General features: G+C 39.0%; 55 protein-coding genes and 1 riboswitch (2 of these 56 only partly in view). Of the genes, 28 read left to right on the forward strand and 27 right to left on the reverse strand.

The window, feature by feature from the left end:
• From ABD769_RS15470 to ABD769_RS15480, 3 genes are all read left to right on the forward strand, one after another.
• Window positions 1-1,539: the 3' portion of an Rne/Rng family ribonuclease gene (locus tag ABD769_RS15470; RefSeq protein WP_113949101.1), read on the forward strand. It extends 12 nt beyond the left edge of the window; only the last 1,539 of its 1,551 coding nucleotides appear in the window; its start codon lies beyond the left edge, outside the window; its stop codon occupies window positions 1,537-1,539.
• 634 nt (window positions 1,540-2,173) lie between these two features.
• Window positions 2,174-3,550, forward strand: coding sequence for a DNA repair protein RadA (gene radA / locus ABD769_RS15475; RefSeq protein ID WP_344852301.1), 1,377 nt, complete (start codon window positions 2,174-2,176; stop codon window positions 3,548-3,550).
• A 331-nt stretch (window positions 3,551-3,881) separates the two neighbouring features.
• A complete protein-coding gene (locus ABD769_RS15480; RefSeq protein ID WP_344852302.1) occupies window positions 3,882-4,346 on the forward strand; it encodes a DUF4920 domain-containing protein in 465 nt (154 codons plus the stop codon).
• Between the two features lie 209 nt (window positions 4,347-4,555).
• Here the strand turns inward: ABD769_RS15480 and ABD769_RS15485 are convergent, their stop codons facing one another.
• Window positions 4,556-5,620: a branched-chain amino acid aminotransferase gene (locus ABD769_RS15485; protein WP_344852303.1), complete on the reverse strand. Its 1,065-nt coding sequence runs from the start codon at window positions 5,618-5,620 to the stop codon at window positions 4,556-4,558.
• Window positions 5,621-5,759: 139 nt separating this feature from the next.
• A complete protein-coding gene (locus ABD769_RS15490; protein WP_344852304.1) occupies window positions 5,760-6,725 on the reverse strand; it encodes a tryptophan 2,3-dioxygenase family protein in 966 nt (321 codons plus the stop codon).
• 64 nt (window positions 6,726-6,789) lie between these two features.
• Window positions 6,790-6,851, forward strand: a riboswitch (Fluoride riboswitch).
• Between the two features lie 18 nt (window positions 6,852-6,869).
• On the opposite strand from ABD769_RS15490, the gene ABD769_RS15495 reads away from it, so the two are divergent.
• Window positions 6,870-8,147 (forward strand): voltage-gated chloride channel family protein, encoded by a 1,278-nt coding sequence (locus ABD769_RS15495; protein ID WP_344852305.1) that lies wholly within the window; start codon window positions 6,870-6,872, stop codon window positions 8,145-8,147.
• Between the two features lie 270 nt (window positions 8,148-8,417).
• Here the strand turns inward: ABD769_RS15495 and ABD769_RS15500 are convergent, their stop codons facing one another.
• A complete protein-coding gene (locus tag ABD769_RS15500) occupies window positions 8,418-9,719 on the reverse strand; it encodes an HAD-IB family phosphatase (protein WP_344852306.1) in 1,302 nt (433 codons plus the stop codon).
• Window positions 9,719-10,681, reverse strand: coding sequence for an NAD-dependent epimerase/dehydratase family protein (locus tag ABD769_RS15505; protein WP_344852307.1), 963 nt, complete (start codon window positions 10,679-10,681; stop codon window positions 9,719-9,721). Before ABD769_RS15505 ends, ABD769_RS15500 begins: the two co-directional genes overlap by 1 nt.
• Window positions 10,682-10,752: 71 nt before the next feature.
• Here ABD769_RS15505 and ABD769_RS15510 point away from each other — a divergent pair, with 71 nt between their 5' ends.
• From ABD769_RS15510 to ABD769_RS15520, 3 genes are all read left to right on the forward strand, one after another.
• Window positions 10,753-11,934 carry a formimidoylglutamase gene (locus ABD769_RS15510; protein WP_344852308.1) on the forward strand — a complete coding sequence of 394 codons (1,182 nt, stop codon included), beginning with the start codon at window positions 10,753-10,755 and terminating at the stop codon, window positions 11,932-11,934.
• 137 nt (window positions 11,935-12,071) lie between these two features.
• Entirely contained in the window at window positions 12,072-13,232 is a 1,161-nt protein-coding gene (locus tag ABD769_RS15515; protein WP_344852309.1) for an ATP-binding protein, read from the forward strand.
• A gap of 98 nt (window positions 13,233-13,330) precedes the next feature.
• Window positions 13,331-14,476 (forward strand): redoxin domain-containing protein, encoded by a 1,146-nt coding sequence (locus ABD769_RS15520; protein ID WP_344852310.1) that lies wholly within the window; start codon window positions 13,331-13,333, stop codon window positions 14,474-14,476.
• 87 nt (window positions 14,477-14,563) lie between these two features.
• On the opposite strand, the gene purD is transcribed toward ABD769_RS15520, so the two are convergent.
• The 5 genes from purD to dcd form a co-directional block, all read right to left on the reverse strand.
• Window positions 14,564-15,835, reverse strand: coding sequence for a phosphoribosylamine--glycine ligase (purD, locus tag ABD769_RS15525; RefSeq protein ID WP_344852311.1), 1,272 nt, complete (start codon window positions 15,833-15,835; stop codon window positions 14,564-14,566).
• Between the two features lie 122 nt (window positions 15,836-15,957).
• Window positions 15,958-16,833: an SDR family oxidoreductase gene (locus tag ABD769_RS15530; RefSeq protein WP_344852312.1), complete on the reverse strand. Its 876-nt coding sequence runs from the start codon at window positions 16,831-16,833 to the stop codon at window positions 15,958-15,960.
• 128 nt (window positions 16,834-16,961) lie between these two features.
• Complete coding sequence (locus ABD769_RS15535) at window positions 16,962-17,723, reverse strand: enoyl-CoA hydratase/isomerase family protein (protein ID WP_344852313.1); 762 nt, start codon at window positions 17,721-17,723, stop codon at window positions 16,962-16,964.
• Window positions 17,724-17,897: 174 nt separating this feature from the next.
• The gene (locus ABD769_RS15540; protein WP_344852314.1) at window positions 17,898-20,588 is read right to left on the reverse strand and encodes a carboxypeptidase-like regulatory domain-containing protein; all 2,691 of its coding nucleotides are present in this window, start codon (window positions 20,586-20,588) and stop codon (window positions 17,898-17,900) included.
• A 782-nt stretch (window positions 20,589-21,370) separates the two neighbouring features.
• Window positions 21,371-21,907 carry a dCTP deaminase gene (gene dcd, locus ABD769_RS15545; protein WP_025143422.1) on the reverse strand — a complete coding sequence of 179 codons (537 nt, stop codon included), beginning with the start codon at window positions 21,905-21,907 and terminating at the stop codon, window positions 21,371-21,373.
• Between the two features lie 71 nt (window positions 21,908-21,978).
• On the opposite strand from dcd, the gene ABD769_RS15550 reads away from it, so the two are divergent.
• From ABD769_RS15550 to ABD769_RS15570, 5 genes are all read left to right on the forward strand, one after another.
• The gene (locus tag ABD769_RS15550; RefSeq protein WP_344852315.1) at window positions 21,979-22,626 is read left to right on the forward strand and encodes a 4'-phosphopantetheinyl transferase family protein; all 648 of its coding nucleotides are present in this window, start codon (window positions 21,979-21,981) and stop codon (window positions 22,624-22,626) included.
• Between the two features lie 12 nt (window positions 22,627-22,638).
• A complete protein-coding gene (gene lipB, locus ABD769_RS15555; RefSeq protein WP_344852316.1) occupies window positions 22,639-23,367 on the forward strand; it encodes a lipoyl(octanoyl) transferase LipB in 729 nt (242 codons plus the stop codon).
• A gap of 43 nt (window positions 23,368-23,410) precedes the next feature.
• On the forward strand, window positions 23,411-24,136 hold the full coding sequence (locus tag ABD769_RS15560) for an SGNH/GDSL hydrolase family protein (protein WP_344852317.1): 726 nt from the start codon (window positions 23,411-23,413) through the stop codon (window positions 24,134-24,136).
• An 84-nt stretch (window positions 24,137-24,220) separates the two neighbouring features.
• Window positions 24,221-24,571, forward strand: coding sequence for a CD225/dispanin family protein (locus ABD769_RS15565; protein ID WP_344852318.1), 351 nt, complete (start codon window positions 24,221-24,223; stop codon window positions 24,569-24,571).
• A complete protein-coding gene (locus ABD769_RS15570; protein WP_344852319.1) occupies window positions 24,571-24,966 on the forward strand; it encodes a DUF2752 domain-containing protein in 396 nt (131 codons plus the stop codon). Before ABD769_RS15565 ends, ABD769_RS15570 begins: the two co-directional genes overlap by 1 nt.
• Here ABD769_RS15570 and ABD769_RS15575 read toward each other — a convergent pair.
• The gene (locus ABD769_RS15575) at window positions 24,963-25,706 is read right to left on the reverse strand and encodes an RDD family protein (RefSeq protein ID WP_344852320.1); all 744 of its coding nucleotides are present in this window, start codon (window positions 25,704-25,706) and stop codon (window positions 24,963-24,965) included. The genes ABD769_RS15570 and ABD769_RS15575 overlap by 4 nt on opposite strands.
• Window positions 25,707-25,894: 188 nt before the next feature.
• Between ABD769_RS15575 and ABD769_RS15580 the strand changes: the two genes are divergently transcribed.
• The 6 genes from ABD769_RS15580 to ABD769_RS15605 all read left to right on the forward strand — a co-directional run bounded on the left by ABD769_RS15580 (window position 25,895) and on the right by ABD769_RS15605 (window position 32,049).
• On the forward strand, window positions 25,895-26,848 hold the full coding sequence (locus ABD769_RS15580) for a stage II sporulation protein M (RefSeq protein ID WP_344852321.1): 954 nt from the start codon (window positions 25,895-25,897) through the stop codon (window positions 26,846-26,848).
• 1 nt (window position 26,849) lies between these two features.
• Window positions 26,850-27,734, forward strand: coding sequence for a hypothetical protein (locus ABD769_RS15585; protein WP_344852322.1), 885 nt, complete (start codon window positions 26,850-26,852; stop codon window positions 27,732-27,734).
• Window position 27,735: 1 nt separating this feature from the next.
• Window positions 27,736-28,464 carry a DUF4129 domain-containing protein gene (locus ABD769_RS15590; protein ID WP_344852323.1) on the forward strand — a complete coding sequence of 243 codons (729 nt, stop codon included), beginning with the start codon at window positions 27,736-27,738 and terminating at the stop codon, window positions 28,462-28,464.
• Complete coding sequence (locus tag ABD769_RS15595) at window positions 28,461-29,651, forward strand: DUF4350 domain-containing protein (RefSeq protein WP_344852324.1); 1,191 nt, start codon at window positions 28,461-28,463, stop codon at window positions 29,649-29,651. Before ABD769_RS15590 ends, ABD769_RS15595 begins: the two co-directional genes overlap by 4 nt.
• Window positions 29,632-30,609, forward strand: a complete 978-nt coding sequence (locus ABD769_RS15600) for an AAA family ATPase (protein ID WP_344852325.1) — start codon at window positions 29,632-29,634, stop codon at window positions 30,607-30,609. The genes ABD769_RS15595 and ABD769_RS15600 overlap by 20 nt, the downstream gene beginning before the upstream one ends.
• Window positions 30,610-30,702: 93 nt before the next feature.
• On the forward strand, window positions 30,703-32,049 hold the full coding sequence (locus ABD769_RS15605) for a DUF58 domain-containing protein (RefSeq protein WP_344852326.1): 1,347 nt from the start codon (window positions 30,703-30,705) through the stop codon (window positions 32,047-32,049).
• A gap of 82 nt (window positions 32,050-32,131) precedes the next feature.
• Here ABD769_RS15605 and ABD769_RS15610 read toward each other — a convergent pair whose 3' ends face one another.
• The 4 genes from ABD769_RS15610 to ABD769_RS15625 all read right to left on the reverse strand — a co-directional run bounded on the left by ABD769_RS15610 (window position 32,132) and on the right by ABD769_RS15625 (window position 34,935).
• Entirely contained in the window at window positions 32,132-33,190 is a 1,059-nt protein-coding gene (locus ABD769_RS15610; RefSeq protein WP_344852327.1) for a nucleoid-associated protein, read from the reverse strand.
• 79 nt (window positions 33,191-33,269) lie between these two features.
• On the reverse strand, window positions 33,270-33,752 hold the full coding sequence (locus ABD769_RS15615) for a MarR family transcriptional regulator (protein ID WP_344852328.1): 483 nt from the start codon (window positions 33,750-33,752) through the stop codon (window positions 33,270-33,272).
• A complete protein-coding gene (locus ABD769_RS15620) occupies window positions 33,752-34,255 on the reverse strand; it encodes a GNAT family N-acetyltransferase (RefSeq protein WP_344852329.1) in 504 nt (167 codons plus the stop codon). The genes ABD769_RS15615 and ABD769_RS15620 overlap by 1 nt, the downstream gene beginning before the upstream one ends.
• Window positions 34,256-34,362: 107 nt before the next feature.
• On the reverse strand, window positions 34,363-34,935 hold the full coding sequence (locus tag ABD769_RS15625; RefSeq protein WP_344852330.1) for a TlpA family protein disulfide reductase: 573 nt from the start codon (window positions 34,933-34,935) through the stop codon (window positions 34,363-34,365).
• A gap of 115 nt (window positions 34,936-35,050) precedes the next feature.
• Between ABD769_RS15625 and ABD769_RS15630 the strand changes: the two genes are divergently transcribed.
• Both ABD769_RS15630 and ABD769_RS15635 read left to right on the forward strand, forming a co-directional pair.
• Entirely contained in the window at window positions 35,051-35,383 is a 333-nt protein-coding gene (locus tag ABD769_RS15630; protein WP_344852331.1) for a hypothetical protein, read from the forward strand.
• Between the two features lie 112 nt (window positions 35,384-35,495).
• Window positions 35,496-37,808, forward strand: coding sequence for a TonB-dependent receptor (locus tag ABD769_RS15635; protein ID WP_344852332.1), 2,313 nt, complete (start codon window positions 35,496-35,498; stop codon window positions 37,806-37,808).
• 205 nt (window positions 37,809-38,013) lie between these two features.
• On the opposite strand, the gene ABD769_RS15640 is transcribed toward ABD769_RS15635, so the two are convergent.
• The 3 genes from ABD769_RS15640 to ABD769_RS15650 form a co-directional block, all read right to left on the reverse strand.
• A complete protein-coding gene (locus tag ABD769_RS15640) occupies window positions 38,014-39,093 on the reverse strand; it encodes an NADH:flavin oxidoreductase/NADH oxidase (protein ID WP_344852333.1) in 1,080 nt (359 codons plus the stop codon).
• 96 nt (window positions 39,094-39,189) lie between these two features.
• Entirely contained in the window at window positions 39,190-40,179 is a 990-nt protein-coding gene (locus ABD769_RS15645; protein ID WP_344852334.1) for an aldo/keto reductase, read from the reverse strand.
• Window positions 40,180-40,181: 2 nt separating this feature from the next.
• Window positions 40,182-40,577, reverse strand: coding sequence for a DoxX family protein (locus ABD769_RS15650; RefSeq protein ID WP_344852335.1), 396 nt, complete (start codon window positions 40,575-40,577; stop codon window positions 40,182-40,184).
• Between the two features lie 203 nt (window positions 40,578-40,780).
• Between ABD769_RS15650 and ABD769_RS15655 the strand changes: the two genes are divergently transcribed.
• The 5 genes from ABD769_RS15655 (at window position 40,781) to ABD769_RS15675 (ending at window position 44,818) form a co-directional block, all read left to right on the forward strand.
• Window positions 40,781-41,656, forward strand: a complete 876-nt coding sequence (locus ABD769_RS15655) for an ABC transporter ATP-binding protein (protein ID WP_344852336.1) — start codon at window positions 40,781-40,783, stop codon at window positions 41,654-41,656.
• 3 nt (window positions 41,657-41,659) lie between these two features.
• A complete protein-coding gene (locus ABD769_RS15660) occupies window positions 41,660-42,457 on the forward strand; it encodes a hypothetical protein (protein WP_344852337.1) in 798 nt (265 codons plus the stop codon).
• A gap of 1 nt (window position 42,458) precedes the next feature.
• Complete coding sequence (locus ABD769_RS15665) at window positions 42,459-42,833, forward strand: GntR family transcriptional regulator (protein WP_344852338.1); 375 nt, start codon at window positions 42,459-42,461, stop codon at window positions 42,831-42,833.
• A gap of 3 nt (window positions 42,834-42,836) precedes the next feature.
• Window positions 42,837-43,694 carry a hypothetical protein gene (locus tag ABD769_RS15670; RefSeq protein WP_344852339.1) on the forward strand — a complete coding sequence of 286 codons (858 nt, stop codon included), beginning with the start codon at window positions 42,837-42,839 and terminating at the stop codon, window positions 43,692-43,694.
• Window positions 43,695-43,831: 137 nt separating this feature from the next.
• Entirely contained in the window at window positions 43,832-44,818 is a 987-nt protein-coding gene (locus tag ABD769_RS15675; protein ID WP_344852340.1) for an alpha/beta fold hydrolase, read from the forward strand.
• Window positions 44,819-44,880: 62 nt separating this feature from the next.
• On the opposite strand, the gene ABD769_RS15680 is transcribed toward ABD769_RS15675, so the two are convergent.
• From ABD769_RS15680 to ABD769_RS15690, 3 genes are read right to left on the reverse strand one after another with little or no spacing between them, the layout of a single operon-like run.
• A complete protein-coding gene (locus tag ABD769_RS15680) occupies window positions 44,881-45,771 on the reverse strand; it encodes a DUF6263 family protein (RefSeq protein WP_344852341.1) in 891 nt (296 codons plus the stop codon).
• A 16-nt stretch (window positions 45,772-45,787) separates the two neighbouring features.
• Window positions 45,788-46,561 (reverse strand): M90 family metallopeptidase, encoded by a 774-nt coding sequence (locus ABD769_RS15685; RefSeq protein WP_344852342.1) that lies wholly within the window; start codon window positions 46,559-46,561, stop codon window positions 45,788-45,790.
• 59 nt (window positions 46,562-46,620) lie between these two features.
• Window positions 46,621-47,646: a Gfo/Idh/MocA family oxidoreductase gene (locus ABD769_RS15690; RefSeq protein WP_344852343.1), complete on the reverse strand. Its 1,026-nt coding sequence runs from the start codon at window positions 47,644-47,646 to the stop codon at window positions 46,621-46,623.
• Between the two features lie 106 nt (window positions 47,647-47,752).
• Between ABD769_RS15690 and ABD769_RS15695 the strand changes: the two genes are divergently transcribed.
• On the forward strand, window positions 47,753-48,097 hold the full coding sequence (locus ABD769_RS15695; RefSeq protein WP_090504033.1) for a hypothetical protein: 345 nt from the start codon (window positions 47,753-47,755) through the stop codon (window positions 48,095-48,097).
• 384 nt (window positions 48,098-48,481) lie between these two features.
• On the opposite strand, the gene ABD769_RS15700 is transcribed toward ABD769_RS15695, so the two are convergent.
• The 4 genes from ABD769_RS15700 to ABD769_RS15715 all read right to left on the reverse strand — a co-directional run bounded on the left by ABD769_RS15700 (window position 48,482) and on the right by ABD769_RS15715 (window position 52,850).
• Complete coding sequence (locus ABD769_RS15700) at window positions 48,482-49,159, reverse strand: YiaD family glycine zipper/OmpA-like lipoprotein (RefSeq protein WP_344852344.1); 678 nt, start codon at window positions 49,157-49,159, stop codon at window positions 48,482-48,484.
• Between the two features lie 175 nt (window positions 49,160-49,334).
• Window positions 49,335-50,027, reverse strand: a complete 693-nt coding sequence (locus tag ABD769_RS15705; protein WP_344852345.1) for an ABC transporter ATP-binding protein — start codon at window positions 50,025-50,027, stop codon at window positions 49,335-49,337.
• Window positions 50,028-50,029: 2 nt separating this feature from the next.
• Window positions 50,030-51,502, reverse strand: a complete 1,473-nt coding sequence (locus ABD769_RS15710; protein WP_344852346.1) for a DUF5687 family protein — start codon at window positions 51,500-51,502, stop codon at window positions 50,030-50,032.
• 67 nt (window positions 51,503-51,569) lie between these two features.
• Window positions 51,570-52,850: a replication-associated recombination protein A gene (locus ABD769_RS15715; protein WP_344852347.1), complete on the reverse strand. Its 1,281-nt coding sequence runs from the start codon at window positions 52,848-52,850 to the stop codon at window positions 51,570-51,572.
• A gap of 118 nt (window positions 52,851-52,968) precedes the next feature.
• On the opposite strand from ABD769_RS15715, the gene ABD769_RS15720 reads away from it, so the two are divergent.
• Window positions 52,969-53,349: a VOC family protein gene (locus ABD769_RS15720; RefSeq protein ID WP_344852348.1), complete on the forward strand. Its 381-nt coding sequence runs from the start codon at window positions 52,969-52,971 to the stop codon at window positions 53,347-53,349.
• A gap of 213 nt (window positions 53,350-53,562) precedes the next feature.
• Here ABD769_RS15720 and ABD769_RS15725 read toward each other — a convergent pair whose 3' ends face one another.
• Window positions 53,563-54,861: an MFS transporter gene (locus ABD769_RS15725; RefSeq protein WP_344852349.1), complete on the reverse strand. Its 1,299-nt coding sequence runs from the start codon at window positions 54,859-54,861 to the stop codon at window positions 53,563-53,565.
• 231 nt (window positions 54,862-55,092) lie between these two features.
• On the opposite strand from ABD769_RS15725, the gene ABD769_RS15730 reads away from it, so the two are divergent.
• Window positions 55,093-55,824 carry a class I SAM-dependent methyltransferase gene (locus tag ABD769_RS15730; RefSeq protein WP_344852350.1) on the forward strand — a complete coding sequence of 244 codons (732 nt, stop codon included), beginning with the start codon at window positions 55,093-55,095 and terminating at the stop codon, window positions 55,822-55,824.
• Window positions 55,825-55,927: 103 nt separating this feature from the next.
• Here ABD769_RS15730 and hisS read toward each other — a convergent pair whose 3' ends face one another.
• The gene (gene hisS / locus ABD769_RS15735; RefSeq protein ID WP_344852351.1) at window positions 55,928-57,319 is read right to left on the reverse strand and encodes a histidine--tRNA ligase; all 1,392 of its coding nucleotides are present in this window, start codon (window positions 57,317-57,319) and stop codon (window positions 55,928-55,930) included.
• A 145-nt stretch (window positions 57,320-57,464) separates the two neighbouring features.
• Window positions 57,465-57,671, reverse strand: partial view of a LytR/AlgR family response regulator transcription factor gene (locus ABD769_RS15740; protein WP_344852352.1) — the 3' end only. The gene runs 537 nt beyond the window's last position; only the last 207 of its 744 coding nucleotides appear in the window; its start codon lies off the right edge, out of view — the gene reads right to left on this strand; it ends in the stop codon at window positions 57,465-57,467.

The following is a 57,671-nucleotide window of genomic DNA, read 5'->3' on the forward strand; positions in this document are numbered from 1 at the left end:
TTAATTATCAATTCGACTCCTGCCGGAGTTACCATAGCGTTGATTGAAGACAAACAACTTGTTGAGCTTCACAAAGAACAAATCAATAATAACTACGCCGTAGGCGATATTTATTTGGGCCGCATTAAAAAAATTATGCCGGGCCTGAATGCTGCTTTCGTGGATGTTGGTTATGAAAAAGATGCCTTTTTGCATTATTTTGATTTGGGCCCTCAGGTGCAATCTTTAATTAAGCTAACTAAGATCAAGCGTAATGGCTCGGTTACAGGCACATTATTAGATAATTTAAAGCTCGAAGCCGATATTAATAAGGCAGGCAAAATTTCTGATGTGCTCAGCAAAAACATGCTCCTACCCGTACAAATTGCCAAAGAGCCAATTTCTACTAAAGGACCACGTTTAAGTTCCGACATTTCGATTGCCGGCAGGTATGTGGTACTGGTGCCATTCTCCAATACCATATCTGTATCAAAAAAAATAAAAAGTAATACCGAACGTAATCGTTTAAAAAAGATTATCGAGAGTATTAAACCCCAAAATTTTGGGGTAATTATCAGAACCGTTTCTGAAGGCAGAGGAGTTGCCGAAATGCAGAAAGATCTTTTGGATCTGATTGCTAAATGGGAAAACTTCATTAAAAAAATACCTTCTACCGAACCTTCAAAAAGAGTTTGGGGAGAAATGGACAGATCATCAACGTTAATACGTGATATTCTGAACCCTGATTTTACAAACGTTTACGTAAGTACACCAGAGTTGTACGATGATATCCGTTCTTATGTACACGATATTTCTCCTGAAATGGAAAAAATCGTAAAACTGTACAAGCAGAAAGAACCCATCTTCGATCACTTCGGGATAGAAAAGCAGATTAAAAATGCTTTCGGAAAAACAGTAAACTTACCCGGTGGCGCCTACCTTGTTGTAGAGCATACCGAAGCACTGCACGTAATAGATGTGAACAGTGGAAACCGTACTGCCAGTAAAGAAAATCAGGAAGAGAATGCTTTACAGGTAAACAAAGAGGCGGCTAAAGAAATTGCCCGTCAACTGCGCTTGCGCGATATGGGCGGTATTGTGGTAATCGATTTTATCGATATGCACAAACCAACAAACCGTAAAATGCTATTCGATTATTTGCGTGAGCTGATGTTATTGGATAGGGCCAAACACACCATTCTGCCTCCGAGCAAATTTGGTTTGGTACAGATTACCCGGCAGCGTGTTCGTCCGGAGATGAATATTGTTACGGTAGAAAAATGTCCGGCCTGCGATGGGACCGGAGAAATTAAAGCGAGTATCGTTTTAATGGATGATATTGAGAACAACCTTAATTATATTTTAAGAGAGCAGAATGAAAAAGGCGTAACCCTTTGCGTACACCCTTACATTGAAGCTTATATTACAAAAGGCATTTTCAACCTTCAGCGCCGCTGGTTCTTTAAATATGGCCAGTGGATTAAAGTGAAGGCACAATCATCGTACTATTTAAATGAGTTTCACTTTATCTCTGCTAAAGACGAAGAGATTAAATTATAACTTAAAAACATTAACCAAAAGCCCGGATCCAAAAATCCGGGCTTTTTTGCTTTAGGTTAATCGGGATTTGCAATCCCGGCTTCCGAACTAAGGAATTTAATCCTTGGTGAATTTACAAATCCCGACCAACGGAGTTCACTATTTTTACGGGAAAAGCAGGGTTCAGCACATTTCGGGCATAGCAGTCCTGCTATCCCTCCAAGTCCTCCTCCATGTCAATTCAGTGCCGGTTTATTGGTAAAGAACCGGAGTGCGGGCTTTCCGTTCTATCAGGTTTATTTTAAAGGAGGACAAAGGCTGTAAATTTTTTTAAACTACAAACTCACATGATAAACCCGATAGAAGTGGAAATACTTTTTAATTGCAGCCACTTAAACCTTTTCAGCTTCAGGCTATAAAACAGATGCTTTGTGCCTCAGCACAACAGCATGTTGTTTAAAAAGATTGGAACAAATAGCGGGGCTGCAGTTACCGACCGGCTCACCCCCTTAAATTTTCCAATAATTCTGACATCCCATATATAAAAACCGCAGAACATAATTTTATCCTCATTAAAAATAACATTAACCCTGATTTAAACCTGTGGGGTTTATCAACAAGAAAGGTTAAATTCGTAATCTAAAATTTTAATCAATTGGCAAAATCAAAAACCGCATATTTCTGTCAGAGCTGTGGCTACGAATCGGCAAAATGGCTGGGCAAATGCCCGTCATGCAATCAATGGAATACTTTTGTTGAAGAAATTGTAGAAAAAAGCCCGGCATCAGTACCTACCTGGAAAAGTGATACCACAAGTCGAAAATTAAGCAAGCCCAGCAAGGTTGATGAAATCCAATCGTCAACTGAGCGAAGAATATTAACGGGCGATAAAGAGCTGGACCGTGTTTTGGGTGGCGGTTTGGTAGAAGGATCTTTAGTATTAATTGGCGGAGAACCGGGTATTGGTAAATCGACCTTAATGCTGCAACTGGCCTTAAATATAAAAGGGAAAAAGTTGCTGTATATTTCGGGAGAAGAAAGCGAACAGCAAATTAAAATGCGGGCCGAAAGGATTCAGGAAAACCCATCGTCTAACTGTTATATTTTAACAGAAACTTCTACACAGAATATTTTTAAACAGATCGAAATTTTGGAGCCTGAGATTTTGGTGGTCGATTCTATCCAGACTTTGCATTCTGCCCATATCGATTCTACACCAGGAAGTGTATCGCAGGTAAGAGAATGTACAGCAGAATTGCTTCGTTTTGCCAAAGAAACCGGAGTGCCTGTATTTTTGATTGGCCATATTACCAAAGACGGAGCCATTGCCGGCCCGAAAATACTCGAACACATGGTAGACACCGTTTTGCAGTTTGAAGGCGACAGACATCATGTTTACCGCATTTTGAGGTCAATTAAAAACCGTTTTGGAGCTGCAGCAGAACTTGGCATCTACGAGATGCAGGGTAGCGGTTTAAGAGAGGTTTCCAATCCGTCAGAAATTTTACTCTCACAACGTGATGAAGAATTAAGCGGCATTGCCATTGCTGCAACTTTAGAAGGCGCCAGACCAATGCTGATCGAAACCCAGGCCTTAGTGAGCCCTGCCGCTTACGGAACGCCCCAACGCTCTGCTACAGGCTTTGATACCAAGAGAATGAACATGCTTTTAGCTGTGTTAGAAAAACGCTGTGGCTTTAGATTAAGCACGCAAGACGTTTTTTTAAATATTGCCGGAGGAATCAGGGTTGAAGATCCTGCCATCGATCTGGCGGTTTTAATTGCCATTATTTCATCGCAACAGGACATTGCAGTTTCCTCAAAGAATTGTTTTGCGGCTGAAGTTGGTCTGTCAGGTGAAATAAGGGCAGTAAACCGCATTGAACAACGAATTGCTGAAGCAGATAAATTAGGTTTCGAAACGATTTATATATCCAAATACAATTTAAAAGGAATCGCAAAAGAAAAATATAATCTTGAGATTAAAGCGGTAAGTAAGATAGAAGAGGTATTTAGTCTTGTTTTCGGCTAAGCCAGATTGGGGAAAAATTTCAACATATTTTTTAGCATTGGTGATAAAGTTCCCCATTTCCACAGTCTTAATATCATACAGCCAAATCAACAAAAACATACAAACAACTGATTTCCATTGCATTACAATATAATGCAACAAGAATGATACTTTTGGATTCAGGTTTGCCTATAATATCGTGTTGTACATCATAGGATGTGATATACACGAAAATAGGGATGATTTTCCTCGTTAACGGATGTTAACGGGGATTTTTTTTGGAACACTATTTAGAAAAATTTTAAATAACTTTGAAAAAGATAACATCGGAATAATCATAAATCACTAAAAGATGAAAAAAATCATTTTAAGCCTGAGCTTTTGCCTGTTTACAGCATTTGCATTTGCACAGGCTGCTTACACCGGTCAAAAATTTGGAGAAGAAGTAAAACCTGGTGATGTAAAACCTGCCGCCAAAATGGAAGCTGCCATGGGTGATAAGAAAACTGTGGATATGAAAATTGAAGGCAAGGTAGTAGATGTGTGCAAGAAAAAAGGTTGCTGGATGACTTTGGAAATGCCAAACGGCGATCCGATGCGGGTAACTTTTAAAGATTATGCTTTCTTTATGCCAATGGATATCGTTGGAAAAAAAGTAGTTTTAGATGGCCTGGCTAAAAAACAAACCATTTCTGTTGAAACTTTACGTCATTATGCAGAAGATGCTAAAAAATCTCCTGAAGAAGTAGCAAAAATTACAGATCCTAAAAAGGAACTGGCTTTTGAAGCTAAAGGTGTGGTGATTTTGGATAAATAAAGCAGTCAGAAAGCCGAAATCTGAGGTCAGAAGCAACTATGGTTCATTCAAAAAGCGCCGTCATCTCGACCGAAACGCAGTGGAGCGGAGAGATCTATTTTGAGATAGATTTCTCGACTGCGTTGCACTCCGCTCGAAATGACGATAATAAAAAACAAAACCCCGATGCATATTCTGTATCGGGGTTCTATCTTTAATAAGGTTTCGGATTACAAAACCCAGTTCCAGCCAAATTCATCAGGCGCCAAACCGTAACGGATATCGTTTAGTTTTTTAGCAATACCATTAGAAATGTGTCTTGTTGATGGATCAGTTAATTTATAAACCTGACCATTGTAGCCCATTTCGCCAACATGTGTTACTGTAGCAGCAGTTCCCGCAGCAAAAGCTTCGGTTAAGCTACCGTTTTCAATGCCTTCAATTACCTCTTTTACAGAAACCCTACGCTCTTCAACTTCCACTCCAGCATCTTTTGCCAGTTTAATGATGGTATCGCGTGTAACGCCATCTAAAACGGTGCTGCGTACAGATGGGGTAACCAGTTTACCGTTAATTACAAAAAGCAGGTTAGCAGTTCCCGCCTCTTCAATAAACTCATGGGTTACAGAATCTGTCCAGATTAATTGATCGTAACCTTCTTTTTTAGCCTGCTCAAACGGATATAATGAACGCGCATAGTTTCCGGCAGTTTTGGCAAAACCTACACCACCTTCATCAGCACGTGTAAATTCAGTTTCAATCTTAACTTTTAATGCGCTGCTGTAATATGGACCAGTTGGGGTAGTTAATAAAGCAAATTTATAAGTATCAGATGCTTTAACTCCTAAATACGGATCCATGGCGAACATTACCGGACGGATATACAATGCATAATCTTCCTGGTTAGGTACCCATTGCTCATCAACATTGATTAAGGCAGCCAAACCCTGCATAAAAATTTCTTCGGGAATGGTTGGCATCGACATTCTTGCTGCCGATTTATTAAAACGTTCAAAGTTTTTATCGGCACGGAACACGCTGATTCTTCCATCAGGCTGGCGATAAGCTTTTAATCCTTCGAAAATTGCCTGGCCATAATGAAGTGCAGAAATTGCAGGGCTCATCGGAATCGGGCCATATGGAAGAATCTGTAAATTTTTCCATTCGCCATCTTCGTAATCGGCAGTAAACATGTGATCGGTAAAAACCTTACCGAACGGTAATTGCGAAAAATCAGTAACAGTTAAACGTGTTTCGTCTGCTTTAGTGATTTTTATATCTAATGTCTCGGTCATACTAGTTTAATTTTGAATAACTGATTTTTGAATGAGGGAATGGATTTGCATCACGCAATTCAATCATTCTCTGATTCAATCCTTAATTATTTCGCGCAAATTAGTAAAAAACAGCTTTTTTTAATAGCTTTTTATAATATTAATCTTTGTTTTTGAGTGTTTTAAGTACACTAAGCACCCAGCCCTTACCCCATTCTTCCATCTGTTCATCAGTCCATAAGAAGGGATAAAAAATTCTTTTTTGAAAACGCGGAGGCAAATATTTCTGCCAGTTGGTTCCACCGGTTGCTGCAACATCAACAGGATCTTTTTCCAAATAGCGCACGGCTGATTTATAATGCGACAATGGCCATTCTACATTTACATACAGATCCAGCTTGCGTAATTCTTCAGCAAGAGCCGTAACATCTGCTCCATTGGCTTGCAACTGTTGGTATAGTGACGAAAAATTAGTTAAAGAACGATCTTTCGCCAGCTGTAAAAATTGAGCAGCATATTTTTTAATAAACTGTTTTAAAGTTAAAGTCTGCTTGCCCGAGGCCAGTTCTGTTGCGCCGAATTTCCAGTAAATATTTTCAAATTGTTCTTCTATGGTTGCTGTGCTTAATTCTTTGCGTTTCGATTTATCTACCAAACGAATAAAATCAGTTGCACAGATTTCGATCATTCTATACTGACCGGACTGGAAACCGCTGGCAGGTAACAGCGACATACGAAACTTTAAAAACTGTTCTTTTTCCATCCCATCAACCATCACCTCAAAAGAAGTGGTTAAGGCATTAAAATAAGCATTGATCCGTTTTACGCGTGCGGTAAAAAATTCGACAGTTAAATTTTCATGTTCAGCAATCTGCGTACATTCATGCAGTGCAAGCTTAAAATAAAGCTCGGTGATCTGGTGGTACATGATGAAAATTTCTTCATCAGGAAATGGTGTTTTCGGGCTTTGGAGGCTTAATAAAGTATCTAAGTGGATATAATCCCAGTAGGTTAGGAAATCGGCATACAACAATCCGTCGAGGTAAGAAGCCATATCCTGTCCCATTGCCGTGTACTTTTCTTGTAGTTGGTTTAGTTTGTCTTTTATTTCTGGTGTGAAATCCATGGTTTGAAGTTAGCTGCACAAAGGTGATAAAGATTTTGTAACAAATGACTAAATTTTATACATTTGAAACGATGGCGATGGGGTGCCGCCAAAACCGCCAGACAGGCTGATGACTCCTACGATTTTATTTAAAATTGATTTAAAATGCCTGTTAAAAAATTAACAGAAGGATTTCTTCTGTCTGCTAAAAATTTCTTCCGCTTCGATTTTGGATTACTTTTATTAAGCACCTTAAAGTGGTTACTGATTTCTGCCCTATTGGGAGTTATTATCGGCTCTGCCTCTGCCTTGTTTCTAAGCACTTTAACCTGGGCAACCAATTACCGCGAGCAACACCTTTGGATAATTGCCTTTTTGCCCCTTGCAGGCTTAATGATTGGCCTGACCTATCATTATTGGGGAGCATCGGTGGTTAAAGGGAACAACCTTTTAATTGAAGAACTCCAATCGCCTAAAAAAGTAATCCCGATTATTATGGCACCGCTCATTTTTGCGGGCACTATTATTACCCATTTATTCGGCGGCTCGGCGGGTAGAGAAGGTACAGCAGTACAAATTGGCGGAGCATTTGCCGATCAGTTTACAAAATTATTAAAACTGAAAGCAAGGGACAGAAAAATAATCCTTATTTGTGGGATCAGTGCAGGTTTTGCCTCTGTTTTCGGCACACCATTGGCCGGAGCGGTATTTGGCCTGGAGGTTTTTATTGTCGGGAGTTTAACTTATAACGCTATCCTACCCTCTTTTATTACGGCTGTTATAGCCGATTATGCCTGTAAAGCCTGGGGTGTTGGCCATACGCATTATGCTATAGCCGCTGTACCTGAAATGGACTCGGTCAATCTATTGCTATCGTTAGGTGCCGGAATATTGTTCGGACTTACTGCAAGAAGTTTTTCTACATTAAACCATGGCTTATCAAACCTTTTTGCAAAGATTAAATATCCTCCTTTGAGACCATTTATTGGCGGTATTATTTTAATTGCAATTATTTACCTGATCGGCAATACGCGTTACATTGGCTTGGGCATTCCGGTTATTTCGGAAGCTTTTACACAACAGGAAGCTTATTATACTTTTGCCATAAAATTATTTTTAACAGCACTTACGCTAAGCGCAGGTTTTAAAGGTGGCGAAGTAACCCCGCTATTTTTTATCGGCGCCACATTGGGTAGTTTTTTAAGTTTCTTTATTCCCCTGCCTTTTGGCTTATTGGCAGGAATGGGCTTTGTTGCCGTATTTGCAGGAGCCGCGAACACGCCGTTGGCCTGTATTTTTATAGGCGTAGAACTATTTGGTACAGCATCGGGTGTCTATATTGCACTGGCTTGCGTTACCGCATATCTATTTTCGGGCCATACCGGGATTTACAGATCGCAAACCATTGGTGCGCCGAAACATTTATTATTGAGGAGGAGGTAGCGGATGGCGATTAGCGTAAAGCGTTTGCGGGGTGTCTCTGCGGTATTATAAATCAGTGGGAAACCAAGATTTAAAAGTCTCCCGCAGATTTTGCTGATCGACGCAGCGTTAATTCCGTCATCTCGACTGAAGCGCAGCGAAATGGAGAGATCTATCTTGCATAAAGACCCTTAAACAAGTTCAGGGTGACGATTTGCTGGAGAGATCTATCTCAAGACAGATCTCTCGACTACGTTGCCACTCCGCTCGAGATGACGTTAACTACGGGAACTAATACAGCACCCTAAACTTTATCGTTTGTTCGATCTTTTTAAGCGATTTAAACAGCTGTTTATCATAATGTGCATTAATATCGGTAATGGCGTAGCCTATTTCAGGGTTAGTCATTAAAAACTGGCTCACAATATTGATATCGTGTTTAGCAAAAACTGTATTGATTTTCGCCATGATACCCGGAACGTTTTTATGGATATGGATCAGGCGGTGCGATTTCTCAATTTTTGGCAGTTGTAAGTTTGGGAAATTGCTGCTCAAATATGTTGCGCCGGTATTCATAAAATCAGCAACCCTTTTAGGGATAAAATCGATATTTCGCGGATTATTTTTCGGATCATCAAAAACCACAATACCCTGTTTGGTACAAAGGTTCAGGTCTATTTTATTTTTAGCATAGCCTAAATAACCGATGGTTTTCAACTTGGCAGCATTTTTTAACTGCTCTTTATCTATTTTCTCGCCATCGGCCAAAAGGATAATGCCAACATCTTTTACATATTTCTCTTCGAACGAGGTTTTATGACGGATAGATAAACCATCGTTTTTAAGAATAGAAATGGTTAAAGGGTCAACCTCACCAATTACCAGACAGAGAATCCTGTTTTTGGGATAAGAAATTGCACGGGGCAGATCGTTCACATATAAAAACTCATCGAAACTTGGCGTAACATGATCTGCTTTCGAAACAATGCTTTCGCGGGCAATATTTTCTGTAAAAGCAAAAAATTTATTAATGATACCACTTTCACGCAGCTGGAAATCAGAATAGCCATCACCAATCCCGAATAATTCGCCTTCCAGTTTTAAATGCTGGAGTAATTTTACTTTTCCGCCTTCTTCACTCAGGGGGTTGGCATGGTCGTAATCGATAATTTTACCATCGCCCGTGGTTACAAAGGTATTGGCGTAAATATTCTCCTTCTTAATATGGTACTGGCTTACTACAGGCGTAATAAACTCTTTAAATCCGCCCGAAACGATCAAAACTTCATCTGCGTGTTTTTTAAAAAACTCGGCATTACGCGAAAAAGAAGTAGATACTTTCTTTTTTAAATGCTTGATAAGTTGTTTCAAATGATCTTCGTTTGCTTCGAGCAGTTTAACGCGTTGTGCTAAACTTTCGGAGAAGGAAAGTTTCCCTTCCATGGCAAAATTGGTATAATCTTCAATTTTTTGGAAAATCGCTTCTTTATCTGGGTGGTTCCTGAGCGAAATCCTTGCAAGTTCATCGAGTGCTTCTACCTGGGTAAAGGTACTATCAAAATCGATGATGTAATAGGCTTTTTGTTTGGGCATTATCTTAAATGTTGGGTAATTTCTCTTATACTTTCGGCAACAGGTTTAAAAACTATACCGGTTTCCGATTTTACTTTATCATTGTTATAATAACTTAAGGTTACGCTACTTTTTGCGGCATCTTTGGTGATGGAAGGCTCTTTTCCGGTAAATATAGATGCAAATTTTAAGGCTCGCCAGGCGATACCAAGCATCCATGGCTTCGCTTCTTTGGTGGGGGCCTTAACTCCAAAACCTTGTGCAATTTCGCCGAATAAATCTTTATAATGATAATCGTCAGCTGAAATAATATAACGTTCTCCCGAAACTTCAGCATCCATTAATATAATCATTGCCTTGGCTACATCTTCTACATCAACAAAACCCGATGCGCCGTCAGTATAAAACGGGAAACCGCCTTTTACCAATTTAAAAATCGCTCCGCTTCCTTCAAAACCTGCATTTTTTCCGATTATTACCGATGGATTAACGATAATAGCATCTAATCCTTCCGTTATGCCCCGCCAAACCTCCATTTCGCCCTCATATTTGGATAATCCGTAGGCATGCGCTTTTGAATCATACTCCCAAAAGTCTTTTTCATTAATTTTCTGACCTTTTTTAGCATTGCCAAGCGCAGCAACCGAACTTACATGCAACAACCGGCAGTTATTTTCAGCACAAAGGTTTACAATGTTCGAAGTTCCCTCAATGTTTACATGAAAAAGCTGTTTTTTATCTTTAGCGCTTAATGATACAAATGCGGCGCAATGGTACACTTTGGTAATCCCCTCAAATGCATCTTCTAAAGCTGATGGCTCATTAATATCAGCCACAAACCATTCGATTAGGGAGACATTTTGAATGAGGGCAGGAATTTTGGATTTCTCCCGCCTTAGCGCCCGTACCGCTAAACCTTTATCAGTTAACTGTTTAATTAATTCAGATCCTAAAAATCCAGTTCCTCCGGTTACCAGTATCATTTTATTTTTTTCGGGCTATATGTGGAAATACGCATTCAAAAATAGATATTTGAGCCGAGAGTTTTAAATATATGTCATTAACGGATTTCTTTTCCCCCATTAACCCCGATAGTTTTACGCCTAAGCAAGGATTTTTTACAAGTCAGCTGGGTTTAAAAGCACATATCTACACAGAATCGTTTCCTGATTTTGAGGAAAATACTTATGATCTAGCCATTTTTGGGGTGCTTGACGGAAGAGGTGCGGTTAATAATGAAGGTACTGCCCTGGCTCCGGATTATTTCAGGGAGAAATTTTACAAACTCAACGAAGGCGCTTTTAACAGCAGGATTGTAGATTTAGGGAATATCAAACACGGCGCAACCATTGCTGATACGTATATCGCCATTAAAATGGTGGTTTCTGAACTGATTAAAAAAGACATTATTCCTATTATTATTGGCGGCGGACAGGATTTAACCTACGGCCAGTACCTCGGTTATGAAGATTTAGAGCAGAAAGTAGACCTGGTTGTTATTGATAACCAGTTTGATATCGGCGACGATGACCATGAAGGTATTGCTACCCGATCGGATTGTTACCTGAACAAGATTTTTCTGCACCAGCCCAATTACCTCTTCAACTTTAGCAATGTAGGTTACCAGACTTATTTTGTAAACCAGGAAAGTTTGAGCGTAATGGATAAGTTATATTTCGATGTGCACCGTTTGGGCGAGTTTGCACAGGATATTACGTTAACAGAACCCATTATCCGAAATGCAAATATGATCAGTTTTGATATGGGTGCCATCCGCTCTGCTGATGCTGCTGCAAATGCCAATACTACGCCAAACGGTTTTGATGGTGAAGAAGCCTGCCGCATTGTGCGTTATGCAGGCATGAACGATAAACTAACCTCAATTGGGTTTTACGAATTTAATCCGGCTTATGACAACAACGGACAAACCGCTTTCTTACTGGCACAAATGGTATGGTATTTTGTAGAAGGTTTTTATGCCCGTAAAAAAGATTTTCCGTTAACACCGAAATCGCAGTTTATGATTTACCGCACGAGCTTAAAGGATGGTTCGGGAGAAATGATGTTTGTAAAAAGTAAAAAATCAGACCGTTGGTGGATGCAGGTTCCTTATCCCTCAGGACAAACCAAAAATGAACGTTATCACCTTGTGCCCTGCAGGTATGATGATTACCAAACCGCGGTTAATGGCGAAATGCCCGATTTGTGGTGGCGGACTTATCAGAAACTGAATTAAGTTTGTGTAATTTCAAAGTAGAAACTGTGTAATTTCAAATTGTAGGTTGTGTAATTTCAAAATGAAAGCTGTGTAATTTCAAAGTGAGAGTTGTATATCAGTTGCTTTTTTTGTAATATTGTATAAAATAACTAGCTATGCAACAATTAGTTAAAAGACATATAAGCAAACATATTGAACAGCAAAAAAGCAAATTCCCTATTATTGCTGTTACTGGTCCCCGGCAATCAGGAAAAACTACATTGTTAAAGAATATATTTAGTGATTACAGATACATTTCGCTAGAAAACCCGGATGTTAGGGCTTTTGCAACCGAAGACCCTAATGGTTTTTTAAGTGAATATAATAATAAGGTGATCTTTGACGAGGTGCAAAGGGTTCCGATACTCTTTTCCTATTTGCAGGGCATAGTTGATGAATCTAAAATAATGGGACAATTTATTTTATCGGGTTCACAAAATTTTCATTTAATGCATGGCATCACACAAAGTCTTGCAGGAAGGGTAGCATTATTTGAACTTTTACCTTTCGATTTATCTGAACTCAAGGCCAGCAATTTAGTTGAGGATTCATATGCTGAGGCCTGCATTAAAGGTTTTTACCCTGCTATATACGATCGTAATATAGAACCTAATGTGTATTTTTCCAATTATATACAAACCTATGTAGAAAAAGATGTTACTGAGCTTTTAAATATCAAAGATTTAAGAACATTCAGAACATTTATCGGGTTATGTGCTAACCAGGCTGGTCAATTAATTAACCTAAGCGCACTGGCTAATGCCTCTAATATATCACAGCCAACGGCAAAAAACTGGCTTTCTCTTTTGGAAAGCACTTATATTGTGTACCTACTGCAGCCATATCATGAAAATTTTAATAAACGTTTAATAAAAACACCTAAACTTTATTTTTACGATTCAGGATTATTATGCCATTTACTAAAAATCAAAACCAGCGAAGCCCTATCAAGAAACAGGCTAAAAGGAAACATCTTTGAGAATATGGTAATCGCAGAATTCCAAAAACAAAATTATCACAACTACTTAAATAATGAATATTACTTTTGGCAAGATAGCCATGCCAACGAAGTAGATCTGCTTCAACCAACAGATGAGGGGTTCAATGTATTTGAAATAAAGGCTACACAAACAATTACTTCCGACTTATTTAAAAACATGAATAAGTTTGAAATGATTACAAGTCCAAAAAAGGCAGAAAAAACACTTATTTATGGCGGATTAGAGAACCAAAAGCGTAGTCAGTATAAAATATTAAGTTGGAAATCAGCAAAATAAAGGCTACGCTATAATAAAAGAATATATCATAATTTTACACAGCAATTTACGTTAAAGCGGTACAGATTCCTATATTTGAAAAACGATAACTAACCCCCATGAAAAAAATATTATTATCTGCAATGGCCTTATTGCCGCTTGCAGCACTTGCCCAAAAGCCATTTACAGTTAATGGCAATATAAAAGGATTAAAAACCGGAGATAAGGTTTATTTGATTTATCAAGGCGATGGCAAAAATGTTACCGATTCTACAACAGTGGCAAATGGTGTTTTTGCATTTAAAGGTACGGTAACCGACCCGACACAGGGCGGCCTGTATTTAAACAAAAACCCTTTTGTGAAGCGCCCGGCACAAGGTGAAATATTAGATGCCCTATCACTTTATTTGGAACCGGGAGCCATTAAAATAACCGCTAACGATTCTTTAAAAAACGCAACCATTACAGGTTCTGTGGTAAACGATGATTCTAAAAAATTAAAAACCTTAACCAAACCTGTTGCCGATAAGCTTGCAGCAATTAATGCAGAATATGCAGCTTACACCCCGGAGCAGAAAAAAGATAAAGCGCTTATGGGAGCTTTGGGAGAACGTTACGAAAAAGAAGCTGCAGGAATGACTCCTTTATTGCTTCAATATGCAAACAGCAACCCAAAATCTTACATCAGTTTAAGTGCAATCGGCCAGTTGGCTTCTGATCCTGATCAGGCAGTGGCAGCAGAAAAAGCTTTTGTTTCATTATCACCCGAACTAAAAGCAACAGCAACAGGTAAACGAATTGCCAATATATTCGACGCGGGAAGAAAAACAGCAGTTGGTGCAATGGCAATGGATTTTACCCAAACTGATACCGCCGGAAAAGCAGTAAAATTATCAGATTTTAAAGGTAAATATGTTCTGGTTGATTTCTGGGCATCATGGTGTGGTCCATGCCGTCAGGAAAACCCAAATGTAGTAGTTGCTTATAATAAATTTAAAGATAAAGGCTTTACCGTATTAGGTGTTTCATTAGACCGTCCTGGTAAAAAAGACGCCTGGTTAAAGGCAATAGCTGACGATAAATTAACCTGGACGCATGTTTCTGATCTAAAATTTTGGGACAATGAGGTTGCCAGGATGTACGGTATCCAATCAATTCCTGCTAATTTCTTAATTGATCCAACAGGTAAAATTATTGCCAAGGGATTAAGAGAACAAGCTTTACAGGATAAACTTCAGGAATTATTGGGAAGTAAATCGAAATAAGAATTAGCTGTTAAGCAATAGAACAGAAAATAAGAAACCCGCTGATTATTAAAATCAGCGGGTTTCTTTTTATGTATGCTTTTTGACTTAAATTAAATCAAAGCCTATATCTTCCCTGAAATATTTACCGTCGAAATAAATTCTTCCGGCATCGGCAGTTGCCGATTGTAGGGCCGTAAATAAATCTTTCTGCAAACTGGTGATGGCGATTACTCTGCCACCGTTGGTTTTTACCACATCGTTTTCTAAAAGTGTTCCGGCGTGGAAAGCATTAGAGTGGCGCAGGTTTTCAATTCCACTTATGGTTTTACCTTTAAGGTAGTCGCCAGGATAACCACCTGCAACAATCATAACCGTAGCAGCAGTCTGGTCAGAAATGACCAGATTCACTTCGTTCAATTTTTTATTTGCGGTTGCTAAAAACAGTTCTACCAGATCGTTTTCTATCCTTGGAATTACACTTTCTGTTTCAGGATCGCCCATACGTGCGTTGTATTCTATCACAAATGGCTCTTCGCCAACTTTAATCAACCCGAAAAAGATAAATCCGGTATAATCGATATTATCTTTCTTTAAACCTTCTACCGTTGGCTTAATAATGCGTTCTTCTACTTTAGCCAAAAACTCAGGCGTAGCAAAGGGAACCGGAGAAACCGAGCCCATACCACCTGTATTTAAGCCCGTATCGCCCTGGCCAATACGTTTATAATCTTTAGCCGAAGGTAAAGTGATATAATTTTCGCCATCGGTTAAAATAAACACCGAAAGTTCAATTCCACTTAAAAACTCTTCGATAACCACGGTTGCACCAGCTGCACCAAATTTACCGCCAAGCATCAGTTTTAATTCTTCCTGTGCTTCAATAGTTTCGGTGCAGATCAATACACCTTTACCAGCCGCTAAACCATCAGCTTTTAAAACAACCGGTAATGCATGGTTTTGAAGGTAAGCCAAACCATCTTCCAAAGTTTCGGGGGTAAAAGATTTTGAAGCCGCGGTTGGAATACCATGACGCTCCATAAATTGCTTAGAAAAATCTTTACTTCCTTCTAAAATAGCACCTTCTTTTTTAGGTCCGATAACGGGAATGTGTGCAATTGCTTTATCAGCAAGGAAAAAATCATGAATACCATTTACCAGAGGTTCTTCAGGCCCAACCACAACCAGCTCGATGTTTTCGGTAAGCACCACTTTTTTAATGGCATCAAAATCGTTCACATTGATGTTGATATTAGTACCATATGCTCCTGTACCGCCGTTTCCCGGAGCAATAATTAGTTTATCGCAGTGCGAAGACTGGCTCATTTTCCAAGCGAATGCGCTTTCTCTGCCGCCTGAACCTAAAAGTAAGATATTCATATGTGGCAAAGATAAATAAAAATGTAAGAGGGAAAATGGAAAAAGATGGAAGAGGGAAAATGTAAGATAGACAATGTGCTAAGCGACTGGAAATCCCTCCATCATCCATTTTACATTTTACTTCATTTGGCGCTTCTCGTCATTTGCTCCAGCATATCCCACATTTCGGTTGGAATAGCCTCTAATCCGTTCATTTGACCGGCGCCCTGTAACCATTCGCCACCATCAATGGTGATTACTTCCCCGTTGATGTATCCGGAGAAATCGCTTACCAGAAAAGCAGCCAGGTTAGCCAGTTCCTGATGATCGCCAACCCTTTTTAAAGGCACACGGTTTTTAAAGTCGAATTTTTTGGCTAAATCACCAGGTAATAAACGCTCCCATGCGCCTTTGGTTGGGAATGGGCCTGGTGCAATGGCATTGGTACGGATCCCGTATTTACCCCACTCAACGGCTAATGATCGGGTTAAAGCCAAAACACCACCTTTTGCACAGGCAGATGGCACTACATACGCAGAGCCTGTAAAGGCGTAAGTGGTAATGATATTTAAAACGGTTGCAGCCTGTTTTTCCTTGATCCAGTGTTTACCGAAAGTAAGTGTACAATTAACGGTTCCTTTTAATACGATATCGATAATAGATGAAAATGCATTTGCAGATAAACGCTCGGTTGGGGAAATGAAATTACCCGCAGCATTATTCAATAATACATCTACTGAACCAAACTTTTCCAAGGTTTTGGCGAGTACATTTTCTACCTGTTCAACCTCCCGCACATCGCAGGCTATTGCCAATACTTTACCACCGGTTTTTTCTTCCATTTCACCGGCGGTTTTTTGTAGTACATCCTGCTTACGGCTGGTGATTACTAAATTAGCCCCTAACTTCAGGAAATAAACACCCATTGCTTTTCCCAATCCTGTTCCACCGCCTGTAATTACAATGGTTTTTCCTTTTAAAGCATCTTCTCTGAGCATTGGTGAATTATAATTGAACATGGTATTTTGGTTAATTGTGAAATTGGTTAATGGTTGAGATTGGTTAATCGGTTAATTGTTTAAACTGGTTAACTGTTCATAGCGGATTGCCAGCTACGAACTGTCAATTAAAAACTGTTAACTGAAAACTACTTTCTCTGTAGGTTAGCTAAAATGGTTTGTAAAATATGGCGCGTTGCCGGTGACCACCATTGGGCCAACATTTTTTCTAAAGCAGCAGATTGATCAGCAGATGCAGCAGCAATAAGTTCTTCGCGGATATTCAGTTTACTTTGCGACCAGGTATTACTTTCCTGTTCCATAAATTTTTTAATCTTGCGTTCGGCCGCCGTTAATAAACTTTCGTTCTTTACCAGCTCATCTATCAAACCTGCCTTTAAAGCTTCTTCGGGATTATACAATTTACCCGAAAGCAAACTACGGGTTGCTTCGGCTTTGCCAATCCAAAAAGCATATAACTGGAAAATACTGTTGGGAACGATAATACCTACGGGAACTTCGTTTAAGCCAATGATATACTGGCCTTCGGCCATAATGCGGTAATCGCAAGCTAAGGCCATTACACAACCACCTGCCGGACTATGCCCGCTAATTGCAGCTACCATTGGCTTTTTAAAGGAAACCATATTGGCTGTGAAGCCTAAAAACAATTCCCAGAACGATTTTGCTTCTTCTTCGTTATAATTATAAAGCTCTACCAGGTCTAACCCTGCAGAAAAGAATGGTGCTGTTCCGGTTAGAATTACGCCGCCAATGTTATCATCGGCGGCAATATTTTTAAGCATATCATCCAGTTCAGTAATCAGTTCGCGGTTTAATGCGTTTGATTTTCCCCGGTTTAAGGTAATGGTTGCTAAACGGTCTTTAACACTTACTTTTATTGTATTCATATTGTAATTAGTATCAAGGTCCAAGTATTAAGTATCGAGATTTCGAGTATTGAGTATCAAGATTTGAGTATTGAGATTCAAGTATCGGGTATCAGGATTCAGGTATTGGGTATCAAGACAATTATGCTAAATATAATTATGCATGCATACTAATTCAAATTTATCTATTTTTTGCTATTTAACATCATAAGTGTAAACTTTTCTGCCCAAATGGCCCGCAGCATCGATGCCTTCAATTACAACCCGGTAGTTTCCAGGTTCATCCGCATTGTAAAATTCGAACTTGGCTTTTCCGTCTTTATCTGCAACCACCTGTGGATTCCAGTAAATGGTTGTTCTTAAATCGGCTCTGCTGGCTGAGCTTGCTGAATCATATTTCGGAGAGTAGAATTCTCTGGAAACTGAAAATCCTTTAGGGTTTAAGGTTACAATGCCCGGTGCGTAACGGTTGGTACTTCTGCCTCCATCGCCGCGTTTGGTAGTGATAATGATTACCCCGCCGCTACCCTGCGAACCATAAATTGCGGTGTTGCCAATACTTTTTAACAGTTCGATGGTTTCAACATCTGATGGAATAACGTTATCCAGAAAATCGGCCTCCATTTGCATTCCATCTACAATAATCTGAACCGGAGTGTTTTGGCTACGCATTAAATAAGGTACGTTGCCTCTAAAAATTACGCCTGGTAAACGCCCCTGTAAACATTGTGATAAAGTTACACAGGTTGATAACTGATCGGCCGTCATTACATAATCGGCCCGGCCTGCACCATTTAAGTTCGATGAGTTTTTAGCCGGATTTTTCTTTTCGGTAATGGTAACCTCTTCTAATTTTATGGTTCTTTCAAGCAGTCCTAAACGCGTCATCTCATTAAAATAGTTGTCGCTTTCTTTAATGTATTTCATCAGGGTGTTGTTCACATTGATGTCGATATCTGCACCGTTTTTATTTTTGGTTACAATTTGTCCGGGAACTATATCTAAATTAATATCTACAAACTTCCTTTCTGTTTTAGTCCTGGCCTGCACCACAAACTTTGTACTATCGCCAAAACTCAGGTTATCGAAAACAAATTTTCCTTCAGCATTAGTCACCGTATCCAGTATATACATGGTGCCCTTTGTTGCCATCAACATCACTTTTCCACCGGGAACTGGTTTATTACCTTTGGTTATGGTTCCGCTAATGGTAATCGATTGTTCGGGCTGGTAAGTAATATTCGGGCCTACATTATTGATGATATTTTTCCAGATAAACCTTCTCCATCCCTGGGTAAGCATCAGGTTATCCAATTCTTTTTGGGTTTGAAGATCATCTTTCAGAAAATAATGGTTAGGTTTTTCAACATACCCGGTCAGATCGGAAGTAAGCAACAGGGAAGTAAGGATATTTGATTCGTTATCTTCATCCGGAGCCACTTTACTAGCATTGGTAACGGCTACTGAAAAACTACCCAAAACCGGCTGACCGTTATTAGCCGCATCGAAAGCAAAGCTGGCTTTTCCTCTTTTAGTGGTTGCAACCTGAGCTGAATTGAGTGATAAATCGATCAGGTCGGATTTTTTATTTACAAAAATTAAGCGTTCGGCAATTGGCTGGTTACTGCCAGAGAACAAAGTAAACTGAACAATACCTGCAGGCAGATTCTTTTTAGGGATATTAGCCACCAGTACCTGTTTGTCCATTTTCGCTTTCGAAACATAATATACATTGCCGCCATGCTGTGCCACCACTTTTAGTTCTTCGCCATTAACCAGATCGGCACTGCTCATAATTTTAAGCACTACTTTACCTGTATCGAGGCTATTTACGGAAATGGTATAACCACTTTTAACGGATGCAGGAAGCTTTATGGTTTTTTGCGATCCATCTTTAAATTTAATCTTTGCTGAATATGATTTTCCAGCCTGGCTGTTAAAAACAAAATTCCCCATACCAAGGTAACTGGTAGCAAAATTGGTTACTTCGTTTCCCGTCTCATCTACAATCATACCTTCAACATCTTCTCCCCTGCCATTAGAATTTACCGCTTTTAAGGCCACTTTCTGAGGCAGCTCTTCTATTAATGATCCCCCCTCTGGCATAAACTGAACATCTACATCATTCGAGGTTGAAGTAATCGGGATTGATTTGATTACTTTTTGTTTATTATCCAGCGTAATGGTGGCCACAATCTTCCCCGATTTGTTCTGGAAAGACTGATTATTGGTGAAACTGATCACCGCATCGCCGGTTTGGCTGGTTTTGGCTTTTCCTTTGGCAACCGAACGATAATCCAGCTGCACATCATAACTTACATCATTTTCGCTGTAAGCCACGCCATTTTTATCTTCGAAGTGAACGGTAGCCGTTACTTTATCAGTGTTGTTTTCTTTTGTAAAGTTGTAGGAGGTTTTTGTAAAAACTTTGTTAGCCCAGCTATTTCCAATCTTGATTGTTTTATCGAAGAAGAATTCTGTACCAAAATTCCGCATATAATTGGTGTATGCCCTGATGCGGTAATTACCCTCGCCAAGCGAATCGGTAAGCTTAAAATCGCCCCATGTGATACCACCCATAATAGGCAGTTTAACCATTTTTTTAAGGGAATCTTTTTCGTTAATCAGCTCTACATAAAGGATTTTACTGATGTTTGATGGTTCGGAAGTTTTAGTGTTTACCACGTACGCTTTAAACCAAATGTCGTCACCAATGGCATAATAAGGCTTATCTAAATGAAGGTGGACTTTTTCCTGGGGATATTTGCTGGTGTAATCTTCGAATTTTTGTAAGAGCTGACTAAAGGGATCATCGTCCATTTTAAATGCGGTAAAGCCGATTAATAAACAGACAAAGCTGAGTGCGAGAATAATTCTGGGTTTCATGTGGTTAGGTAAAATAAATAAGCCTCAAGGTACAAAACCTCCTGCATACTTTTATGAAGTTACCGTGAAATTTAGTTGGGAGCGTGGGGTTGGGAGTTTCGGTTGGCAATTGGCAGTTTTCAGGCAATCAATATTTTCCCGCAGATATAAAGATAAACGCTGAGTTGCAGTTGGTGGTTTGCAAATTACAATTCAATTACCAATGCTCAAATCACAATATCCAAAACATAGCGATTGGCTTAGCAATATAACAATCGGGCAATTGCAATAATACAGTTAACCCATTCCCCAACCATTAAGAAGTTAAGAAAATTAAGGTTTTAGCAATTCACAATGAAGCAATACAACAATCGGGCAATTATAATAATACAGTTAACGCATTATCCGACCATTAAGAAGTTAAGAAAATTAAGGGTATAGCAATTCACAACAAAGCAATACAACAATCCGACAATTGCAATAATACAGTTAACCCATTACCCAACCATTAAGAAGTTAAGAAAATTAAGGTTTTAGCAATTCACAATAAAGCGATACAACAATCGGGCAATTGTAATAATACAGTTAACCCATTATCCGACCATTAAGAAGTTAAGAAAATTAAGGTTTTAGCAATCACAATAAAGCAATACAACAATTTAGCAATCGCAAAAATACAGTTAACGCATTATCCGACCATTAAGAAGTTAAGAAAATTAAGGTTTTAGCAATTACAATAAAGCAATACAACAATCGGGCAATTATAGCAATGCAGTTAACCAATTTATACAATTAACCAATCCCTAAAACTTATTCTTCCACATCATGCTTTCTACCGGCCTGGTGGTTTTATTATTGTATTTGGCGTTTCCTTTCGAGTTGTACATGGTTTCGATATTGCCTTCAACTGCGAAATAAATCAGCTGCCCAATCGGCATTCCGGCATAAATTTTAACAGGCTGCGCTACTGATATTTCCAGCGTCCAGGTGTTGCAAAAGCCTACGTCACCTTTACCTGCAGTGGCGTGGATATCAATTCCTAAACGGCCGGTACTGCTTTTTCCTTCTAAAAAAGGAACGTGTTTGTGTGTTTCGGTATATTCTAACGTTACGCCCAGATATAACACCCCAGGGTGAAGAACGAAGCCATCTTTAGGAATTTCGAAATGTTCGATTTCGTTATGCGCTTTAGCATCGAGTACACGGCTTTTATAGGTGGCCAGGTATTTCCCTAAATGAACATCATACGAGTTTGTGCCTAAACATTCGCGTTTAAAAGGCTCGATGATGATTGTACCCTTCTCAATTTCTTCTAATATCCTGCTATCAGATAATATCATTTTTATGCGTATTTTTGGCCTAAATTATCATTTATTTAAGATAATTTTGCATGTAATCTCCAATTTAATCAATGCCAATCGTTTACAACAAAAATATTGATCAGCATTCTGTTTTAGCCATCTGGAAAATTGAGGAAACGGAAGAAGAATTGTTGGCCGGACTGCAGCTTAAGCAGCATGAGCGCGATATCATTTCCTCGCTAAACAGCGGTAAAAGGCTTCTGCATTGGCTAAGCACAAGGTTGCTGTTGAGAACAATGCTTAACACCACAGAATATATCGATTGCCAGTTTGATGAGCATGGTAAACCCTATCTGGTTAATTTTGATTACCACATTTCTTTAAGCCACTCTTACGATTATGCGGCAGTAATGATTAGCAAAGACCATCCTGTGGGGGTGGATATCGAACTGATCAAACATAAAATAAAAAGTATAAAACATAAGTTTTTGAGCGACGTAGAACTTGCCCAGAAACAGATTGGTGATAATACCGAAGGTTTGTATGTGGCCTGGTGTGCCAAAGAGGCGATTTACAAATGGCATGGTAAAAAGGGGCTTGAATTTAAACAGCATATCCACATTAAACCTTTTAAACTCAAAAGTGAAGGTTCTTTAAATGCAATTGTTGAGCTCCCTAATGGCACCCGCGAGCTCAGCGTAAATTATTTTAAAACCAAAGATGGCTACATGTTAGGTTATGTAACGGGCAATTCTTAAAAATATACAGTGATGAACGAGACAGCAGAAAAAGAAATTGCAGCAGATTTAAAACCAACCATTTTTACTGACTGGGGCTTAACCGATTACCAGGAAGCATGGGATAAACAGGAAGATTTACTGAATAAAACGGTAGCCATTAAAACAGCAAACCGTGTTAACAATACCCAAAACCCTACCCCAAACCACCTTATTTTTTGCGAACACCCGCATGTTTATACTTTAGGTAAAAGTGGTCATCCTGAAAATTTATTGCTGGATGAGCAGGGTTTGAAAGATAAACATGCTACTTATTATAAAATTAACCGCGGTGGCGATATTACCTATCATGGTCCGGGGCAGATTGTAGGCTATCCTATTCTTGATCTTGATAATTTCTTTACCGATATCCATCTCTACCTGCGTATGCTGGAAGAAGCGGTAATCCTTACTTTAAAAGATTATGGGATCGAAGCAGGTCGTTATCCTGGTTACACTGGTGTTTGGTTAGATGCCGATAATGAAAAAGCACGTAAAATCTGCGCCATGGGCGTACGCTGCAGTCGCTGGGTTACCATGCATGGTTTCGCTTTTAATGTAAATGTAGATCTCGGTTATTTCAAAAATATTGTTCCCTGCGGCATTGATGATAAAGCGGTTACCTCTTTGGCAAATGAGCTTGGTTATCAAATGGATATAGAGGAAGTAAAAGAACGATTAAAAAACCATATTGCCGGTCTTTTTAAAATGAAGCTGATTTAGAGTGCAATAAAACTAAGTTTAAGGCTACTTCGTAGATTAAACCATGAAGATTTTATTGAACCTCTTTTTATTTTCTTTCTTAACTTCGGGCTGTACAAAACAAGCCCCCATGATTAACGAGCCGGTTACCGATCAAACCATAAATCCATCAAACGGAACAGGAAATTTCACTTATCTCGCCCTTGGCGATTCTTATACCATTGGCGAATCTGTAAAACAGGCAGAATCGTTCCCGTACCAGCTTCAAAATTTATTAAAAGCTAAAGGCAGCAATGTGGCCAACCCAAAAATTATTGCCACTACTGGCTGGACCACTGATGAACTTCAGGCAGCCATTAAAAAGGAAAAATTAACCCAAACCTATAGCTTTGTTACGCTTTTAATCGGGGTAAATAATCAGTATCGTGGTTATCCGATCAGCACGTACAAAAAAGAGTTCGCAGAATTGTTACAAACGGCAATTGCATTTGCAGGTGGCGATAAGACGAAGGTTTTTGTTGTTTCTATTCCCGATTGGGGTGCTACACCCTTTGGTAAAAACTCAGGAAGAAATCCAGAAACCATTGCAGCCGAAATTGATAGTTTTAATGCTGCAAATCAGGAAATCACGCTTGCAGCAGGTGTAAGCTATACTAATATTACATCTGCATCCAGAAATGCGTCTACCAACCCTGCTTTAGTAGCGGGCGACGGTTTGCACCCAAGCGGCAAAATGTACGGCCAGTGGGCCGATGCGTTACTAACAAAGGTAACCGCTGTGTTGAAATAATTTAACTTCCATTTATTCTGTTTTTAAATTAAAAAAATTACTTTAGTTTAACTATTTAAATTAAGTAATCTTAAAATTGATACTATGGAAGATCAAAAACCCCAAGAACAAGCACCTTTCGGACAACCGCCATTTGGACAACAGCCTTTCGGACAACAACCATTCGGAAATCCTGCCCCAAAAAACTGGCTGGTAGAATCGATCCTTGTTACCTTATTCTGCTGCTTACCATTTGGAATAGCTGGCATTGTAAATGCTGCAAATGTGAATAGCAAATATGCTGCAGGCGATTATGCCGGAGCTCAGGCTGCATCTGCCGCTGCTGCAAAATGGACAAAAATCGGATTTTTTATAGGAATCGGTGTTTATGTTTTATACATATTGTTCTTCGTAGTACTTGGTTTTGGCGGTGCCATGATGGGTAATTACAGATAATGAAACTACTGTACATCTTAGGATCGATTGTAGTGTTATCACTTGTGATAATTTATTATAAATTCAATCCTGAGGTGTACAATTTCTTTCCCGAGTGTCCCTTCCACAAATATTTCCACTTAGATTGCCCCGGCTGTGGCTCACAAAGAGCTATACACGCATTGCTTCATCTAAATGTGCAGAAAGCAATGGGATACAACCTGCTGCTTGTACTCAGCCTCCCATTACTCGCCGTACAACTGTTTTCTAAAATATATGCTTACTTCACTAACCAGAATATGGTGCTGCGTTTTTGGTATAACCCCAATACGCCAAAAATAATCTTTGTTATTGTGATTATATTCTGGATTGCCAGAAATTTACCTTATACCCCTTTCAGCTATCTTGCAGCTTAAACACTCATGCTGGCCGTTAAGTAATTGTAATCTTTTAAAACGGTTTCTAAAAACTGTAACTCATTCATTCCGTCCGGTATGGCAACCAAAATATGTTCTTTGGTTTTAGCCGCCATTGCATAAATTAAATCTGCATTTCCGGTTTGATAATAGCCTGTAAGCACTTCGTGAATCAGTTCTATATCCCGGTCGTTCAAATGTAAAACCTCCTTAAATTTTGGTTCATATTCTTCGGGTAATTTAAAGCTAAAAGCTACATTGGTAAATTCGGTACGGGGTTTTGTTTTAATTAATGTGGTTTTAGCGAGTATATCGCCCAAACGCTGGTGGTTTTTGGTTATGGCTACAGAAACCAGTGCCACTACACCCCATCCAAAAGGAAAGCCAAAATCGATCATCCTGAACAGCCACCTGAAAATATACTGACCGAAAGTGGGCTGTGTGCCATCGATACTGATTACCTTGATTTTGAACACCTTTTTCCCAAACGTTTGTCCATCCATGGTGATTTCGCAAATCAGATCATAAAAAGCAAATATGGCTATAAAAACAAATAAGACAACCATACCTGCACCTCCTGATATCCCTATTGATACAGCGCCCATCACAACAAGTGCAACCACAGCAATTAAAGCAAATCCAGCAAGGTCAATACACCTCGCGGCAATGCGTTCACCTAATCCGGCAATTTCGTAATCAATATCAATATTCTGAGCAGTGCTAATTCTGATGCTATCCATATTCAAACATAATTTTTTTAAAGATAATTGAGGCATACAAATCAGTAATTTTTTCCAACTCATGTTTTCTTATATTTTTCATTTTAGATGCCCCATCTGTGTATATTTGTTTTAGAGACAGAATTAACCGGGATTTTATTTCCATAAAAAATTAACTATTTTAACGCCAGATTTGGTAAGGCCTTTAAATGAGAGAAGCATTATTTGTTAAACAGCATTCGGAAAAGTGGCAACATTACGATTCCATGCAACAGGCTAATCCCGATGAGGTAGCCAACCAGTTTATCGAAATCACCAACGATCTTGCTTATTCAAAAACCTTTTACCCCAATTCGAAAACCACAGCTTATTTAAACGGCCTAGCGGCTAAACTGCACCAATCGGTTTATAAAAACAAAAAAGAGAAATCGAACCGTTTTATCCACTTCTGGCAAACGGAATTACCCTTAATATTTTTACAGCACCGGAAACAGGTATTTTACGCGTTGTTTTTTTTCCTGATTTCGTGTGCCATCGGCGCTTTATCTGCCAAATACGACGATACTTTTGTACGCTTAATTATGGGAGATGGTTATGTAAACATGACTAATGAGAATATTGCCAAAGGCGATCCTTTTGGAGTGTACAAACAGGATAATCCATTCATCATGTTTTTGCAGATAGGCTCAAACAACATTTTTGTAGCCTTATATACTTTTGTTTTGGGCATTTTATTCTCATTTGGCTCTATCGTTTCCTTATTCAGAAACGGGATTATGCTTGGTTCGTTCCAATATTTCTTTTTTAGCAAAGGTTTAGGTTTTCAATCTGTCCTGGTGATCTGGATCCACGGAACGCTCGAAATTTCGGCTATTGTACTGGCCGGGGCCGCAGGTTTAATTTTAGGCAACAGCTTTTTATTTCCCAAAACCTATACCCGCATGGCATCAGTGCTCAAGGGGGCAAAAGACGGATTAAAAATCGTAATCGGCCTGATCCCGATTTTTATTGTAGCAGCCTTTTTTGAAAGTTTTGTTACCCGCCACACCGAAATGCCATTATGGCTAAGCATATCGATTTTACTATCATCTGCAGCCTTTATAACCTGGTATGTATTTATTTATCCCATTAAAGTTCACCATAAACAACCTACACTAAATTAACATGATCGGGAAATTAGAGTTTAGAAAAAAAAGAGATTTCGGACAGGTGATAAACGATACGTTTACCTTTATGCGGCAAAATTTTAAACCGCTCATTAAGGTATATTTTATGTTTTGCGGTTTGTTTGTGGTGGCCAGCATGCTCACCATGTTGTTGCAACAATATAAAATGGTGAATCTCTTCAATACCATTGGTGTTGAAGGTAACCCGAACAAATTTGGGCTTTCATCAATCTATAACTTAGAATATTTTTTATCTATTTTATTTTCGCTGGCCACTTATGCCAGTATGAGTGTGGCCGTACTTTCGTACATTGCTGTTTACGTTCAGAAAGGGAACGAAACGCCCACTACCGACGAAGTTTGGGGATATTTTAAACATTATTTTTTTAGGGTTTTCGGCAGCTCGCTCCTGTTAATCCTGATGCTGATTATATCCTTTTTCTTTTGTGTTGTACCTTTCTTTTGGCTATTTCCTTACGTAGCCATGATTTTCCCGATTATGGTAATCGAAAATGGCTCGCTTGGCTATTCATTTACGAGGAGTTTTGCAGTTATTAAAGATAATTTCTGGGTTACCTTTGGTACCTTAATCATCGTATGGATTATTGTGTACGCCTGCATGAGTATGGTGGTTTTACCTACTACTTTATTTAATATGGTGGGCATGTTTACGCATAAAACGCCTCGTATGTCGTTAACGTTAACGATGATTACTACCGTTTTACAGTCCATTTGCCAGGTTTTCACCATTATACCGATCATCACCATTTCGCTGTCTTATTTTAGCTTGGTGGAGCAGAAAGAAAATCCGGGATTAATGGAGCGCATTTCTAATTTTGGCAACACCGAAAAACCGATAGATACCAGACCTGAAGAATATTAAAATGCAGCGTGTTTTTATCCGATATCTTCTTGTTTACCTCCTGTTTTTTATTCCGGTAATTAGTAATGCACAGGCGGTTAAATCCAAACCTGTTATTAAAGAAATCAGGATTGACAGCGCTAAAATTACGCCGTCAAAATTTGATAAGGATTCCATCAGCAGTTATAAAGAGCAGAAAGAATTTCAATATGACGAAATCGGCCAGCAGCAGCTGTCATGGTGGGACAAATTCTGGAGGTGGTTTTGGAGCTTAATTGGCTCATTGATTCAGGGAGCAACTTCTAATTTAATTTCGAGGTATATTTTTATCGGACTTGGCGTAGCACTGATCTTATACATCGTGATCAAAACAATTGGTACGGAAAACATATTCAGAAAAAAATCAAAAGAAACCATTCTTCCCTATGATGTGATTACCGAAAACATCCATGAGATTAATTATGAGCAGGAACTGCAAAGATTGGTTGCCGAAAGAAAATTCCGTCTGGCTGTGAGGCTGTTATATTTAAGGGCACTAAAACAACTGAGTGACGCCGAAATCATCAACTGGCAGCCCGATAAAACCAATTATAATTATTTAATGGAAATTGATAAGCCTGAACTCAGAAACGATTTCAGCAAGCTTACCCTACAGTTCGATTACATCTGGTATGGCGATTTCCCTGTTGATGAAGTAAAATTTGAGCCCATTAACCAATCGTTTAACCAGTTTAACAGCCAGATTAAATGAGAGGTTATAAAATATATCTGATTATTGGCTCAATCCTGATCCTCCTTTATTTAGTGGCGCAGTACAATAAGCCTACACCCACAAACTGGTCACCAACCTATGCCGTAAAAGATAAAATCCCATATGGAACATACATTTTGTATCATAGGATAAAAGATATTTTACCCAAAGCAAATATTCAGCAATCTAAAGCAGCCATTTACAACACTTTAAAGGCTAAAAATTTTAATAAAACGGCATATTTAATTATTGCCCAAAAAGCAGAGATCAGCAAAACAGATTTCAATCAGCTGGTTAAATATATGCAGGCCGGTAATGATGCTTTTATTGCCAGTTACGACCTGGGCAAAATAGAAAAAAACCTTAAACTGCAGGCGGTCAGCGCCATGTCGGCCGAAGGCAGCACGCTAAACTTTACCAACCCAAACTTAAAAACTGATGCAAATTATGGTTTCGACCGAGGGATTGGCAGTCAGTATTATAGTAAGATTGATACCAGCAAGGCTACTGTACTTGGTGTAAACGGGAACGGGAAACCCAACTTTATCCGTTACAATTATGGAAAAGGAAATCTCTACCTGATTGCAGAGCCGGGATTTTACACCAATTTTAACCTGTTGGATAAATACGGGGCAGAATACGCCGCCAAAACCCTGAGCTACCTGCAGGGAAACACCCGGGTTATTTTTGATGATTATTTTGCCGGACAAGAAAACACCACAACCGACATGCTCAGGGTATTTTTTAAACACCCAGAACTTAAATTTGCTTATTACCTGAGTATTTTCAGTTTGATTATTTTCGTACTCTACGATATTAAACGCAGGCAGCGGATTATTCCCATTGCCGATCCGCTTACCAACACCTCGCTGGCTTTTGTTAACGTGGTAGGCAGTGTGTACTACCATGAGCGGAACAACCTCGATATTGCCTTAAAAAAGATCAACTATTTTATGGAGTACTTACGGAGCAGGTATTACCTTAAAACCAACGAGATCGACAACAGATTTGCCCAATTGTTAATGGAAAAAACAGGGATTAACGAAGCTCTGGCCAAAACATTAACCAGGTATTTTATCGAAACGCCTAAAATGGGCAATCTGAACGACACACAATTGATCAATTTAAACGAAAGCATAGAACAGTTTTATAAAATTACGCAAAGCAATGGAACAAGAACAGTTTAACCCACGTACCGATTTAAGTGCATTAAATGCGGCTGTTAATCAGATCAGAACCGTACTTGGAAACATCATAGTAGGCCAAAAACAGGTGATTGATTTTTTAATTGTTGGTTTACTTGCCGATGGACACATCTTAATTGAAGGCGTTCCGGGTGTTGCTAAAACGCTAAGTGCCAAATTACTGGCCAAATCAATTGATGCACAGTTTTCGAGGGTGCAGTTTACCCCCGATTTAATGCCTTCGGATGTTTTGGGAACGCCAATTTTCAATACCAAAACCGGAGATTTTGAATTTAGAAAGGGACCAATTTTTGGCAATATTATTTTGGTTGATGAGATTAACCGCGCTCCTGCGAAAACCCAATCTGCGCTTTTTGAGGTAATGGAAGAACGCCAGGTAACCATAGATGGGCAAACCTATATGATGGATGAACCTTTTATGGTACTGGCTACCCAAAACCCGATTGAACAGGAAGGAACTTACCGCTTGCCTGAAGCCCAGTTAGACCGTTTTCTTTTCAAAATCGAAGTTAAATACCCTTCGCTGGAAGAAGAAACTGCCATTTTAATGGCACAACATACTTTGGTAAACAAAACGCTGTTAAGCGAGGTAAAGCCCGTATTATCGGTAAAACAGATACAGGAAGCCAGGGCCATTATCCGTAATTTATTTGTTGAACCGAAATTATTGGAATTTATTGCCAAAATCGTAACCGAAACCCGTAATAATTCTTCGCTTTATTTAGGTGCCTCACCAAGGGCATCTTTAGCCATTGTACACAGCGCAAAAGCTTTCGCCGCCATCCAGGACCGTGATTTTGTGACACCGGAAGATATTATCGCTGTTGCAACACCTGTATTGGCCCACAGGATACTGTTATCGCCGGAAAAAGAAATGGAAGGGTTAACCACAAGTGATATTGTAGCCCAGATTATTAAAAAAATAGAAGTACCAAGGTAAGTTCACAGTCTTGAGCCTGTAGTCCTTAGTCTTCATTAACGAGAGTCACCCTGAGCGGAGTCGAAGGGTAAACAATTAACCGATTAAACAACATTGAAAAAATTCTTTCAGCAATATTATACCAATCTGTTCTTAACCGACCGTTTATTTACGGCTTTAGGGCTTTGTATTGTGCTTTTCTTGTTGAAATTCTTTTTTGCCTGGCTGAGCGATATCCCCGAAATTGCTACTGGCGCTGTGTTCGTTTTGTTTTGTATCGATCTTTTTATCCTGTACAGGAATACCAATGGGATTGAAGTTAACAGATTTACTTCGAAACGATTGAGCAACGGAGATGAAAACCCGATCCAGATTGAAATTAAAAACCGTTATGGTTTCGGTATAAATGCAAGGGTAATTGATGAAGTGCCTTTCCAGTTTCAAATCCGCGATAAAGATTTCAGGCTTCATTTAAAACCGGCTGAGATAAAATCAATTCATTATAACTTACGCCCAACCAAACGTGGTGAATATGACTTCGGATTTATCCGCACTTATATCAGTTCGCCATTGGGTTTAATCAGCCGGCGCTATAATTTCGATGGAGCCAAAGTGCTGCCTGTTTATCCTTCATTTATTAATCTTGGTCAGTACGAACTGATGGCCGTTTCGCGCTATTTAACTGAATTCGGAATTAAAAAAATCAGAAAAGTTGGACAAAGCAGTGAATTCGACCAGATTAAAAATTATGTGGGTGGCGACGATATCCGTACCATTAACTGGAAAGCCACAGCCCGAAAAGGTGGTTTAATGGTAAATACCTATACGGACGAAAAATCGCAGAATATTTATTGCATTATTGATAAATCACGGGTAATGCGCATGCCTTTTGAAGGTTTAAGTTTGCTCGATTATGCTATTAATGCTAGCGTAGCACTTTCTAAAGTAGCCATGCTGAAAGAAGATAAAGCAGGGTTAATTACGCTATCTGAAACTATAGGGGCTATTGTACCTGCAGATCGCAAAGCTTCGCAATTGGGTAGTATTATGAATGTACTGTACAAAGAAAAAACCCGGTATCTTGAAAGTAATTTAGAGGCGTTATATTCTACTGTCCGTTCGGTGGTGAAACAACGGGGGCTTTTGGTTTTCTTTACCAATTTCGAAAGTTTATCGGCACTTCAACGTCAGCTACCTTACCTTAAAAGAATTGCCAAATACCATTTATTGGTTGTGGTATTTTTCGAAAATACAGAACTAAAAAGCTTAAGCACCGATCCGGCTAAAGATGTAGAAGGCATTTACCATAAAACCATTGCTGAAAAGTTTATCTATGAGAAAAAACTCATGGTTAAGGAGTTGAACAAACACGGCATCCTGGCCATCCTTACGCCGCCACAAAAGCTTACCGTTAATGTGATCAATCAGTATCTTGCATTAAAGGCACAGCAGCGGATTTAGTGCACAGTCTTAAGTCGTGAGTCCTTAGTCTAAAGTCAACTATGGTCCAGAGACTCACGACTTAGGACTCAAGACTAAAAACCTATTCCTCTTCCCTAAAATATACCTTATAAAAGTTCATCGATTTATCATCGTCGTAGCCTTTCTCAATCATATCTTTATTGCCGTGGATATAAATGTGGAAGTTTTTATCTAGTTTTAGCACACTTTTATAAGCACGTGCCTGTTTTTTAACCGCAGATTCGGCGATTTCAAAATGATCGGCAATGGGGCTTTCAAACTCCTCTTCGTAATTTTTCTTATAGTTTTTAAACGATTCTATCCCTTCGGCATTACCGATTACTTCATTTCCAAATTCTTCAATATCAAAAGTTTCTTTCTCTTTAAAATATTTCATCGACCGGTTCAGGAGATCAATTTTATCCGCTTTGCTGATTTCGTAATCATCATCCAGTTTCTGTGTGACGAAGTTTTTATAAACCCCCAAAACATTATTGGTTTGGTTATAACTATCATTTCTGATTTTCAGCTTTAGAAACTCATCCTTCCAGTAAACGGCAGAATCGTTACTGCTTTTCGATTGATCAAGCACCACTACCTTGTAACCTTCTTCTTTATCAACATTAAAAATCAAACAGCCTTTATCCAGTTTATTAATGCTGATGGCTTCCTGCTCATAGCTCATGTTAAAACCGTCCAGCTCAGGATAAACCTTTAAGTAAGTATCTTTCGTTTCCGATTTGAAAATGCCCAGCACATCCAGCTGCTCGCCTTCAATCTGCACTTTTTCGAAATAAGCTACATATAGTTCGCCTGATTTAATTTTAGGATGGTTGGCCACATCATATAAATATTTGGCCAGTTGCTGCGAGTCTTCGTGAAAAAGCGCATTGTTCTCAAAAATCTCATGCGCAAAGTGGAATACTTCGTTTAGCTGTAAATTATCATTGGGATGAAAAAAACGGTACACTTCATTTACTTTTTCAAAAGGCTTTAAGAAATACTGCATTAACAGGTTTCCCAGCAGTTCATCCTCAATTTTTAAAGGGGCATCAGATAATTTATAATACTCTTCAACCAGTTTATTACCCGTATGGTGAATGGAAAGTTGCTTAAGCGAAGCCTCGAAAAATGAAATCATGGAAGCAAAAATAGCAAAATGATTGGTTAACCTCATTCAAAATTCATTCATTCAATCATTCAATCAATGGCTCATTCTGTCATTTATTCATGTAAACCTCGGCCCTTTGTAAAAAGCTTTTCTCCTGTAAAGTTGCTTCTACTTCATTTATGGCCTTCATCAGGTTATTTTCGGTGTTTGTAATTTCTGCAGTAGCTTTAATGATCACTTCCCAAACGGGTTCCATGGTTGATAAAAGCATTTTGCCTTTTTCGGTAAGTTCAACCAGACGCTTACGTGTATCTACCTTATCCTTTTTAGAACGGATCAGTTTCTCCTTCTCCAGTTCTTTTAACAAACTGATGGTGGAAGGATGGGCATAACCGATTTCTTCTGAGAGGGAAACTACACTCATGGTTGATTTTTGATATAACGTGTAAAGCACCGGGAACCATTTGGGCTGAAAATCGATCCCGAATGCTTTATAAATCAACAGCCCATCTCTGCGGATCTGGTCGCTGAGCCGTTGTAAACGTGTAGAAATGGCCAGTAAACCAGAAGCATCAATTACATTTTGTTCCATTAAACAGATTTTAAATCCAGGCTATAAAAAACATTATCAACTGCCATGCGGGGAAAATAAACCGGCAAATTTTCCATTGCAACTTGTTTAAACCCATTACGCTCGTAAAAGCGGCAGGCAGCTTCCAATATATCCTTGGTACCCAAATATACTCCATTCAGTTTGTTATCTTCGCAATAAGCTAAAAGGGTTTTTAATAAAGCCTGCGCCACGCCTAACTCTTTCCCACGAAATTCCTTTTTAACAAACATCTTTCTGATTGCTCCGGCATGGTGCCCGGGTTGCGCAATTAAGGCAATGGTACCAATAAGTTCGCCATTTAGTTTAGCACCCCAGAATGCACCTCCCGAACCATCGTAGTGTTTTTCGATATCCAACAGATCGGGTTGTGCAGCCAGATCGATATCTACATTAAATTCTATTTGCTGGATGGGCAGAATTAACCCGATAACCGATTCGCAGAATTGATTATTTAACCTTTCAATTTTAAAGTCTTTTTGCATCGCTAAATATTATGCAACAAATATATGTAGTTAACTACATATATTGCAAATAGAAATATCATTTCATCATCAAAAATTAATTTGGAAAGTTTTATGGCTGATATAAATTAACGGCTACTTTTCAGTTTATTAAGAAAATCAATAATCTTTTGATCGGCATAATTGGCTACACCTTCGTGCCTGAAAGACAGCCTGCCCTGTTTATCGAAAATAACCGTGGTAGGCAATGCACCGGAGAATACTTTTTCGGGAATATCGCTTTCTACTTTATAAACCGGCATTCCATACTTGCGGTCGGCCATAAATTCGGTCGATTTTGGAAAATCACCATCGGCGTCGGCAAAAATGAATACAATATCTTTATCATCTTTGAACTGGGAATATAACTTATTGATAGAAGGCATTTCGGCCCTGCATGGCGGGCACCAGGTTGCCCAAAAGTTCAGAAAAATAACTTTACCTTTTAAATCGCCCAGATCAACCAGATTACCTTTGGCGTCTTTAAACCGGATACCGTTAAGGTCTGCGACATCTTCTTTTGGTGCTTCAATATCTGGCTTATAAAAACCGATTTTCATTAATCCTTTAATAAAAAATGCTTTTGCATCAGGCACAAAAACAATGACCAACAGGAGCATGACAAATAAAGCATTAAATATATTTTTCCTTATAAATTTCATTAGCTGTCAGTTCAAAGGGATTAAACCATTGATAAAATCGCAGGTCATAGCACTATAAAAGCAATGTTACTTTTCAAATATATATAATTGCTCAGGAATTACTACTTTTGGCCTGTTGAAAAAGCATAGACAAAACATCCAGAAATATTTATCGGCATTTATGCTGATGGTGTTTGCTATTGCTTTAACTCCGTGGAGTGTTCTTCACCACCACAATGCCGTTCCTGTTGTGCCTAAAGAAGCACATTGTAAACATGTAAGCCATGTACAGGCACACGGCGAAACCTGTTTAATCTGTAATGCAAGTTTTGAAAAAAACTATGTGCAAACGCACCACATTTACAGGATCTTTTTATCCGCAAAAATTTTTAACCGTACCGAACCTACGTTAAAGAATGCCTTTACCGAAATAAAGCGCACCTGCTTACGCGGTCCCCCTTTGGCTTAATTTTTTCATTTCGAGCGCAAAGCGCTAAATCCATTTATTACATGAAACCTAAAACAGCTTCAAAACAGGCTATTTATTGGTTTTTTGAATCATTTTTATTTATATCCAACACATGAAAAAATTACAGCTTATCGGCCTGGTAATTCTATATACAATTTTAAGCAGCACTGTTTTTGCTGCGGCTTTAAAAAACATAAAAGGTAAGGTTATTGATGCCAGCACTAAACAAACATTGCCAGGCGCCACCATTTTTATTCCGGATTTAAAGGTTTCGGCCGTAACCAATAACGATGGAGAATTTATATTAAACAACCTTCCTTCAAAAGGAAGTTACCTGGTAGAGGTACATTACGTAGGCTATAAAACTGCTACACAAGTAGTTAATTTTGCCAGTGAAGCTGGTTTAGAGTTCACTTTACAGCCCACGGCAATCGAAACAAAGGAAATTGTAATTACCGGAAGTTTGATCAGCAGCACCAGCAAAAGAAACAGCGCCTCATCGGCAGTGGTAGGCAAAGATCAGCTTTTGCAACCCTCAACCAACTTAATTGATGCATTAACCAAAATCCCAGGTGTTTCGCAGATTACCACCGGACCATCTATTTCCAAACCCGTTATCAGAGGTTTAGGCTACAACAGGATCGTAACCTTAGATGATGGAATTAAACAGCAAGGCCAGCAATGGGGCGATGAACACGGAATCGAAATCGACCAGTTTAAATCAGACCGCATCGAGGTTTTACGTGGTGCAGCTTCATTAATGTATGGTTCTGACGCGTTAGGTGGTGTAATTAACTTATTAGAGCCTAGTTCGGCACCAGAAGGCCAGGTAAAAGGCGAATTTATTACCAATTACTCTACCAACAATGGCCTTACCGCAAACTCTTTGATGTTAAACGGTAACGAAAACGGTTTCGTTTGGAGGGCCCGCGGAACTTATAAAAGTGCTTATTCTTTTAAAACACCTACCGGATATTTCCCTAATTCAGGTTTTAACGAAACCGATTTAAGCGGTATGGTAGGCTTAAATAAAAGCTGGGGTTACACGCACCTAAACGTTTCAAGTTTCCGCAATAACATTGGTTTTTACGAGCCAACTTTAGATGATAACGGAAATTTTGTAAAAGAAGATGGTAGCGCATTTACCAATGATGATTATAAAAACCGTACGTTAGAGTATCCGCGTCAGGATATCAGGCACTTTAAAATTGCGTTAAACAACAATTTTATTTTGGGCAATGGCAATTTAAAGGCAGATTTTGGTTATCAGCAGAACCAGCGCCGCGAACTGGATGGACCAGACCCGGCTTTATTCTTCGATCTTAAAACTTATAATGCCGACTTAAAATATTATATCCACGAAACCAACGGATGGCAGCCGGTTTTTGGTTTAAGTGTAGATGATGCACATAGCCAGAATAAAGGAACAGAATTTTTAATTCCTGCTTACGATACCTTTGGTTTAGGCGTTTTTGCTTATGCGAAGAAAAATTGGGAGAACAATACTTTTAGCATTGGTGCACGCTACGATTTCAGAAAAAACAACGGAAAACAATTGTTTGATGACGGCGAAGAACTTTTTGCTCCTTTTAAAAACAAGTTTTCTAACGTAAGTGGTGCCTTAGGTTTTACACATCAGTTTAATGATGAACTGAATTTTAAAGCCAATGCGGGTTCTGCTTTCCGTGCACCAAATCCGGCAGAATTAGGATCAAACGGTGTACATGAAGGTACTTTCAGATATGAAATCGGGAATTCTGCTTTAAGTCCGGAGCGCAGTTACCAGGTAGATGCTGCTCTGGAATACGAAGGAAAAATTATAAGTGCAAGTGCAAGCATTTATAACAATTACATCCACAATTACATCTATGCTTCCAACAATGGCGAGCAAAGAACTGTTGATGGTACACTTTTCGATGTTTACCGTTATGGACAGGTAAATGCAAACCTTTATGGGGCTGAGGCAAGTTTAACTATCCATCCGGTTCCGTTTATCCACTTCGAAAATACTTTTGGATACGTTCATGCACAGAACAATACGTTAAACAGGCCACTTTCGTTTATTCCTGCCGGAACATTAAGAAATGAGTTGCGTTTCGAACCCAAGCTTAAAGGTACAAATGATGCTTATCTTTCTGTGGGGATTAATTCAGCATTTAAACAAAACCGTGTGGATGATGTTTTCGAAACACCAACCAGCGGCTACACTTTATTAAACGCAAGCATTGGTGCTACATTTAATTTAGGCAAACAACCTGTTAAATTATCGGTTTCGGCCAATAACCTGTTAAATCAGAAATATTACGATGCTTTGAGCAGGTTTAAACCAGGTCGTTTTGATCAGGAAAACCTTAATTTAGGGGTTTACAATACCGGTAGAAACATCACTTTCGGATTGTATGTTCCTTTTACTCTGGTTAAGTAAGACGATTAATATTTTGAAAGCAAAAAGCGGAGCTGATCAGTAATGATTGCTCCGTTTTTTGTTTTTTACTGGTGAAAGAGAAAAAAGAGTAGCGTCATCTCGACTGAAGCGCAGCGAAATGGAGAGATCTATCTCGAGACAGATTTCTCGGCTGTGTTGCACTCCGCTCGAAATGACGGTTGGTGAGGATATTTGTTGCCCTTAACTACTTCTTACTCGTCTCCCTTTTGGCTCTCACATATTGATTAGGCCATTCTGTATCATCACCCAATACCTGTGCAGCATGCGTAGGGAAATAAGCATCACGCAACGATTCGCGGGCAATAAAAATTAAATCGGCTTTTTCCTGCTCCAAAATTTCTTCTGCCTGATGCGCCTCAACGATTACACCCACTGCACCAGTATAAATGCCAATTTCGTTCCTGATTTTATCTGCAAAAGGAACCTGGTAATTTGGTCCTGCCGGAATAAAGGCATCAGGCACATTACCACCCGAGGAGGTATCAATTAAATCTACTCCGCGATCTTTTAATACCGCAGCCAATTGCAACGAATCATTTTCGTTCCAGCCACCTTCTGTCCAGTCGGTTGCCGAAATACGGACAAACAAAGGCAGGTTTTCAGGCCAAACCGATTGTACCGCTTCAACCACATCGATTACTAAACGGATCCGGTTTTCAAAACTTCCACCATAAACATCATTCCGTTTATTACTCAGCGGACTAAAAAATTCGTGCAATAAATAACCATGTGCAGCATGTATCTCTACCACTTTATAACCGGCATCCAAAGCGCGTTTTGCAGCAGCCCTGAAAGCAAAAACAATATCCAGAATTTCTGAAATCGTTAATTCATGGGGTTCAACCTGTCCTTGTTTAAAAGGGATTGGCGATGGCCCAACGGGTTTCCAGCTGTTTTCGCCATCTGCAATCTGTTCACCACCATTCCAAGGCACTTCACAACTGGCTTTTCGCCCTGCGTGCGCCAGCTGAATCCCGGCAATTGCACCATTTTCATGAATGAAGGAAACAATCTGTTTCAGTTTTTCTACATGCTCATCTTTCCAGATACCCAGATCGGCATAAGTAATTCTTCCATCAGCGGTAACCGCAGAAGCTTCCTGGATAATTAAACCGGCACCGCCTACCGCACGGCTTCCTAAATGCACCAAATGCCAATCGTTGGCAAAACCATCAACAGCAGAATACTGGCACATCGGAGAAATAACAATTCTATTTTTTAAGGTTACATCCTTTATAGTGAAAGGAGAAAATAATTTCGACATATTTTTTATATTTTAACCACAGAGGTCACAAAGAATGCACAGAGTACGCTGATTTTCTCTGCGAAAAACCCATGTACTCTGTGGTTGATATTTAGATTAAAAACCTGCGTTCTTCAATTCGGTATTAATCAACTGAATTTCTTCAGCACTTAATTTTACATTTACGGCTTCTGCATTTTGTACAGCTTGTTTTTCATTCCTTGCACCAACCAAAGCTATGGTAATGCCCGGGCGTTCAATCGTCCAGCGTAAAACCAATTGAGACAAAGTTGCATTTTTCTCGTCAGCCAATGGCTTAATCTTTGCCAAAAATGCATTTGTTTTTTCTATACTTTCTGGTGAGAAAAATTTATTTCCCTGGCGGTGATCGCCTTCTTCAAACTGATGGCCAGGTTTCAATTTGCCGGTTAATAAACCACGCTCCATCGGGCTATAAGCCAAAACTGATTTATTTTTTTCGATGCAAAAAGGAACAATCGCCTCTTCTACCCCACGGTTTACCATGCTGAACGGGATCTGATTGGAAACGATTTCTAAAGTTTGGTCAGCTTCTTTTAATTGCGCTACATCATAATTGCATACGCCGGCATAACGTACTTTGCCCTGCTCAATTAACCTGCTCACTGCTTCAAAAGTTTCGCTGATGGGCGTAGTTACGTCTGGCCAGTGAATCTGATAAAGGTCAATATAATCAGTACCCAGGCGTTTTAAAGATTGCTCGCATTCGTAAATTACACTTTCTTTACCTGCGTATTTATAAATATCGATCTCTTTTCCATCATTGTTTTTACTCTTAAAGCCGAAATCGCCTTTGGCCAGGTCCCAGCGCATGCCAAATTTAGTTACCAGCTGTAATTTATCCCGCGAAATTCCTTTTATGGCATCGCCCACAATCTCCTCGCTATCGCCCTGTCCGTAAATCGGTGCCGTATCAATTGAAGTAACCCCTAAATCGTAGCCTGCTTTAATGGCGCTTATCGCATCATTTCTGTCGGTGCTTCCCCACATCCAGCCCCCCGCTGCCCAGGCACCAAAAGTGATTACCGACAGTTCTAAATCTGAATTTCCAATTTTTCTGTATTCCATAATTATTTTTTAATGAGTTTATCAACCGCATAACTGTTATGCGGCAGGTAAGCAATTAGAACCGATAAAAATGCCACATGGATAAGCTGAGAAGGAAGTGCCTCCCAATTCTCAATTACTGTGGTTCCAAAAATCAATGCTAAAGAAATCAGTCCGGCAAACAGCAATCCTTGTCTGGTAAACAGGCCTAAGATAATCATCAATCCTGCTATAAATTCGGCAAAGGGCAAAATGTAGCTGAAAGGGATGACCAGTGCATCAGGCAAAAAAGATTTTGAAAATTGCCCGGTCATCCAGTGACTAAAGCCTGCAAGTTTCGGTAAACGCACCAGGCCATGTCCGAAAAAACTTAAACCTATTGCTAAACGGCTAAGTAGGTATGCCCATTTTGTATCCATATTTTATCGATATACTACAAACATACAATCTCCACATTAAGGAAGTTTTAATGCAACGATTATTAAACGGATATTTTACTGTTCCGTGGCGAAGCCAGGCGCTTAGCGCCCAGCGCAAGGCGATTGGCGTTGGACTAATCGCATGAAAACGCCACCCGTTAACCGCCATCCGCAAAACTTTTTTCACTAAAAATTTGGAGGTAATGAAAATACATTATACTTTAGTGTATTATTTAACTAATACAGTAGATATGATCAACATTAACAATCTTAACTTTGGCTATAACAAGCACAAGCCATTGTTTAAAAATATGAGCATGCGTTTAAGCAATGGTCATATTTACGGTTTGCTCGGAAAAAACGGTGCCGGTAAATCAACCTTATTAAAAAATCTCGCCGGTTTGGTGTATGCACAGAGCGGAACTTTAGACGTAATGGGTTACGATCCGGCCAAGCGACAGCCTGCACTTTTAGAGCAGATTTGTTTTATTCCGGAAGAATTTTACCTTCCATCTGTAAAAATTGATGCCTACATTAAAGCAAATGCACCATTTTATAAAAATTTCGACCATAATTATTTCACCGACCTGATCAAAGAATTTGATATTCCGGTTGAGCAGAAACTCATTAATATGAGTTACGGACAGAAGAAAAAGGTAATCATCGCATTCGGACTGGCCACACAGGCAAAACTGGTAATTATGGATGAACCTACCAATGGTTTGGATATTCCATCTAAAGCACAGTTCAGAAAAATTATGGCTTCTGCAATGACAGATGAGCGCTGCATCATCATTTCTACCCACCAGGTGCGTGACCTGGATAACCTGATCGACACGGTAATTATGCTTGATGAAAACGACATTGCCCTTAAAGCTACAGTAGAAGAAATTACCGCAAAATTAACCTTTAAAAAAGTAAAGGAAATTGATGACAGCATTATTTATGCTGAGCCATCCCTCTCTGGCTATAACGCCGTAATGCCGAACTACCATCAGGAAGAAAGCAAATTGGATATGGAGCTACTTTTTAATGCCATACTCGCAGAAAAAATCAAATTTAAACCTCTATTCAGTTAAGCGATGAACAATACATTTAATATTAATCGATTTGGCTTATTGCTTAAAAGACAATGGCTTGATTTTGGAAAAATCTATTTAATCAGTTTTGGTGTATTAATTGGCGTTTTGGCCTTATTTTATAGCATAAGCTTAACAGATAATAATTTAAAATACCTTTCATCTAACACATTAAATTTTAGATATCCCTTATTTCTGATCACTGGCTTTCTATTTGTAAGCATTATAGCGAACAGTTATTTCATGCACTTAGGACAAAAACCTAAAGCCATCATTAATATTTTGGTACCTGCATCTAACATCGAAAAATTTTTCTGTGCTATATTCTATACCCTAATAATTGGAATACCAAGTTACTTATTGTGCTTTTACCTGATCGATCTTGCGTTTATTTCTTCTGTTAGGGCAACCCATACCTTAACAGGAAGTTATACCGATTATCAGGGAAAAAAGGTGGTAATAGATTATGTTTCTTATTTTTTCTCAACCGGAACTGTTAAAGAATTTTATCAATTTTATTATGTGCCGCTATTAATTAATAGTGTATTCCTTTTAGGCTCTGTATTTTTTCAAAACTTCCACTACATTAAAACAGCCATTTCTGTAATGGTTTTTGGAGTGCTTTGGGTTGTTTCAACAATTTGGGTAATACAAAAACTAACCAATAATACCGTTTGGGTTGGAAATAACTATTGGCAAGACGAGCACAATATTTTCTTCATCATGAGTTTAATCGGCATATTATTAACATTGGCATTCTGGTTTATCTCATTTATACGTTTAAAAGAAAAGGAGGCTTAAAATGGAATTTAATAATAACAAGGCCATTTACCTACAGATAGCTGAATACGTTTGCGAGCAGATATTATTAGGTAAATGGAAAGCCGACGAAAAGATTCCATCGGTAAGGGAGATGGCCATAGAAATGGAAGTAAACCCGAATACGGTAATGCGGACATACGAATTGTTACAGGGTAAAAATATCCTTAACAATAAAAGGGGGATTGGTTTCTTTTTGGCTGATGATACCATTGATCAGGTAAAACAATATCGGAAAACCAGTTTTATTGACGATGAACTCCCGAACCTGTTCAGAAATCTTTATCTACTGGAAATCGATTTCGATGAATTAAAATCCCGCTATCAAACTTTTGTATCACAAAACTTTAACGCCTAAAAAATGAAAACAAGCAATAAATTATTAATTGGGCTGGCAATTGCCTTGCTCATCATTCCATTAACAGTAATGATCTTAATTGCCAAAGCAAACCGGATCGATAATAAGACCTATGATAAAATGCTAATGGGAGCCGAAACCATAAACGGTGACGCTGATCGGCTTATCAAAAAATATTCTGTTCCGGCATTTCAACATGTGGTAATTAATGGATCAGAATCATCTTTCCTTAATATAAAAATCATTGCAAACGATAAATTTTTGCTTAAAGCGACGAACGAACTTGCTCCGTACATCGAATATAAGGTAGATAAGGATGGAAAACTTAACATATCCTTAAAACCTGAACGCAACTACCAGCATGGCACGCTATTGATTTTTTCACCAAATTTAAAAGGAATTACTTTTAATAATGTATCGGTTGACGGATTATCGGTAAATACCGATAGCTTAAATGTAGAGATCACCAAAGGTGTAAACTTCAGATTTGGAGAGGATATGAAAGTTAAAAATCTGCACCTGGTAAAAATTACTACATATCAAGAACAAGATGTGGTGATACCTGGGATTACCATTGAAGATGCAAAAATTGAAAACTTGCATGCCGACATCAATGCGGGATACTTAACCGTAAATAACACACCACTTTTAAATGTTGCTTTGAAATTGAAAGATGCAAAAGCTGAATTCAAGAATGAAGAAATTAAGAATATAGGTCCGATAGAAACGCTCTCACTTAATAGCATGGGCAAAAATGATGTTAATTTTCAACATGTAAAGATTAATAAAGCAAGTGGCAATCTTTCTGATGAAACAAGCATCCAGATACCTACTATTAATTTAAAGCAATTGATTAAATAGTATCTGGTGCACCAGGGATGCATTTGCTGTAACATATTATAGTGACTTTGTAAAAAGGGCATGATTTTTAAGCTAACTAACTGGCAAAAGTTTAACTTGGGCCAATTAGTTTTTTTAGTTTAAGTCAATTCCAATCAATGAAAAAATACTTCCTTTTACTTTCCCTTAGCTTATTTGTTCTCATCCACGTACAGGCACAAAAAACGGATACCCTTTCTATCACTTTGGATAACGTTAAATATCCATACCCGGTTAAATATTTCCCTATAAATACCGAAGGGCAGGATATTAAAATGGCCTATATGGATGTTGCACCTACTGCAAATGCAAATGGCAAAACAGCGATACTTTTCCACGGAAAAAATTTTGGCGGTTACTATTGGGGCAACGTAATTAAAGCATTAACCAATATCGGTTACAGGGTTATTGTTCCTGACCAGATTGGTTTTGGTAAATCATCAAAAGCATTTATCCATTATAGTTTCCATCAAATGGCTGCCTGGAACAAAAAGCTATTGGATACACTGGGCGTTCAAAAAACAGTGGTTTTAGGCCATAGTATGGGCGGAATGTTGGCCACCCGTTTTGCTTTAATGTATCCGGAAGCAACAGAAAAATTGTTGCTTGAAAACCCAATCGGACTGGAAGATTACAAAACTTTTATTCCGTACACTACTACTGCCCAACAGTACCAAACCGAGCTTAAAACCACTTTAGAAAGCGTAAGGAAATACTATCAGAGCTCTTATTTTACCTATTGGAAACCAGAATACGAATACCTGGTTAATATAGCCGGTGGGGTAACTTATAGTGCCGATTACCCACGCTGGGCAAAAGTGGCCGCGCTAACCTATACCATGATTTATGAACAACCTGTGGTGTACGAATTTCAGAATTTAAAGGTGCCTACGGTTTTATTTATCGGTAAAGAAGATAAAACCATTGTGGGCAAAGGTTTGCTCACGCCAGATCAGCAGGCTTTACATGGTCAGTACAAACTTCTAGGCAAGCAAACTGCTGCCAAAATTATTGGCGCTAAAATTATCGAATTTGATGCCTGCGGACATATTCCGCACATCGAAATCCCAACGGAATTTTTGGTGGCCTTAACGGGTAGTTTGTAATATAAATATCTTGCGTAATCGTCATTCTAGCGCATGTGGTTGGGAATGACGACAATACTAAATTAATTAACCTCTTTACCCACAATTTTATTAATACCCTGCATTTCAAAATCAATATCTTTTCCCATTGATTTCATTTTTCCATACAGTTCTATCCGCAAATGACTGTTCAACACAATTCCGGTTTTAATATCGAGCGATGTTTCACCAGAATTGGTTCCTTTTAAATCGGTTTCCATTTTATTGCCCATAGCTTCAAAATTTCCTTTTGATACCAGGCTACCTTTTACAATGAGTATAGCAACGCCATCTTTAACTTCCTTTAAAGTATATTCTGTAATGGTTTCAATCGGCATACTCATCTGCAGTTTTGTATCAACCGTCCAGCTGTCGCCAATTTTCACAGCTCTTTCAGGATAAATTTTGAAAGAGGATTCCATGGTCTGTTTTACCACATCTGCGCTAAACTGCTTACTCAGGGCATTTTTAATCTGCCTTACCTCGCTGGTATCATTGCTCATTTTTGCCGCCATATTATCGAGCATTTTATCTATGCCCGCCACAGTTTTAATCCCACCATTTGGGGTTACGGTCATCAAAAAAGTAGCTCCTTTTAACCCACTAAATGGATTTTTCTTTGTGCTGTCCTGATCATCCGAATTATATGTCATAGTCGTTCCCATGGCAACCGATTTCATAAAAATCTTTTTATAGGTTACTTTAACATCCTTTTCGCCATTATGGCCTTCTGTAATATCAAAAGTATAATCAGTTCCAATATTTTGGGTTAAATGAACCTCCTGACCGCCAATTTTCTGGTTAATGATCTGATCGGAATTAATCGAGAAATCGTATTTATAACCCGTTGGAAAATTTTGCCTCAATATATAAGTTTTCTGTGCAAACACACTGACTGAAATTAAACTACAAATAATCGTTGCAAATATTCTCATTTGGTAATTTTTCATTTTAACCTGCAGGTTGTTGCGCAAAAATGCGGCTTAACTGAAAATATAATTCAGGATGTTTATCCTTAAACAACTCTGGTTTCTCAAAGAAATATTCAGAAACTACCGCGAAAAATTCGGCTTCATTGGTAATCGCATAAGGATTAATATCTGATTTATTATCCTCAATTTTTGCAATCTCTTCGTGCATCATTTTAATCCATGGCAAGGTATATTCATGTGCCATTAAATTTTCCGGAACGCCATCCGTTGCCCCATCTGATTTATCTAAAAGATGTACAAATTCGTGTATAGCTGTATTTTCTTTTCCGGCACTTTTAGAAAAGCCATGGCGTAAAGCCGAACGCGATAAAATCATTTGTCCGTTCATATAACCGGTACCTACCATGCCCATAATATTTCTTTCTCCACCTTCAAACTCAAAATCCTTGTTAAAGGTATCGGGATATAACAAAACGCTGGTCAGGTTTTTGTATTGCCAGTCATCAAAACCAAAAATCGGGATTACCGCGCTCGAGGCGATCAACAATTCGTCCAGAGTCGTCATTTCCAGCCCAACCGCTTCAATTTTAACCGAACTGAAAAATGCTGCAACTTTCTGTTCAAATTTTAGCTTATCCGTCGAATCGAGATTATGGTAATAAGCCACATAATCATCTAATATTTTCTTGTCCACATCCGTTAAAGGCTCAATGGCCACCTTCTTCTTTTTAAGGATCAGGTAAAGGGCAATCAGGAAAATAGGAATTAAATAAGCAAATGGCAACGAGTTCATATTAAGGATTACACAGATTAAAGTGATTATACCGATTTAAAGATTACACAAATCAGAGGTTAGCTTTCAATAATTTCTAATTGAATTAAAACATCTTCTCTGGTAACGGGATAAGGTTTGTTATTGGTGATTGATTGATAAATGGCTTCAAAAAGGGGCAGGTAACTTCCTGTTTCCGATTTAATGATTTCTTCGGTTTTATTTCCTTCAGCATCAATGGTGGTTAACAAACCATCTTTACTTGGCGACTCAATGCCATAAGCCGGATCGGTTAATTTCATACCCGCCAGCAACTGTTCTTCCTGAATATCGGTTCTTTGTTTAATAAAGCTACCATTTACGCCATGCAAAACAAACCCTGGCTGCGGGTTTACCACCAGCATACTCGAGGTTACAAAAACATTTACACTATCAGGATAGCTTAACTGGATTGAGAAATAATCATCAACTAAGGTGCCTGCCCTGTTTTTACCCAATATTTTATGGAAACTCAGTGGCTTACCGAATAAACTGATAACCTGATCTAAAAGGTGCGGACCTAAATCGTAAAGCAGTCCGCTGGCTTCTACCGGCTTTTCTTTAAATGCTTTTGGCCCGATTACATTGCGGTAACGGTCATAACGTAAATGAACTTCAACCAGTTTACCGAGCTTACCACTATCGAGCACTTTTTTTACCGAAGTAAAATCGCTATCCCAACGGCGATTCTGGTAAAAGAAAATCTGCCTGCCAACGCTATCGGCTAATTCGAAAAGTTCTTTGGCTTGCTCGCTGGTTGCGGTAAATGGCTTTTCAACCAGAATATGTTTATGCGCATTTAATGCTGCTTTAGCATGTTCGTAATGAAGGTTATTAGGCGTATTAATCACCACTAATTCAATTTCTTTGTCATTCAGCAGCTCTTCAACGCTGTTATAACTAATAATATTGGGGTAATCGTTAACTGCATTTTTATGACTCCGCTCTACCACAGCTTTTAAATTGAAACCACCGTGTGCATGTAAAAAAGGTGCGTGAAAAACCTTTCCAGACATGCCGTAAGCTAATAAACCTGCATTAATTGTTTTATTGATATTCGTATCCATAGGTTATAAATGTAACCAAAAATACCATTACCATTCAAGCTTAAGTGTTAAAAAGCCTAAACGTTTTACTTAAGGCTTACACGTTTTTACACTATCTTTGCAGGATATGAAGCCGTCGGAGATTAATGCCAAATGGAAAGTTTTACAGGAAAGGATTTCAACTGAATTTGATTCGGATTTTCCTGATTTAAAGGTGATGCTTTTTCTCATCGGCGTTCAGGAACTGGGCAAAGGCCCAAAGAAATACAGCAAGCGCCAGAAGGAAGAGCTGATGCACATTGCTACCTGCCGTTTATTGAGCGAAATGGGTTTCTACGAACTTGAAGGTTTAGATCAGGACGGCTGGCCGCACTGGAAACTAATTAAAGCCATTCCGCCTTATACCATGCTGGAGCAGGAGATGCTGATGAAATCGCTTGTAGTGAGCTATTTTGAAGATATTTATTCTTAGAATCCGTCCTTTTCGCGCTGTCATCTGACAGGTTTTTATAACTGTTTTTTTACCGTTCTGGAAAGCAGGGGCTATCTGTATTTTTTAAGTTTAGCCGGGCTTTTCGCTGTATCCCGATGAAAAATCGGGGATGCCGCTTCAATCCCGTTTAAGAAATTATGCCAGTGCAACTATTTAGGGTTGCAGGTGCGCTGAAAAACTTAAGCGAGTGGCGGGACTTTCGGAACCGATATCCGCAGAACTTTTCTAATAAGAATTTCCACGATTAGTGGCAGATGGCAACATCAGATACCACATTCAAAACTCTTAAACACAAAAAACCCCGGTGGATGTACACCGGGGCTGCATATATAATGACCTCATAGGTAGAGGGAATTTGCGATATTATCCTTGTTTCTGCGCAGTAGCTTTTAATGCATCATTAGCAACGATTACAATTTCTACGCGACGGTTAGCTGCACGGCCTGCATCAGTCTCGTTATCTGCAATTGGCTCAGCAAAACCTTTACCAATGGTAACCAATCTTGATGCTGGTACACCCTGAGAAACGGCATAAGCTTTAACAGCTGCTGCTCTTCTTTCTGATAAGCCCATGTTGTACTGTTCAGTACCACGGCTATCGGTATGCCCAATAATTTTGATATCTGTATCAGGATATTGATTTAATGAAGAAGCTAAGCTTTGTACGTTTGTTTTAGCAGCATCTTTCAAAGCGGTTTTATCAAAATCGAATAAAATACCACTATCAAATTTTACAATAATTCCTTCACCTTCACGAATAACTTCTGCGTTAGGAATAGCTTTCTGGATTTCAGCTGCCTGCCTGTCCATCCTACGACCGATAAAAGCTCCAGCTGTACCGCCAATAGCACCACCAATTAAAGCACCCACGGCTGTATTACCAGCTTTTTTACCAATTAATGCACCAATTACACCACCGGCTGCTGCACCAATACCGGCACCTTTTTGTGTTTTAGTTAAACTATCACAACTTTGGAATGCCATCGATCCTACGGCTAATCCTATACTTAATGTCGCTATTCTTACTTTTGAAATACTCATGATATGCTAGATTTATAATTCTACCCGACATATTCAAACACAATGCCAAAAACTACCTAAATTGTATTTTCTGTCTATTTTGATCGATTTTCACGGCAAAGGGCAATCAAGGGCATAAAAAAAGAGTCCCAACTGATCGGGACTCTCCTATAATGTATCATTCTTAGTACATAAACTAGGCAGAGAAATAACTCTCCAGCTCTTTTAATGTATTTTCGTCTGTTTTGAAATCTTTAATCACTTTTCCTTTCTCAACCAGTACAATCCGGCTACAAACATCTGTAACATGGTTTAAATCGTGACTGGAAATAAAAGTAGTCATGTTACCTGCCTGATCTTTTAACAATTTCTTCAACCGGATCTGCGTAGTTGGATCGAGGTTGGCAAAAGGTTCATCCAGAATTAAGATCTCAGGCTTCTGCATCAAAGCAGCAGCAATACCCACTTTAACCTGGTTCCCTTTACTAAAATCGCGGATATATTTGCCACTGTTCAGGATTTCGCCATTAAAAAATTCCCCATATTGATTCAGGTATGCGGAAACATCGGCCACACTGAGGTTATGTAAACTGCCAATAAAAATGAAATATTCTTCGGGCGTTAAATAATCGATTAGGAATCCTTCGTCCAAAAACGATGCGGTGTAATTTTTCCAGTTATCGTTCTGCATTACGTTTTCGCCTTTTGATAAAACCTCACCTGTGGTTGGGCGGATTAAATCTAAAAGCATGCGGAAGAAAGTAGTTTTACCTGCGCCGTTATTACCTACCAATCCTACTGTTTCACCGGTAGCAATCTGCAGGTCTTCGATGTTTACAACGGTTTTTTCGCCATAAACTTTTTGTAATTTCTTAACTTCTAAAATCATAATTATTCTCTAAAGCCTTCGGCTATTTTATATCGTTGTTTTTCAAGTCGCTTTGCAATGTAGTTTACCCAAAAGCCCCGCAGCAATAACATGACTAAACCGAATATCCCTACGATGGACAATCCCCAATAGGGCTTATTCAGGATGCCAAACGGGAGGTAAATCAGGATTGGGGTTAGTGCATAAGGAAACATTAAAAGCCATTGTGTAGCGCCCGTTCCCTGATAGTTAAAGCTTGCTGCTTTGGTAATATCCAATCTTTTATAGTTTAAAGTAGCCAGGTAAAGTACCACCACCGTACCGAAACCAATATTATATAAGTAAGCCGCCAAATGCAGAAGCAATAATTTCGGGCTTAAAAAGCCGTAAAAGCTGGCCAATAGAGTAATAATGGTACAACCAATGGTAAAAAGTAAAAATTTAGCCTTGATGTAATCTTTAAAATTAATTTTATTGGCCAATATGCCATCAAAATGGGCACTTTGCCAGGCAAACATGAACTGGCCATAAATAATGATGGAAACACCGGTCATGAAAATAGCGCCAAACATCATCTGCCCAAAAGCATCGCTATTAATTGCCTTTTCCTTGTAAAAAATAAATCCGTAGAAAAGAAAGAAGAAACCCAGGATAACTGCAGAACGTGGGCGTTTGTGTCGCAGGATTAACTTCAGCTCTAAAGCGGCCAGCTCGCCAACTTTGCCAAAACGGTTAAGGAAAGCATAATCGGTACTGCCTTTTTTCTCCTGTTTGGTGCTCAACTCTTCTACATAGAGATTTTTACGCAGAAAACCGGAGTTAAGGTAAAATATGGCTACAGCGGCCAGGGTAAATGCAAAGCCATAAAAAGGATGTGTGGCGATGGCCCTGAATACGAAATCAGAGGCAGCCATAATCGAAATTATCTTATAATATTCTAAAGCGGCAAAAACAGCTATAACCACCAGCCCGAAAAAGGTATAAAGTGTATTGGTGATCGATTTCCGCTTGATGTACAATACGAGATAGTTATTAAAAACCATCACTGAGAATATCGAAACAATATACATCAGCGTAACTAAAGCACCGTATTCGGGTAAAATTTTAATAAATACGAAAGGAAGAAAAATAAAAAACGGCCAAAGGTTAAAGGCCGAAAAAAGCGCCTTAACATTTAAAAACCTGATGATTTTGCTTCTTGAGATTCTTAAATGCAGGTAAGGAATAATGCTTAAAGTTGGCAATTCCTGAAACTGTAAACGCATGATAAAATCGAATGCGAAATAATAAAGGATAATACCGTTAAAACTCGAAATTACCTCTTTGTTTGGGAAAATTTTTGGCAGGAAATGCGACATTCCAAAACCTACGCCAACGGCAATGGCAAAAAAGTAAAGCATAAAGAAACCCAAAACAATCTGGCCGGCAATGCTACTGCCCCTGTTGCGCGAACGCCAGAAAGATTTTCTTTGATGGCTTAAAAAAGTACTCAGCATATTTAGTTTAGGTGTTTGATTTTTAGTCAATATACTTATTAGTATGCATTCAGGAGAAAATGTTACACTAATATTTGTATTTGTCTTTCCAGTTTTGCCTCAGTTTTTCGCGCAATTTCTCTTCTGCCGCATTTTTACCCGGATCGTAGAGTTTTGTACCGCTCAATTCTTCGGGAAAATATTCCTGTGGAGAGAAATTACCCTCATATCCGTGCGAATATTGATAATCTTTTCCATAACCGATATTTTTCATCAGTTTGGTCGGTGCATTTCGGATATGTAAAGGCACTGGCAGGTTACCTGTTTGTTTAACCAAAGCCTGCGCCTTATTAATGGCTTCGTAGGAGGCATTACTTTTTGGCGAACTGGCCAGATAAGTTACACATTGTGATAAGATAATCCTTGCCTCCGGATAACCGATTACATTTACGGCCGTAAAGCAGTTATTGGCCAGCAACAATGCATTTGGGTTGGCGTTTCCGATATCTTCTGAAGATAAAATCAATAACCTGCGGGCAATAAATAAGGGATCTTCCCCACCTTCTATCATTCTGGCCAACCAGTAAACCGCTGCATTAGGGTCGCTACCGCGAATTGATTTGATAAATGCCGAAATAATATCGTAATGCTGTTCTCCGGCTTTATCGTACAGTGCAAGGTTCTGTTGTGCATGGGCCAGTACATTTTCATTAGTAAGCACCATTTTATTCCCGCCAATGCCGTTAATGGCAATTTCGAGCACATTCAAAAGTTTCCGTGCATCGCCACCCGATAACCGGATTAAGGCTTCATGTTCTTTTATGGTGATTTTTTTCTCCGCAAGAACGGCATCTTTTTTAATGGCCGTTTGCAACAAACCAGCCAATTCTTCTTCCGTCAGAGATTTTAATATATAAACCTGACAGCGGGAAAGTAATGCGGAAATAACTTCGAAAGATGGATTTTCGGTTGTGGCGCCGATTAAGGTAACCAGTCCCCTTTCTACCGCTCCTAATAAACTATCCTGCTGCGATTTACTGAAACGGTGGATCTCGTCAATAAATAGAATGGGTAAACCTAAAAAGCTGTCTTTTAGCTGTGCAGCCCGATCAATTACCTCGCGGATATCTTTCACCCCGCTGTTAATGGCGCTCAGGTTAAAAAACGGCCTGTCTAAAGCCTGCGAAATGATATAGGCTAGTGTTGTTTTACCTACTCCGGGAGGTCCCCAGAAAATCATTGATGGCAGTTGGCCGCTTTCGATAGCCTTGCGCAACACGGCTCCTACCCCTACTAAATGTTTTTGCCCAACATATTCATCAAGATTTTGAGGGCGCATACGTTCGGCTAAAGGAGGCAGGTTTTGCATAATGGTAAATATATAAAAATTGATTATTTTGTTAACCGATAGTTACTAACCAAATATCGGAAACATAAATCCTTTAGCTAAAACAAAAGGACGAATGCTTTAGTTCTAATTTATTATTATGGACATCAAAAATTTAGATCACCTTGTATTAACCGTCGCCAATTTAGAAAGTACCTGTAAATTTTACAGCCTGGCTTTGGGAATGGAAATTATTGAGTTTGGCGAATACCGAAAGGCGCTGAAGTTTGGTAATCAAAAGATTAATCTTCATCAATATGGATCAGAATTTGAGCCAAAAGCATTTAAACCGATGCCTGGAACAGCTGATTTATGTTTCATCACCGATTTTCCGCTTCGCGAAGTAATGCAGGAACTTAAAGAAAAATGTATAGAGGTGGAAGAAGGGCCGGTAGAACGGACCGGAGCCAATGGAAAAATTATATCGATTTATCTCCGCGATCCGGACATGAATCTAATTGAGGTGAGTAATTATCTTTAATCATACGTTGTCTTTTCTGATGGAGAATAAGTTAGCTACCGAATCCCTGATTATCATGGAAAACTTATAACCAACGATAGCTCAATACAAAAAGTCGTCATTTCGAGGAGGCACGACGAAGCAATCTTACAACGATCGCTATAAGCCATAGTTTAAAGATTGCTTCGTCGACTGAAAAAGCCTTCTCGCAATGACGACAGATGGCGTGAAAATCTAATCCTCAATCTTCGAATGGTGTTTGGTATCTTTCATGGTGGTGTACAAAATCAGTGAGATTAAAATACATCCGGTTACGTACCAGTAAAAGTAACTTTCGTGCCCTATATTTTTAAACCACAGTGCTAAATATTCTGCCGTTCCGCCGAAAATGGCAACAGTTAAGGCATAGGGTAAACCCACACCCAACGCCCTGATTTCTGCCGGAAAAAGTTCTGCTTTAACTACAGCATTAATACTGGTGTAGCCGCTTACAATAATCAAAGCACCGATCATCAATAAAAATATGATTGTAGTATTGGTTTCGCCTGCTAAACCTGTTAAAATCGGATAAGTGCATAAAGTACCCAGAACACCAAAACCAATTAATAATGGTTTACGACCTATTTTATCAGACAGTAAACCAAATAATGGCTGCATAATGGCAAAAACCAGTAAAGAAATAAATGATAGCTTTGTAGAGGTTTCTTTACTCAAGTGCACCGTATTCACCAGAAACTTTTGCATATAGGTGCTAAACGTATAAAAGGCAATGGTTCCGCCTAAGGTTAAGCCCACTACGGTAAAAACCTCTTTCGGATATTTCAATAAGACAGCGATACCTCCTTTTTTATCTTCCGCATTTTTACTTTTAAAAGCAGCCGTTTCATCGATATGTCTTCGCAGATACAAAGCAATGAAGGAAAGTACTGCACCAATAAAAAAAGGGATGCGCCAGCCCCAGGCATGTAATTCTGCAGGAGTAAGCAACCAGTTTTGCAAGATCAACTGAATGCCTAAGGCCAATAATTGCCCGCCAATTAGGGTTACATATTGAAAACTCGAATAAAAGCCGCGGTGTTTTTTGGTGGCCATCTCGCTGAGATAAGTGGCAGAGGTTCCATATTCGCCGCCAGTACTTAATCCTTGAATCAGCCTTGCAAAAATGAGTAATAATGGAGCAGCTATACCAATTTGTTTATAACCCGGTGTTAATCCGATAATTAATGAACCTATGGCCATAATCAGTACCGAAAGCGTCATAGAGCGTTTCCTGCCTAATTTATCGGCAATGCTTCCGAATAACCAGCCGCCAATAGGGCGCATTAAAAATCCTACCGCAAAAATACCTGCGGTGTCTAATAACTGTGCAGTCGGATTGCTATTTGGAAAAAAAGCAGGCGAAAAGTAAAGTGCAAAGGCAGAATAAGTGTACCAATCGTACCACTCAACAAGATTGCCTACCGAGCCCCCAAATATAGATTTTAACCGATATTCTACATCCTTAACTTCGTCTTTTTGTACTGTTTTTTCCATAGGGCAGAATTATTGAATGAGTGAATAGTAGAGTGAGTGAATGATAGAATGAACGAATAATAGAATGATTGATTGAGAGAATTTTGAATGAGTGATTAAATGCCAATATGAAACTTAAATTAACACCAGTTGTTTATCAAAAATATAATAATTTTATAAAGAAAGAGCGGAGTTATTTCCATCGCGACCCTATTTACTCCTTCCTTCATTTAAAATTCAATCATTATAACAATGAAAGACAATTTTTCTACCCAATCTGCTGATTACGCCATATACCGGCCAACATATCCGCAGGAACTTTACGATTACCTGTTTACGCTGGTAAAAAACAAGGAAACAGCATGGGATTGTGCTACAGGGAATGGTCAGGTGGCACGCGTATTGGCGCGGTATTTTGGTGCAGTTTACGCAACAGATATCAGCGAGAATCAGTTAAAAAATGCTTTACAACTTCCAAACATTACCTACAAAGTTGAGCCTGCAGAACAAACTTCGGTTGGCAATGAAAGTTTCGACCTGATTACGGTTGCGCAGGCGATACACTGGTTTAATTTTGAAGCATTTTATGCCGAAGTAAGGAGAACACTTAAACCTGACGGACTTTTTGCGGTAATTGGTTACGGCATCATGTCAATCGATAAAAAAGTTGACAAAGTTATTCATAAGCTCTACGAAGACATTTTGGGTAAATACTGGGATAGCGAACGCCGATACATTGAAGAAGGTTATAAAACCATCCCTTTTCCTTTTGAAGAAATTACAGCACCACATTTCCAGATTAAAACCACCTGGAATTTTAACCAGTTAATTGGGTATTTAAACACCTGGTCGTCTTTGCAACATTATAAAAAGGCCAATGATCGCAATCCATTGGAATACCTGTTTACAGAGTTAAAGGAAGCCTGGGGCGATGATGCGGAGAAAAATGTGCATTTCCCGGTATTATTACGGATTGGGCGGTAGGTTTAAGCCAGATAAATCCTGAAACAAGTTCAGGATGACGACCGCATCTCCCACCTCTATGCCATCCATGAAAACTCATTGATCTCTCTGGTTAAATAAACCTCTATTTCAACAACTCCAGAATACCTAAAACAGTCAGTTTTTTCTGCTCACCGCTTTGCATATCTTTTAAGGTAAGTTCGCCGCTGGCAATTTCATCACCACCGATTAAAATAACATAAGGGATTTTTTTTGCATCGGCATAGGCCATTTGTTTCTTCAGTTTTGCCGAACCTGGGTATAATTCTGCTGAAATTCCTGCATTTCTGAACTGCTGAACAATTGGTAAGGCATATTTTTCGGCTTCCGCATCAAAATTACTGATCAATACCTTGGTTCCGATCTCTGCCGAGGCGGGGAAAAGGTTTAGTTCTTCCAATACATCATAAATACGGTCGGCACCGAAAGAAACACCCACGCCGGTTAAATCTTTCAACCCGAACATACCGGTTAAATCATCGTAACGGCCGCCGCCACCGATACTGCCCATGGCCACTTCGTTGGTTTTAACTTCGAAAATACAACCGGTATAATAGTTTAAACCACGTGCTAAAGTAATATCCAGTTCCAATTTCGCTGTTAATGGCAATGCATAAGCAATCAGGTTTTCTACATATTCAAAAACCTGTTCTATTTCGGCTATACCTTTTAAACCCGTTTCTGATTGAGCTAAAACATCTTTCAGGCTGGCCAGTTTTTCTTCATTACTTCCTTCCAGTAAAATCACCGGACGGAGTTTTTCCAGATCGGCTTCGGTAAAGCCACGCTCCAGGAGCTCTTTACTTACGCCATCTAAACCGATTTTATCCAGTTTATCAATGGCTACCGTCATATCAATTATTAAATCAGGTTTACCAATAATTTCGGCAATGCCTGATAAAATTTTACGGTTATTAATTTTGATGCTGAAATCCTTTAAACCCAGTTTGCTTAAAGCTTCGTTATAGATTAAAATAAATTCGGCTTCGTTCAGTAAACTTTCTGATCCCACTACATCTACATCGCACTGGTAAAACTCGCGGTACCTGCCTTTTTGCGGTCGATCGGCACGCCAAACGGGCTGCACCTGAAAACGTTTAAAAGGCAAAGTAATTTCGTGCTGGTGCATTACTACATAACGGGCAAATGGCACGGTTAAATCGTAGCGTAAGGCTTTTTCGGAAATCAGAGGAATCAGTTTATTACTATTATCTTCTTCAGTAAAATCGAATGATTTCTTTTTCGCATCTTTAAGATAATCTCCGCTGTTTAAAATTTTAAAAATCAGTTTATCGCCTTCATCGCCATATTTCCCGGTTAAGGTATTAAGGTTTTCGAAACTTGGCGTCTGGATTTCAGCGTAACCATATTTCCTGAAAACCGTTTTAATGGTATCGTAAATAAAGTTGCGTTTTACCATTTCAACCGGAGTAAAATCGCGGGTACCTTTTGCTAATGAGGGTTTAATAACTGACATAGCCGCAAAAGTACAAAAATGTAATGTTTAAAAAACAAAGATTCGTTATTGCGAGGAGGAACGACGAAGCAATCTTACAACGATCGCTACATGCGAGTGCTTTAAGATTGCTTCGTGCCTCAGCAATGACGTAATTATTTTAAAATTATTTCCCTAACACTTCTTTTACCATTTCCCTGTTTGGTTTACTAACCGGGATTTTATCACCATTATTCATCAACAGCGTTCCGCCATCTTCTTTTAACCAGCTTTTTACAAATTTCGGGTTTACCAGGTGGCTTTGGTGTGCTCGTATAAAACCATGGGGTTTTAGTAAATCTGAATATTCTTTTAGTGGTTTCGAAATTAGGAT

This window comes from Pedobacter jeongneungensis (assembly GCF_039538295.1).
Taxonomy (GTDB): Bacteria; Bacteroidota; Bacteroidia; order Sphingobacteriales; family Sphingobacteriaceae; genus Pedobacter; species Pedobacter jeongneungensis.

Bases quoted from the DNA above. Each gene is read 5' to 3' on its own strand.
- ABD769_RS15480 (WP_344852302.1), top strand. From the start codon at position 3,882: ATGAAAAAAATCATTTTAAGCCTGAGCTTTTGCCTGTTTACAGCATTT.
- ABD769_RS15485 (WP_344852303.1), bottom strand. From the start codon at position 5,620: ATGACCGAGACATTAGATATAAAAATCACTAAAGCAGACGAAACACGT.
- ABD769_RS15490 (WP_344852304.1), bottom strand. From the start codon at position 6,725: ATGGATTTCACACCAGAAATAAAAGACAAACTAAACCAACTACAAGAA.
- ABD769_RS15495 (WP_344852305.1), top strand. From the start codon at position 6,870: ATGCCTGTTAAAAAATTAACAGAAGGATTTCTTCTGTCTGCTAAAAAT.
- ABD769_RS15500 (WP_344852306.1), bottom strand. From the start codon at position 9,719: ATGCCCAAACAAAAAGCCTATTACATCATCGATTTTGATAGTACCTTT.
- ABD769_RS15505 (WP_344852307.1), bottom strand. From the start codon at position 10,681: ATGATACTGGTAACCGGAGGAACTGGATTTTTAGGATCTGAATTAATT.
- ABD769_RS15510 (WP_344852308.1), top strand. From the start codon at position 10,753: ATGTCATTAACGGATTTCTTTTCCCCCATTAACCCCGATAGTTTTACG.
- ABD769_RS15515 (WP_344852309.1), top strand. From the start codon at position 12,072: ATGCAACAATTAGTTAAAAGACATATAAGCAAACATATTGAACAGCAA.
- ABD769_RS15520 (WP_344852310.1), top strand. From the start codon at position 13,331: ATGAAAAAAATATTATTATCTGCAATGGCCTTATTGCCGCTTGCAGCA.
- purD (WP_344852311.1), bottom strand. From the start codon at position 15,835: ATGAATATCTTACTTTTAGGTTCAGGCGGCAGAGAAAGCGCATTCGCT.
- ABD769_RS15530 (WP_344852312.1), bottom strand. From the start codon at position 16,833: ATGTTCAATTATAATTCACCAATGCTCAGAGAAGATGCTTTAAAAGGA.
- ABD769_RS15535 (WP_344852313.1), bottom strand. From the start codon at position 17,723: ATGAATACAATAAAAGTAAGTGTTAAAGACCGTTTAGCAACCATTACC.
- ABD769_RS15540 (WP_344852314.1), bottom strand. From the start codon at position 20,588: ATGAAACCCAGAATTATTCTCGCACTCAGCTTTGTCTGTTTATTAATC.
- dcd (WP_025143422.1), bottom strand. From the start codon at position 21,907: ATGATATTATCTGATAGCAGGATATTAGAAGAAATTGAGAAGGGTACA.
- ABD769_RS15550 (WP_344852315.1), top strand. From the start codon at position 21,979: ATGCCAATCGTTTACAACAAAAATATTGATCAGCATTCTGTTTTAGCC.
- lipB (WP_344852316.1), top strand. From the start codon at position 22,639: ATGAACGAGACAGCAGAAAAAGAAATTGCAGCAGATTTAAAACCAACC.
- ABD769_RS15560 (WP_344852317.1), top strand. From the start codon at position 23,411: ATGAAGATTTTATTGAACCTCTTTTTATTTTCTTTCTTAACTTCGGGC.
- ABD769_RS15565 (WP_344852318.1), top strand. From the start codon at position 24,221: ATGGAAGATCAAAAACCCCAAGAACAAGCACCTTTCGGACAACCGCCA.
- ABD769_RS15570 (WP_344852319.1), top strand. From the start codon at position 24,571: ATGAAACTACTGTACATCTTAGGATCGATTGTAGTGTTATCACTTGTG.
- ABD769_RS15575 (WP_344852320.1), bottom strand. From the start codon at position 25,706: ATGGATAGCATCAGAATTAGCACTGCTCAGAATATTGATATTGATTAC.
- ABD769_RS15580 (WP_344852321.1), top strand. From the start codon at position 25,895: ATGAGAGAAGCATTATTTGTTAAACAGCATTCGGAAAAGTGGCAACAT.
- ABD769_RS15585 (WP_344852322.1), top strand. From the start codon at position 26,850: ATGATCGGGAAATTAGAGTTTAGAAAAAAAAGAGATTTCGGACAGGTG.
- ABD769_RS15590 (WP_344852323.1), top strand. From the start codon at position 27,736: ATGCAGCGTGTTTTTATCCGATATCTTCTTGTTTACCTCCTGTTTTTT.
- ABD769_RS15595 (WP_344852324.1), top strand. From the start codon at position 28,461: ATGAGAGGTTATAAAATATATCTGATTATTGGCTCAATCCTGATCCTC.
- ABD769_RS15600 (WP_344852325.1), top strand. From the start codon at position 29,632: ATGGAACAAGAACAGTTTAACCCACGTACCGATTTAAGTGCATTAAAT.
- ABD769_RS15610 (WP_344852327.1), bottom strand. From the start codon at position 33,190: ATGATTTCATTTTTCGAGGCTTCGCTTAAGCAACTTTCCATTCACCAT.
- ABD769_RS15615 (WP_344852328.1), bottom strand. From the start codon at position 33,752: ATGGAACAAAATGTAATTGATGCTTCTGGTTTACTGGCCATTTCTACA.
- ABD769_RS15620 (WP_344852329.1), bottom strand. From the start codon at position 34,255: ATGCAAAAAGACTTTAAAATTGAAAGGTTAAATAATCAATTCTGCGAA.
- ABD769_RS15625 (WP_344852330.1), bottom strand. From the start codon at position 34,935: ATGAAATTTATAAGGAAAAATATATTTAATGCTTTATTTGTCATGCTC.
- ABD769_RS15635 (WP_344852332.1), top strand. From the start codon at position 35,496: ATGAAAAAATTACAGCTTATCGGCCTGGTAATTCTATATACAATTTTA.
- ABD769_RS15640 (WP_344852333.1), bottom strand. From the start codon at position 39,093: ATGTCGAAATTATTTTCTCCTTTCACTATAAAGGATGTAACCTTAAAA.
- ABD769_RS15645 (WP_344852334.1), bottom strand. From the start codon at position 40,179: ATGGAATACAGAAAAATTGGAAATTCAGATTTAGAACTGTCGGTAATC.
- ABD769_RS15650 (WP_344852335.1), bottom strand. From the start codon at position 40,577: ATGGATACAAAATGGGCATACCTACTTAGCCGTTTAGCAATAGGTTTA.
- ABD769_RS15655 (WP_344852336.1), top strand. From the start codon at position 40,781: ATGAAAATACATTATACTTTAGTGTATTATTTAACTAATACAGTAGAT.
- ABD769_RS15660 (WP_344852337.1), top strand. From the start codon at position 41,660: ATGAACAATACATTTAATATTAATCGATTTGGCTTATTGCTTAAAAGA.
- ABD769_RS15665 (WP_344852338.1), top strand. From the start codon at position 42,459: ATGGAATTTAATAATAACAAGGCCATTTACCTACAGATAGCTGAATAC.
- ABD769_RS15670 (WP_344852339.1), top strand. From the start codon at position 42,837: ATGAAAACAAGCAATAAATTATTAATTGGGCTGGCAATTGCCTTGCTC.
- ABD769_RS15675 (WP_344852340.1), top strand. From the start codon at position 43,832: ATGAAAAAATACTTCCTTTTACTTTCCCTTAGCTTATTTGTTCTCATC.
- ABD769_RS15680 (WP_344852341.1), bottom strand. From the start codon at position 45,771: ATGAGAATATTTGCAACGATTATTTGTAGTTTAATTTCAGTCAGTGTG.
- ABD769_RS15685 (WP_344852342.1), bottom strand. From the start codon at position 46,561: ATGAACTCGTTGCCATTTGCTTATTTAATTCCTATTTTCCTGATTGCC.
- ABD769_RS15690 (WP_344852343.1), bottom strand. From the start codon at position 47,646: ATGGATACGAATATCAATAAAACAATTAATGCAGGTTTATTAGCTTAC.
- ABD769_RS15695 (WP_090504033.1), top strand. From the start codon at position 47,753: ATGAAGCCGTCGGAGATTAATGCCAAATGGAAAGTTTTACAGGAAAGG.
- ABD769_RS15700 (WP_344852344.1), bottom strand. From the start codon at position 49,159: ATGAGTATTTCAAAAGTAAGAATAGCGACATTAAGTATAGGATTAGCC.
- ABD769_RS15705 (WP_344852345.1), bottom strand. From the start codon at position 50,027: ATGATTTTAGAAGTTAAGAAATTACAAAAAGTTTATGGCGAAAAAACC.
- ABD769_RS15710 (WP_344852346.1), bottom strand. From the start codon at position 51,502: ATGCTGAGTACTTTTTTAAGCCATCAAAGAAAATCTTTCTGGCGTTCG.
- ABD769_RS15715 (WP_344852347.1), bottom strand. From the start codon at position 52,850: ATGCAAAACCTGCCTCCTTTAGCCGAACGTATGCGCCCTCAAAATCTT.
- ABD769_RS15720 (WP_344852348.1), top strand. From the start codon at position 52,969: ATGGACATCAAAAATTTAGATCACCTTGTATTAACCGTCGCCAATTTA.
- ABD769_RS15725 (WP_344852349.1), bottom strand. From the start codon at position 54,861: ATGGAAAAAACAGTACAAAAAGACGAAGTTAAGGATGTAGAATATCGG.
- ABD769_RS15730 (WP_344852350.1), top strand. From the start codon at position 55,093: ATGAAAGACAATTTTTCTACCCAATCTGCTGATTACGCCATATACCGG.
- hisS (WP_344852351.1), bottom strand. From the start codon at position 57,319: ATGTCAGTTATTAAACCCTCATTAGCAAAAGGTACCCGCGATTTTACT.